A 57,671-nucleotide genomic window follows, 5' to 3' on the forward strand; every position below is an offset into this window, starting at 1 on the left:
CGTCCCAGCCTTCCCGTAAAACCGCTGAAAATGTGGACCCTCGCAGGCAACGAGATGACGCTCTGCAAAGACTACGTCGTCCCCGGCGGCACGTTTAATTTCATTCAGTCAACGCAGGATTTCATTAAAGGCAAAACCTACCCGTATGGAAACTGGGATTAACAATATCCTTGCCCGACAGGCAACTACAAATACGGCGACTTCAGTTGCCGTTTCACTTTCGAATGAAATTAAATTTGTGCTCCCCGTCACCTTGTTATTAGAATGTTTCTGGTCGCAGTTTTGAGCCAGGAGCAATGTATGACCGTTAAAGTTATCGTCACTGATATGGACGGAACTTTTCTCGACGACGCCAAAAAGTACGATCACGCACGATTTATGGCGCAGTATCAGGAACTAAAAAAACGCGGCATCGAATTTGTCGTCGCCAGCGGCAATCAGTATTACCAACTCATTTCCTTTTTCCCCGAGCTGAAAGACGAAATTTCCTTCGTCGCGGAAAATGGCGCGCTGGTTTATGAGCATGGCAAGCAGCTGTTTCATGGCGAACTGACCCGGCATGAATCCCGTATTGTGATTGGCGAGCTGTTAAAAGATAAGCAGCTTAATTTTGTCGCCTGCGGCCTGAAAAGCGCTTATGTCAGCGAACATGCGCCGGAATCTTTTGTGGCGCTGATGTCGAAGCACTACCACCGTCTGCAACCGGTGAAGGATTACCAGGACATTGACGATGTTCTGTTTAAGTTTTCACTGAACCTGCCAGACCAGCAGATCCCCTTCGTGGTTGATGCGCTGCATACGTCGCTGGACGGCATTATGAAACCCGTGACCAGCGGCTTCGGCTTCATCGACTTAATCATACCGGGATTACACAAAGCGAACGGCATCAGCCGTCTGTTGAAACGCTGGGATCTTTCGCCGCAAAATGTGGTGGCGATTGGCGACAGCGACAACGATGCGGAAATGCTGAAAATGGCGCGGTATGCTTTCGCGATGGCGAACGCCGCAGACAACATCAAAGCCCTCAGCCGTTATCATACCGATGATAACAACCATCAGGGAGCGTTAAACGTGATTCAGGCCGTACTGGATAACGCCCCGCCTTTTAACATCTGATTCCAGATACCGGAGCGCTGCTCCGGTTTCCTCCTGCTTTTCCATTCTGCGTACCGCATCAAGTTTTTAAACTTGCATTAACTTATTTATAACTTATATTGTCATTTGTAATTAATTTAAGTTTCGAATGAAAGTCAATGCGAGGTGGTTATGGCTTTAACCTTCACAAGCGATACATTACCGGCCGATCATAAAGCGGCGATCCGGCAGATGAAGCAGGCGTTGCGGGCGCAGCTCGGTGATGTGCAGGGCGTTTTTGACAGGCTCAGCGAGGTGATTGCCACACGCGTGGCGGAAATCAATACGCTCAAAGCGCAGGGCGATGCCGTCTGGCCTGCGCTGTCTTACGCGGATATCCAGTCCGGCGCCATCACGGTAGCGCAGCGTGAACAGATCAAGCGGCGTGGATGCGCGGTCATTAAGGGCCATTTTCCGCGGGAACAGGCGCTGGCATGGGATCAATCCATGCTGGATTATCTGGATCGCAACCATTTTGATGAGGTGTACAAAGGTCCCGGCGATAACTTCTTCGGTACATTAACCGCCTCCCGCCCTGAAATTTATCCGATTTACTGGTCGCAGGCGCAGATGCAGGCTCGTCAGAGCGAAGAGATGGCGAACGTTCAGTCTTTCCTTAATCGGCTGTGGACATTTGAAAGTGACGGCAGACAGTGGTTCAACCCGGATATCAGCGTGATCTACCCGGATCGCATCCGCCGCCGCCCACCCGGCATCACCTCAAAAGGTCTGGGGGCGCATACCGATTCCGGCGCGCTGGAACGCTGGCTGCTGCCCGCCTATCAACGGGTTTTCGCCAGTATCTTTAACGGCGAGCTGGAAAAGTACGATCCCTGGCATGCCGCCTACCGTACCGAAGTCGAAGAGTATACGGTCGATAACACCACCAAATGCTCGGTTTTCCGCACCTTCCAGGGGTGGACGGCGCTGTCAGATATGCTGCCAGGCCAGGGCTTGCTGCATGTGGTGCCGATTCCAGAAGCGATGGCGTATATCCTGTTACGCCCCCTGCTGGATGACGTTCCTGAAGATGAACTGTGCGGCGTTGCGCCAGGCCGGGTGCTGCCGGTTTCGCAACAATGGCATCCGCTGCTGATTGAGGCATTGACCAGTATTCCGCAACTGGAGGCCGGGGACTCCGTCTGGTGGCATTGCGATGTGATCCACTCCGTCGCGCCGGTGGAAAATCAGCAAGGATGGGGGAACGTGATGTACATCCCCGCCGCGCCGATGTGCGAGAAAAACCTGGCTTACGCGCACAAGGTCAAAGCCGCGCTGGAAACGGGCGCATCGCCAGGCGATTTCCCGCGTGAAGATTACGAAACAAACTGGGAAGACCGTTTTACGCTGAGCGATCTGAACGTTCACGGAAAACGCGCGCTGGGCATGAGCTAAGCGTCATACAGCCCTTCCCGCTCTACGGCGGTGCGTCGTTTCCCTGGACGTATCCGCCGCACCGACTCCCGCACCGTCAACGTGCCGTTCAGCAACAGCGTACCGATTGGCGCATTCGGACGAACCAGACGTTGTTGCAGCATATGTACCGCCTCCGTCCCCAGCTCATCGCGCGGCACATGTACTGCTGTTAACGGCACATCCTGAATTTCCGCCAGATTAAAGCCGTCAATACTCATCACCGACACATCCTGCGGCACGCGAAGGCCGCGCTTTTGCAACGCGCTGATGACGCCCGCCGCCATAAAATCACCGCCGACCAAAAACGCCGTCGGCAACGCCTTATCCGGCGTATTCGCCAGCCATTCGCTGACCCGCTGCTCCGCCTCTTTCGCACTGAAACTCGGCGATACCAGTAAATCCCGCTTATCGTTAAATTTCAGATTATGGGTTTGCCAGGCGTCGCGAATGCCGGCCAGACGCAGCTCCATCGTGTAGCGACGCAGACAGAGCACCGTCATCACGTCGCGATGCCCCATTGAAAAAAGATAATCAGCGGCAAGTTCGCCAATGGCGCGGTGATCGGGCGAAACGGCTGGCAAACGCATTCGCTGATCGCGGCAATTAATCAGTACGCAGGGTTTCCCCACGTCCACCGCCAAATCGTGAATATGCGGATCGTCAATCCCTAACAAAATCGCCGCCTGCGTTTCCGCTTCGTTCATCCGCGCGAGGAAAAGCTGCGCATCACTGTCCAGCTCCTCAAGCGCGCAATAACGCAGCCGTACTTCATACGCCGTCAGTCCTTTACTCACGTTCTGAATCACGCGGTAGTAAAAGATGTCAGACCGCTCATCAAACGCCCGCTGCGGCGCAAAGACCACCAGACTATTCAGCAACAGCCTGCCTGCCGCCATCCCGTCCATGACGCCCAGCTCCCGCGCGCACTCCAGCACTTTGTTGCGCGCTTTTTCACTGGTATTTGCCTTCCCCGCCAGCACGCGAGAAACGGTGCTGACGGAAAGCTGCGTCCGCGCGGCAATTTCGCTGATTTTGAGCCTTTTATCCATTTTGTGATCTTGCTCCATTTGCTAAATGAAAAAATTTTCATAACGCACAAACAGGGAAATAACTGGCTTAACGTCCATCTTGCCAGAGCGATACCGTTAGTAATGAGAAAACTTGCACAAAATCCGCTATTGCCCGCCCATTTTCTCACTTAACCTGAACTTGTCACACAACTTACATACTAGTTGTATAGCAACTAAGAATAAATAAAAAGATAACTTTCAATGAGATAACAATATTTGTGTGACACCCAAACGTTTATTTCCCCTACCGTCCGTCTTGTGGAGAAAAGAAATGAGTCAGGACATCAATAACACTGTCGCCGCGAGTAAAACCCGCCGCGTCATCAAAAATTTGCGCTGGTATGTGCTGGTGCTGTTCTTACTGGGTGTGACCGTTAACTACATCACGCGTAACTCGCTGGGTATCCTGGCGCCGGAGCTAAAAGAGAGTCTGGGGATCACCACCGAGCAATACTCCTGGATTGTCGGCGCGTTCCAGATTGCCTACACCATTTTCCAGCCCCTGTGCGGCTGGCTGATCGATGTGATTGGCCTGAAGATTGGCTTTATGGTCTGCGCCGGGATCTGGGCGCTGATGTGTATCTTCCACGCGGGCGCCGGAAGCTGGCTGCATCTGGCAATTTTGCGCTTCTTTATGGGCGCATCTGAAGCGGCCGCTACGCCAGCCAACGCCAAAACCATCGGCGAATGGTTCCCGAAATCAGAGCGTCCGGTCGCGGCGGGCTGGGCGGGCGTCGGCTTCTCAATTGGCGCCATGCTGGCGCCGCCAATCATCTACTTCGCGCACGCCTCATTCGGCTGGCAGGGCGCATTTATGTTTACCGGCGTGCTGGCGCTGCTGTGGGTGATCCTGTGGTGGGCGTTCTACCATAACCCGGAACAGCACCCGAACCTGAGTGGAGAGGAGCTGGAGTATATCAAGCAGGATAACGAGCCTCCGGCCGTGAAACTGCCCTTCCTGACCGCGCTGAAAACCGTGTCGAAAAATAAACGTTTCTACGGTATCGCGATCCCGACCTTTATGGCAGAACCGGCCTGGGCGGTGCTGAGCTTCTGGGTACCGCTGTATCTGGCGAAGGAACACGGTATGGATCTGAAGCAGATCGCCATGTTCGCCTGGCTGCCGTTCCTCGCCGCCGATCTCGGCAGCGTGGCGAGCGGCTATCTCACCCGCCTGTATACCCGTCTGTTTGGCTGCTCTCGCGTTAACTCCGTGGTGGCAAGCTCCGTGACCGGCGCGTTTCTGATGATTTCTCTCGGCATCGTGGCCATTACCCGCGATCCGTATATCACCATCGTGCTGATCTCCATCGGCGGCTTCGGTCATCAGATCATCTCCTGCATGCTGAGCGCACTGGTCGTGGAGTCGTTTGATAAAGGCCAGATGGCGACCGTCAACGGAATGCGCGGCTCTGCGGCGTGGATCGCCAGCTTCCTCTTCTCTCTGTTAATTGGCGTTACCGCCGACAAAATCGGCTTTAACCCGCTCTTTATCGCCATGGGGTTCTTTGACCTGATTGGCGCTGTTTTCCTGGTGGCATTTATTGCTGAACGTCGCGCCAAGCGCGCCTGATAGTGGATGTATTGCGTATGAAAACCCTGAAAAACTGGATTGTAGAGAAACAGTCGGCCCATCATCTGGAACTGCTGGTCGATGGTCAACACCATCTGTGCCTGTACGTACTGGAAGAAAATCTGTTTCGCGTGCTGATCAAACGTAAAGGCGAACTGGCATTAGACAGAACCTGGAGTATCGCCCCGGCGCAGGATGTGCCGTGGGAAGGCCGCAGCCGCGAAGATGTAAGCGGCTTTAGCTGCCCGGCCTGGCAACTGACGCAGCAGGATGGCGCGCTGATTGTCGCTACTGAGCAACTGCGCGTGACCGTCCACCAGCCGCTGTGGCTGGAGTGGCACTATCGCGATGAGGCGGGCGACTGGCAGCCGCTGGTCAACGACCGCCCCACCAGCGCCTATCTGCTGAACGCTCACGGCGACGGCGTGGCGCACTATTTAAGCCGCCGTAAAGATGAACGTTTTTACGGTCTGGGCGAGAAAGCGGGCGACCTGCAACGCAACGGCCAACGCTATGAGATGCGCAACCTTGACGCGATGGGCTATAACGCGGTCAGCACCGATCCGCTGTACAAACATATTCCATTCACCATCGCCCGCCGCGATGACGTCAGCTACGGTCTGTTTTACGACAACCTGAGCAGCTGCTGGCTGGATCTGGGCAATGAAATCGACAACTATCACACCGCCTATCGCCGCTGGCAGGCGGAAGCGGGCGATATCGATTACTACATCTTTACCGGCAAGCGTGTGCTGGATGTCACCAAAGCCTTTGTGCGCCTGACGGGGAAAACCCTGTTCGGGCCGAAGTGGAGCCTGGGTTACAGCGGCTCAACCATGCATTACACCGATGCGCCGGACGCGCAAAACCAGCTGATGAACTTTATCCGTCTGTGCAATGAACACGCGATTCCGTGCGATTCGTTCCAGCTTTCATCTGGCTACACCTCCATTAACGGCAAACGCTACGTCTTTAACTGGAACTACAACAAGGTGCCGCAGCCGAAAGTGATGACCCAGGCATTCCACGATGCGGGGTTGAAGCTGGCAGCCAACATTAAACCGTGTCTGTTGCAGGATCACCCGCGCTACAACGAAGTCGCGGAAAGAGGGTTATTTATTCGTGATTCGGAAACCGACGCGCCGGAACGTTCAAGTTTCTGGGATGACGAAGGTTCTAACCTCGACTTCACCAATCCGCAAACCGTCGCCTGGTGGCAGGAAGGCGTCACCACGCAGTTGCTGGAGATGGGGATCGACTCCACCTGGAACGACAACAACGAGTTCGAAGTGTGGGATGGCGAAGCCCGCTGCCACGGCTTTGGCCGCGAAATCGCCATCAAACATATTCGCCCGGTCATGCCGCTGTTGATGATGCGCGCCTCGCTGGAAGCGCAGCAGCGCTTTGCGCCGGAAAAACGCCCGTACCTGATCTCCCGTTCCGGCTGCGCCGGGATGCAGCGTTACGTGCAAACCTGGAGCGGCGATAACCGCACCAGTTGGGATACCCTGCGCTACAACACCCGCATGGGGCTGGGGATGAGTCTGTCCGGGCTGTATAACGTGGGTCACGACGTCGGCGGTTTCTCTGGCGATAAACCGGATGCGGAGCTGTTCGTGCGCTGGGTACAGAACGGCGTGATGCACCCTCGCTTTACCATCCACTCATGGAATGACGATCATACGGTGAATGAGCCGTGGATGTACCCGGGCGTGACGCCGGCGATTCGTAGCGCGATTGAGCTACGTTACCGTCTGCTGCCCTACTTCTACACGCTGCTGTGGCAGGCGCATGCCGACGACGAGCCGATGTTGCGCCCCACTTTCCTCGACCACGAGCACGACGCGCAAACCTTCGCAGAGTGCGACGACTTCCTGCTTGGCCGCGATATTCTGGTGGCAAGCGTGGTGGAACCCGGTCAACGTGAACGCCGCGTCTGGCTGCCGGATAACGAAACCGGTTGGTACGATTTCGATAGCCACGAATGGTTCTCTGGCGGCCAGTGGATCACGCTGAACGCGCCGCTGGAAAAACTGCCGCTGCTGGTACGCGCCGGTGCAGGTCTGCCGCTGAGCGAACGGATCACCCATGTCAGCGCTGAACGCGACGATACCCGCGAGCTGAAACTGTTCCCGGTCAAAGGCGTGGGGACAACGTCCGGTCTGCTGTTTGAAGACGATGGCGAAAGCTGGGGTTATCAGACGGGCAATGCCCTGTGGGTGGAATGGGAGATGGTGTGCGATGGGGCGACCGTCAACCTGAGGATCAACGCGCGTGGCGACTATCGTCCGGCATGGAACGCGTTGAAGGTATCGTTACCGGCGGGGGAAAAACGCACGCTGCGGGTGAATGGCGTTGAAGGGAGTGAGTGGGTGCTCTGAAAATTGCCGGGTGGCGGCTTCGCCTTACCCGGCCTACAAACTGTAGCGTAGGCCCGGTAAGCGTAGCGCCACCGGGCTTTTTTTAGCCGTCGATCCCTTTACTACGCAGATAATCTTCGTAGTTGCCGCTGAAGTCCACCACGCGCTGCGGCGTAATTTCCAGCACGCGCGTCGCCAGCGAGCTAACAAACTCACGGTCGTGAGAAACGAAAATCAGCGTGCCCTGATACATCTCCAGCGCCATGTTCAGCGATTCGATCGATTCCATATCCAGGTGGTTGGTCGGTTCGTCCATCACCAGGATATTCGGTTTCTGCATCATCAGCTTACCGAACAACATACGCCCTTTTTCACCACCGGAGAGCACCTTCGCCGGTTTTCTGATATCGTCCTGGCTGAACAACAGACGGCCAAGAATGCTGCGTACAGCCTGCTCGTCATCGCCTTCCTGCTTCCACTGACTCATCCATTCAAACACCGTCAGGTCATTTTCGAACTCATATTCGTGATCCTGCGCGTAATACCCAATGCGCGCGTTCTCTGACCATTTCACGGTGCCGTTATCCGGCGCCAGATCGCCCACCAGCGTTTTCAGCAACGTGGATTTACCCACGCCGTTAGTCCCGAGTACCGCAAGCTTTTCGCCCACTTCCAGCAGCAGATTAACGCCCTTGAACAGCGGGCCATTATCAAAGCCTTTCGCGAGCGCTTCCACTTCCAGCGCGTTACGGAACAGCTTCTTATCCTGTTCAAAACGGATGAACGGGTTCTGACGGCTGGAGGCCTTCACCTCATCAAGCTTAATTTTATCAATCTGACGGGCACGAGACGTTGCCTGGCGAGACTTAGACGCGTTAGCGCTAAAGCGGCTGACGAAAGATTGCAGGTCTGCAATCTGCGCCTTTTTCTTGGCGTTATCGGCCAGCAGGCGTTCACGCGCCTGGGTGGCGGCAGTCATATACTCGTCGTAGTTACCCGGGTAAATGCGCAGTTCGCCGTAATCCAGATCCGCCATATGCGTACACACCATATTCAGGAAGTGACGGTCGTGCGAAATGATGATCATGGTGCTGTCACGTTCGTTCAGTACCTGCTCCAGCCAACGGATCGTGTCGATGTCGAGGTTGTTGGTCGGTTCATCAAGCAGCAGGATATCGGGGTCGGAAAACAGCGCCTGCGCCAGCAGGACACGCAGTTTCCAGCCTGGCGCGACTTCGCTCATCGGGCCGTAGTGCTGCTCAACCGGAATACCCACGCCCAGCAGCAGTTCGCCCGCGCGCGCTTCGGCAGAGTAACCATCCATTTCGCCGTATTTCACTTCCAGATCGGCCACTTTATAGCCATCTTCTTCACTCATTTCCGGCAGCGCGTAGATGCGGTCGCGTTCCTGTTTTACTTCCCACAGTTCAACATGCCCCATGATCACTGTGTCGAGTACGCTAAACTCTTCGAAGGCAAACTGATCCTGGCGCAGCTTACCGATACGCTCGTTTGGATCGAGAGAGACGTTGCCCAGCGTCGGTTCGAGATCGCCGCCGAGGATTTTCATAAAAGTGGATTTACCGCTACCGTTGGCGCCAATCAGGCCGTAACGGTTGCCGCCGCCAAATTTGACGGAAATATTTTCAAACAGCGGCTTGCTGCCGAACTGCATGGTGACGTTGCTGGAAACTAACACTGGCGTATCCTGAAAAATATGTGACAAACCGCTTATTATGCCACAAGTCTTAAATAAGATCGCGCCTCACGGTAAGCCGCTAAAATTGTCCTCACGGGAAAAAAATGTGATTTCGTACACATCTGAATTCCCACTTAACGGGAATGCACATATAATGCGCTCCCAACATGACAGAATTCTCAACCCAATAGCCTGCCAGGCACTGAATCTCGCATAACATGAATATGAAATTAACAACGTTTTTCGCGGCGGCCCTCGCTGTAGTTGGCTTTTGCAGCACCGCCTCAGCGGTGACTTATCCTTTACCGACCGATGGCAGTCGCGTCGTTGGTCAAAACCAGGTGATCACTATCCCGGAAGGCAATACCCAACCGCTGGAGTATTTTGCGGCTGAATACCAGATGGGGCTGTCTAACATGCTGGAAGCGAACCCGGGTGTTGATACCTTCCTGCCAAAAGGCGGTACGGTGCTGAACATTCCTCAGCAGCTGATCCTGCCGGACACCGTGCATGAAGGCATTGTCATTAACAGTGCGGAAATGCGTCTGTACTACTACCCGAAAGGCACCAACACGGTGATCGTCCTGCCGATTGGTATCGGTCAGTTAGGGAAAGACACGCCAATCAACTGGACAACGAAAGTTGAGCGTAAGAAAGCAGGCCCGACCTGGACGCCGACGGCGAAAATGCATGCCGAATACCGCGCGGCGGGCGAACCGCTGCCAGCCGTCGTGCCGGCTGGCCCGGATAACCCGATGGGTCTGTACGCGCTGTACATTGGTCGTCTGTATGCGATTCATGGCACCAACGCCAACTTCGGTATCGGCCTGCGCGTCAGCCACGGCTGCGTCCGTCTGCGTAACGACGACATCAAGTTCCTGTTTGAAAATGTGCCGGTCGGCACCCGCGTACAGTTTATCGACGAGCCGGTGAAAGCGACCACTGAGCCAGATGGCAGCCGTTACATTGAAGTCCATAACCCTCTGTCTACCACGGAAGCGCAGTTCGAAGGCGGCGAGATCGTACCGATTAACCTGAACAAAAGCGTTCAGAGCGTCACCAGCCAGCCTGATGTCGATCAGTCTGTGGTTGAGCAGGCCGTTCAGAACCGTTCCGGTATGCCGGTTCGTCTGAACTGATCAGAGCCATGTGCCGGGTGGCGACTCTCGCCTTACCCGGCCTACCGCGTCGGCCCGATAAGCATAGCGCCATCGGGCCATCACTTCAGCAGCAACAATCCATATCCCACCAGCGCCGCCCAGAGCAGCATCGGCAACGAATACCAATGAAACCGCCACCAGATACGCCGATCATTTGCCATCCGCAATGCAATCAGATTCGCCAGCGATCCCGGTAGCAAACCAAAACCACCGATATTGACCGCCCAGGCCAGCAACGCGGTCGGCGGAACGTAGTTGAGCAATAAAATCGTGGCGGGCACATTGCTGATAAACTGCGACAGACCGAGCGCAGTCAGCCAAAGCCCCGGCGCAGAGAGCGTTTCAACATGGCGCAGTACGCCCTGTAACACCGGTAGCTGTATCAATAAATGCACGTCGATAAACATCACCATAAACACCAGCAGTAACGTCCAGTCGACGCTCAGTACCACGCGGCGCGCCAGGACGATGAACCCTGCCGCCACAATCGCCAGCCCCCAGAGTTCCTGCTTCAGTTCAAGCGCGGTCAGAAACACGATATACAACCCAGAGCAGCTCCACACCAGGCGCGGTTGCCACTCAGGGGCGCGCGTACCGGTATGGTATTGCAACGCCTGCCCCGGAAAACAAAGGCCGCACAGCACCAACAGCGTCAGCATCATCACGGCGGCAAGCGGCGCCATCTGCCAGACAAAAGCCGCAAATGAAAGACCAGAACGCCCCCACAACAAAATATTTTGCGGATTGCCAATCGGCGTGAGCAGCGAACCGGCGTTGACCGCCAGCGCCTCAAAGATAATCAGCCGGTTTACCGGAATCGCACACAGTCTTTTCAGGGTAATAGTCAGCGGAACGACGATAAACAGCGCCACATCGTTGGTCAGGAACGTTGACAGCACCGCCGCCGCCAGCACCATAAACATTGCCAGACGGCGTTCCGTTTTAAAACGACGAACCATTCTGCGGCCCAGCACATCAAAATATCCGCTCAGCTCAACGCCTTTGGTCAGCAGCATCAAACCGCTCAGCGTAATAATGGTGTGCCAGTCAATTGCACCCGGCCAGGTGCGGGGGGTAAACGGGACGAACAGACTGAGTCCGGCTCCGACAAGGAGTAATAACAGCAGGAAACGATCGCGTCTTAATGCCCGCAGAAAAGGAAAACTCATTCAGAAGGCGTTCCGTGCTTTTGCGTAAACAGGCGGAAAGCCTCAAGCGTTTCCTGGCTTACATGGTGCTCCATCCCTTCCGCATCGCGGCGTGCGATTTCCGGGCTGACGCCCAGCACCAGTAAAAAGTTTTCCACGATCTGGTGGCGTTCACGGCTTTCCTGCGCCAGCTTCTCGCCTTCTGCGGTCAGGAATACCCCGCGCCAGGGGATCATTTCGATAAGCCCTACCGACGCCAGACGCTTGAGCATCTTGGCGACCGTCGGCTGGGAAACGCCAAGTCGCGCCGCCATATCAACCTGACGCGCTTCACCGACTTCGATAATTAAATCGGAAATCAGCTCAACGTAGTCATCGATCAGTTCACGGCGATGCGCTTCCCTGACCTGGCGGAACCCTTCGACGTGTTCTTCGACATTCACTAATTGCGTCACTTTTTTTGTTGTTGGCGTACCTGCGCGACGACTCATTCTGCTTCCTCGTTACTGTGACGCGTTAATTGCATCTGGCTGGAGTGGGCCCATTGTAAACCAGAGTTGCACAGGCTCAAAAATTTAACGTTTTAGCAATAGCTATATAATATAGCCTGTGCTATATCTGTATGTAATGCAGGCATCCCTCACGGATCGATGGGATCGTAAAGTCAGGAGGTTTCTATGAACGAATTTAAGAGGTGTATGCGCGTGTTTAGCCACTCTCCCTTTAAAGTACGGTTAATGCTGCTGTCCATGCTGTGTGACATGATCAACGGCAAACCCGAGCAGGATCAGCCCTCGTCAAAATAACGCGGCGTCGCGGTACGCCGCTCCATTTTGACGCCATCTTCGCGGCCACCAAGGCGCGCTCGCGCTGTGTTTTATCTCAATACCCTTTCTTTTTGTCGGTTTTGCTGCCCCCTTCGCAAAACATTTTCCTTGTAGTAGTTGACCTTCTTATACACACGCTCTATCGTTGCGCAGCCCTGCATATATTGCGGCTCGCAGATGCGGACCCCATCCCCTCTTCACGCACTTTCCGGCAGGTATTGACCCTTAACGCCAGGGTGAGCACATGGCGTTTTTGCAATAGTGGCATATGAATTTAACCCTCAAAGACTCGCTTATTGCCCGCAGCAGGGCCATTAGCCCGTGGACTGGCTTCTACTTTTTACAGTCGCTGCTGATTAACCTCGCGTCGGGCTACCCGTTTAGCCTGTTCTATACAGCAGCCTTTACCTGCCTATTGCTGTTGCTCTGGCGCACCGCGCCGCGCGCGCAAAAGGTGTTGATCGGGCTATGCTCGCTGATCGCCGCCATGTATTTCCCGTTCGGCCAGGCCTACGGCTCGCCAAACTTTAATACGCTGCTGGCACTGCATTCGACCAACATGGAAGAGTCCACCGAAATCCTGACCATCTTCCCGTGGTACAACTATCTGGTAGGCCTCTTTATCTTTGCACTGGGCGTGATTGCCGTTCGCCGTAAGCAAGAGACGGAGAAAAAAGCCTGGCGCATTGTGGACAGCGTGTGTCTGCTGTTCAGCGTCATCGCCTTCTTTGTCGCGCCGGTGCAAAACCTGGCGTGGGGCGGCGTGTTTAAATTAAAAGACACCGGCTACCCGGTTTTTCGCTTCGTGAAGGATGTCATCGTCAACAACAATGAGGTGATTGAGGAGCAAGAGCGGATGGCGAAGCTGTCCGGGATGAAAGATACCTGGACGGTCACTGCGGTTAAGCCCCAATACCATACCTACGTGGTGGTGATCGGTGAAAGTGCGCGGCGTGACGCAATGGGCGCATTCGGCGGTCACTGGGATAACACCCCGTTCGCCAGTACCGCCAACGGTTATTTTTTCATGGATTACGTTGCCGCCAGCGGCTCAACGCAAAAATCGCTCGGTTTAACGCTCAACCGCGTGGTCGACAACAAGCCGCAATTCCAGGATAACTTTGTGACGCTGGCCAACCGTGCCGGTTTCCAGACCTGGTGGTTCTCGAATCAGGGGCAAATCGGCGAATACGATACGGCTATCGCCAGCATCGCGAAACGTGCCGATGAAGCGCACTTCCTGAAAAGCGGAGACTTCGAAGCCGACAAGAATACGCGTGACGATGCGCTGTTAAAAATGACCGCTCAGGTACTGGAGACAGAACGCACGCAGCCGCAGTTAATTGTGCTGCACCTGATGGGCTCGCACCCGCAGGCCTGCGATCGCACGCAGGGAAAATACGACGTTTTCGTGCAGTCGAAAGAGACCTCTTGCTACCTGTACACCATGACCCAAACGGACGCGCTGCTGGGAAAACTGTACGCGCAGTTGCGTAACAGCGGCGACAGCTTCTCTATGGTCTACTTCTCGGATCATGGTCTCGCATTTAAAGAGCGCGGGAAAGAGGTGCAGTATCTGGCGCATGACGACAGGTATCAGCAGAATTTTCAGGTGCCGTTTATGGTGCTTTCCAGCGATGACAAAGCGCATCGCGTGATTAAAGCGCGCCGTTCGGCAAATGATTTCTTAGGCTTTTTCTCGCAATGGACGGGGATCAGCGCGAAAGAGATTAAAACCAAATACCGTTTTATCTCTGAGCAGAAAGCCGGGCCGGTCTTCATCACCAACTTCAAGTTGCAGAAGGTGGATTACAACCATCTGGGTACGGATATTTTTAGTACCAAACAGCGCTAAACCTGTAGTCCTGATAATGCTGTAGGCCTGATAAGACGCCTCAGCGTCGCCATCAGGCATTGCCGGATGGCGGCATAAATACCTTATCCGGCCTACACATCAGACAAAAAAAATCCGCCCCGAAGGGCGGATTTTTCATATCACCGAAGTGATTAGAAGCGGTAACCAACACCGGCGATCCAGGTGCCGACGTCCACGTTACGGATACGGCTCTGCTCATAGGAGAAGTCCAGCGCAACGTTTTCGATCGGGTTGAACTGCAAACCGGCACCGTAGGAGAAACCGTAGTCGCTGGTGTCGTGTTTGTCAGCTGGAGTGGCAGCAGTCTGGAATTTACCGTAACCCACACCAACAACACCGTAGATGCTTGCCCAGTCGTTCAGACGGTAAGCAGGGCCGGCGGTGAGGCCGTAGTACTGAGTTTTGTTGTAATCGCCAGCACCGTTAGTACGATCTTTTTCTGTGTAGGTGAAGGAACCGATTACGCCCAGCGGGTTGTTGTCCTGCTCGTAGCGATACTTCAGGTTAAAACCGTTCATTTTGTTCGCTGCGCCCTGAGCATCGCTCTGAGCGTAACCACCCGTAACGGTAGAAGTAGCAGCTACAGCAGTACCTGCGGAAATAGCCAGAACAGCGGCCAGTGCTGAAAGACATGCAATTTTTTTCATAACCACCTCAAATGTGCTTCAAGTAAATCCTAAGTTATAAATATATCAAAAATTGATGAGAAACTCTTTGCGATTCGCGATGTCTAACGGGTCTTTTCGTGTAACAGAACATTTCCATAACCCGCTATCTCTTTCAAATAACATCACTTTTCCGGTGAAGCGCACCATTATTACGCGCACAATATGGTACATTCATCCAGATAATTCCTAATTACGCAGTTTATTAATCCATCAGTTCATCGATATTTTACGGATTCTCCGGGATTTTTTTTCAACGAATACTCAACCGTCAGAGGTTATTTCTATTACACTGCCTTTTTTACTTCTATTGACATTAATTGACAGGAGAAAGGATGCCGGGGTCGTCACGTAAGCCAGTCTGGCTGCCTATTTTGGTTTTGCTCATTGCGATGTCCTCTATTCAGAGCGGAGCCTCGCTGGCGAAATCGCTGTTCCCTCTCGTCGGGGCGCCGGGCGTTACCGCACTGCGTCTGGCATTAGGCACGCTAATCCTGATTGCGTTCTTTAAGCCCTGGCGTCTGCGCTTTGCCAGAGAACAGCGGCTGCCGCTCCTGTTTTACGGTCTGTCGCTTGGCGGGATGAACTACCTGTTTTACCTGTCGATTCAGACGGTGCCGCTCGGCATCGCCGTTGCGCTGGAGTTCACCGGGCCGCTGGCGGTCGCGCTGTTCTCGTCCAGACGGCCTGTCGATTTCATCTGGGTTGTGCTGGCCGTGCTTGGACTCTGGTTCCTGTTGCCGCTTGGTCAGGGCGTATCGCATGTTGATTTAACGGGTGCCGCGCTGGCGCTCGGCGCAGGCGCCTGCTGGGCTATCTATATTCTGACCGGGCAGCGGGCGGGTGAAGAACACGGCCCCGCGACCGTGGCGGTAGGCTCGCTCATTGCGGCGATCGTTTTCGTTCCGGTTGGCGCGCTACAGGCGGGAGAGGCATTATGGCACTGGTCGATTCTCCCACTGGGTCTGGCTGTCGCCGTGCTGTCAACGGCGCTGCCCTACTCGCTGGAAATGATCGCGCTGACGCGACTGCCCACGCGAACGTTTGGGACGCTGATGAGCATGGAGCCCGCGCTGGCTGCCGTTTCGGGGATGATTTTCCTGGGAGAAACGCTGACGCTGGTGCAGCTTCTGGCCCTGGCCGCCATCATTGCCGCCTCGATGGGGTCCACGCTCACCATCCGGCGGGAAACGAAAATTCAGCAAGTCGACATTAATTAACGTTACAATTCTGCATGATTTGCATAATCATGCAGAATATTGCTTTCATCCTTCTCATTATTATTATCTCCGCTATTTTTCTGCTGCCTGCAAACCTATTTATGTTTATCGCTCACAGTGAATGAGAATTATTAACATATCAACACTTAATTTCATAACATATTGATTTTTAATCATTTTAAATATTAAACACTTTCTGCGCTATTAAAGTGATAGGCACAGACAGAAAAGCAAAATGAAAAACCGGTGCTATACTTAGTTTCGTTAATTACCTGGGACACAAAACATCAAGAGGATATGAGATTATGAGTACCGCTAAACTGGTAAAAACGAAAGCGTCTAATCTGCTTTATACCCGCAACGATGTATCAGACAGCGATAAGAAAGCGACGGTTGAGTTGCTGAATCGTCAGGTGATCCAGTTCATTGACCTGTCACTGATCACTAAGCAGGCTCACTGGAATATGCGCGGTGCTAACTTTATTGCCGTACATGAGATGCTGGATGGCTTCCGTACAGCGCTGACCGACCACCTTGATACCATGGCAGAACGTGCCGTACAGCTGGGTGGCGTGGCATTAGGGACAACGCAAGTGATTAACAGCAAAACACCGCTGAAAAGCTACCCGCTGGATATCCATAGCGTTCAGGATCACCTGAAAGAGCTGGCGGATCGTTACTCTGTTGTCGCCAATGATGTTCGTAAAGCCATCAGCGAAGCCAAAGACGAAGACACTGCTGATATCTTTACCGCTGCTTCCCGCGACCTCGATAAATTCCTGTGGTTCATCGAAGCCAACATCGAATAAGCAGCATGATAAGTAAGACCTATGAACCCTCGCTTCGGCGGGGGTTTTGCACTTTTATAGTGCATCAAATTTCTTCCGCTCTGCCGTAAAGTAAAATATTTGTAATAATCACCTCACACAATCGTTAACGAGAGATTGTTTTAGCAACAATTTTTGCGCTAAATAGTCATACCGTTTGCACCCGATTCGGTCTGCACTAAATCAGCGCCCCAAAACGGTGCAATCCGTCAGTTTTGCCACGCTTATTGTGCATTAAAATGAAACGCCTTCTTTTTAAAACAATGAGTTGCATAATTGGCACGATTCTTTCATTACGCCATATGTTCTCGCAGGGGATCGCCCCGTGGATATAAAAGGAAATGCTATGAAGTCTGTATTAAAAGTTTCACTGGCTGCACTTACCCTGGCTTTTGCGGTGTCTTCTCACGCCGCGGATAAGAAACTCGTCGTGGCAACCGACACGGCGTTCGTTCCGTTTGAATTCAAACAGGGCGACAAATACGTTGGCTTTGATGTGGATCTGTGGGCCGCTGTCGCGAAAGAGCTGAATCTGGACTACACCCTGAAACCGATGGATTTCAGCGGCATCATCCCGGCGCTGCAAACCAAAAACGTCGACCTGGCGCTGGCAGGCATCACGATCACCGACGAACGTAAAAAAGCGATCGACTTCTCTGACGGCTATTACAAAAGCGGTCTGTTGGTCATGGTGAAAGCCAATAACAACGATGTGAAAAGCGTGAAAGACCTCGACGGCAAAGTGGTTGCGGTGAAGAGTGGCACCGGTTCTGTCGATTACGCGAAAGCAAACATCAAAACCAAAGATCTGCGTCAGTTCCCGAACATCGATAACGCCTACATGGAACTGGGCACCAACCGCGCAGACGCCGTTCTGCACGATACGCCAAACATCCTCTATTTCATCAAAACCGCGGGCAATGGTCAGTTCAAAGCGGTAGGTGAGTCTCTGGAAGCGCAGCAATACGGCATCGCGTTCCCGAAAGGCAGCGACGAACTGCGTGAGAAAGTGAACGGCGCGCTGAAAACGCTGCGTGAAAACGGCACCTATAACGAAATCTACAAAAAATGGTTCGGTACTGAACCTAAATAATAACGCTGTATTTTAGCTCGTTACGCCCGGTGGCGCTTACGCTTACCGGGCGTACAGGCCTTTGAGTATTTTCACCACGGTAACAGGAACAATTTATGGAGTTTGACTGGAGTGCCATCTGGCCCGCCATCCCGCTGTTGATTGAAGGCGCCAAAATGACCCTGTGGATTTCAATCCTTGGTCTGGCTGGCGGCCTGGTCATCGGGCTGCTTGCGGGTTTTGCGCGCACCTTTGGTGGTTGGATCGCCAACCACATTGCGCTGGTCTTTATCGAAGTGATTCGCGGTACGCCTATCGTTGTGCAGGTGATGTTTATCTACTTCGCGCTGCCGATGGCGTTTAACGATCTGCGAATTGATCCCTTCAGCGCCGCCGTTGTCACCATCATGATTAACTCGGGCGCGTACATTGCAGAAATCACGCGCGGTGCGGTGCTGTCTATCCACAAAGGTTTTCGCGAAGCGGGCCTGGCGTTAGGGCTGTCTCGCGGCGAAACCATTCGCCACGTTATTTTACCGCTCGCGCTGCGCCGTATGCTGCCGCCGCTCGGTAATCAGTGGATTATCAGCATCAAAGATACCTCGCTGTTTATTGTTATCGGCGTCGCTGAACTGACTCGTCAGGGGCAGGAAATCATCGCCGGTAACTTCCGCGCGCTGGAAATCTGGAGTGCCGTTGCGGTGTTCTATCTGATCATTACGCTGGTGCTGAGCTTCATTCTGCGTCGTCTGGAAAGAAGGATGAAAATCCTGTGATTGAATTTAAAAACGTCTCCAAGCATTTTGGGCCAACCCAGGTGCTGCACAATATTGATCTGAACATCAAACAGGGTGAAGTGGTGGTCATCATCGGGCCATCCGGCTCCGGGAAGTCCACTCTGCTGCGCTGCATCAACAAACTGGAAGAGATCACGTCCGGCGAGTTGATTGTTGATGGTCTGAAAGTGAACGATCCGAAGGTGGATGAGCGGTTAATCCGTCAGGAAGCCGGCATGGTGTTCCAGCAGTTCTATCTCTTCCCGCATCTGACGGCGCTGGAAAACGTCATGTTCGGGCCGCTGCGCGTGCGCGGCGCGAAGAAAGAAGATGCCGAAAAGCAGGCCAAAGAGTTATTAGCGAAAGTCGGGCTGGCAGAGCGCGCGCATCACTACCCTTCCGAACTTTCCGGCGGTCAGCAGCAGCGTGTGGCGATTGCCCGCGCGCTGGCGGTGAAGCCGAAAATGATGCTGTTTGACGAACCGACCTCCGCGCTGGACCCGGAACTGCGTCACGAAGTGCTGAAAGTCATGCAGGATCTGGCGGAAGAAGGGATGACAATGGTCATTGTGACCCACGAAATCGGCTTTGCCGAGAAAGTGGCCTCCCGTCTGATCTTCATCGACAAAGGGCGCATTGCGGAAGACGGTAATCCGCAAACCCTGATTGAAAATCCGCCCAGCCAGCGTTTGCAGGAGTTCTTGCAGCACGTTTCCTGAGGCACGCCCCTCCCTTCCGCCCGGAAGGGAGGGTTTCCCCGGAATCCTCCCATTTCAAATCCCTCCCCTTTAAGCATCTATACTTATCTTTTTGCTTATATTTCTCACAGGAGGAGTCATGCGGCGGATCCTGTTCATCCTCTTTTTACTACTGGGCGCCCCCGCGCATGCGGTCGCGATCCCCGGCGTCACAACGGACGCCTCAGGCAGTCAGGAGGCCGCGCCTGCGGCTGAACCCGATGTCGAACAAAAGAAAGCCGCCTACGCGGCGCTGGCGGATGTGCTGGAAAACGAGACCTCTCGCAAGGAGCTCATCGACCAGCTACGAAAAGTCGCCGCCACGCCGCCGCCAGAGCCCGTCCCCACGATAACGCCGCCCACGGTTACGGAAGAAAAAACGGTACTGGAGAATGTAACCGACATCAGCCGGCGTTACGGAGAAGCCCTCTCCGGGCGCTTTGCCCAGCTTTATCGTAACATCACCGACTCGCCGCATAAGCCGTTTAACACGCAGACATTTACCAATGCCCTGACCCACTTCCTGATGCTGGCAGCTTCGGTATTTGTCTTTTACTGGCTGATACGGCTTTGCGCGCTGCCGCTGTATCGCAAAATGGGTCAGTGGGCGCGCAAAAAAAATCGCGACCGCAGCAACTGGCTACAGCTTCCCGCAATGATTATCGGCGCATTTATCATCGATCTGCTCCTGCTGGCGCTGACCCTGTTTGTCGGGCAGATACTGAGCGACAGAATGAACGCCGGCAGCCGAACCATCGCCTTTCAACAAAGTCTGTTCCTGAACGCGTTTGCCCTGATTGAGTTTTTCAAAGCCATTCTGCGCCTGATCTTTTGCCCTAACGTAGCGGAGTTGCGTCCGTTCACGATTCAGGACGCCAGCGCGCGCTACTGGAATCGCCGTCTGAGTTCGCTCAGTAGCCTGATCGGCTATGGTCTGATCGTCGCCGTGCCGATTATCTCCAACCAGGTCAACGTCCAGGTCGGCGCGATGGCGAACGTCATCATCATGCTGTGCATTACGCTGTGGGCGCTGTATCTGATCTTCAAAAACAAAAAAGAGATCACCCAACATCTGCTGAATCTCGCGGAACGGTCGCTGGCCTTTTTCAGTCTGTTTATTCGCGCCTTCGCGCTGGTGTGGCACTGGCTGGCCAGCGCCTATTTTATCGTGCTGTTTTTCTTCTCATTGTTCGACCCGGGCAACAGCCTGAAGTTTATGATGGGCGCGACGGTACGCAGCCTGCTCATTATCGGTGTCGCCGCGTTTGTTTCCGGCATGTTCTCACGCTGGATAGCCAAAACCATTACGCTGTCGCCCCCTACGCAGCGCAACTATCCTGAGCTGCAAAAACGGCTGAACGGCTGGCTGTCAACCGCCCTGAAAGCCGCGCGAATCCTGACGGTTTGCGTGGCGATCATGCTGTTGCTCAACGCCTGGGGGTTATTCGACTTCTGGTACTGGCTGCACAACGGCGCGGGAGAAAAAACCGTCGATATTCTGATCCGCATTGCGCTGATCCTCTTTTTCTCTGCGGTCGGATGGACCATCCTCGCCAGCCTGATTGAGAACCGCCTGGCGTCAGATATTCACGGCCGCCCCTTGCCCAGCGCGCGTACCCGAACCCTGCTTACGCTGTTTCGTAACGCCCTGGCGGTGATCATCAGTACAATCACCATCATGATCGTGTTGTCGGAGATTGGCGTGAACATTGCCCCCTTACTGGCCGGCGCCGGGGCGCTGGGGCTGGCGATTTCGTTCGGTTCGCAAACGCTGGTGAAAGATATTATTACCGGCGTATTCATCCAGTTTGAAAACGGGATGAATACCGGCGATCTGGTGACTATCGGCCCGCTGACCGGTACGGTGGAGCGAATGTCGATTCGCTCGGTAGGCGTGCGTCAGGATACCGGGGCGTACCACATTATTCCGTGGTCTTCGATTACCACCTTCGCGAACTTTGTGCGCGGCATTGGTTCGGTCGTGGCTAACTATGACGTGGATCGCCATGAAGATGCGGATAAAGCCAATCAGGCATTGAAGGACGCGGTGGCTGCGGTGATGGAGACGGAAGATATTCGCGGGTTGATTATCGGAGAACCGTCATTCTCCGGGATCGTCGGGCTGACCAATACCGCCTTTACGCTACGGGTCTCCTTTACCACCTTGCCCTTAAAACAGTGGACGGTACGCTTCGCGCTCGACAGCCAGGTGAAAAAACACTTCGATCTGTCGGGCGTTCGCGCGCCGGTACAAACGTATCAGGTACTGCCCGCACCGACGATCAGTCAGGCGCCAGCGACAGACCCCCTGCCGCCGAGTGAACCCACGCTTTAGCGCTTACGCGCCATAAAGCGGCGACGCTGATCGTCATCCATAAAGGTCCAGGCAATAAAGCGACTCTGCTTTTGCCCCTGGGCCATCTCCTTTTTGACCACTTTTACCGCCCCGACGTCCGTCAGCGCGCGGTACAGCGGCGGCAAATTTTCGCCGCGCGACACTAACGTGGTGAACCACATTACCTGGCGGCCAAAAGCCTGGCTTTCCGCGATCATCGTTTTGATAAACGCCACTTCCCCGCCTTCGCACCAGAGTTCCTGCTGCTGACCGCCAAAATTCAGGGCATCGTTTTTATCCTGCCCCAGATTGCGACGTTTGCGCTCACTTCCCGCACGGGCAGAAGCTGCCGAATCGTGGAACGGCGGATTGCACAGCGTGGCGTCATACTGTTCATTCTTATGAATGATGCCGTTGAAGATTGCCGCAGGATCTTTCTGCCGACGCAGACGAATCGATCGGGTTAATCCTGGGTTGCCGCTGATGATCGTCTGGGCGCTGGCCAGCGCCTGCGCATGGACTTCGCTGCCGGTAAAGCGCCAGCCGTATTCATGCACGCCGATAAGCGGGTAAATGCAGTTCGCTCCTGTTCCCACATCCAGCACGCTCGCATCCGCCGGAATCGCGCCTGTGGTTTCGCCCAGCAGATCCGCCAGATGGTGAATATAATCGGCGCGGCCTGGCACCGGCGGGCACAGAAAGCCTTCGGGAATATCCCAGTTTGCCACCTGATAGAAATACGCCAGCAGCGCTTTATTGAGCGCCTTGACTGCCAGAGGATTCGCGAAATCAACGCTTTGCTCACCCGCAGGCGTACGGGTAAGAAATTGCGCCAGTTCTGGCGTGACCTGGCATAACGTCGCGAGATCGTAACGATGATGATGGCGATTACGTGGGTGCAATCCCGGTTTCTGGGCAGACATGGCATTCTCCTTTTAGCAGCGGCGTAAGATACTCGCATAACGCAACGCGGTAAACAAACCTGACGGAGAAAGCCCGCTTATACCGCAAACGAACACGGGTCGCTCCGCAGGCTTAGCGACAAAATCCTGGAAAATCAATAATCTGTATGTCATTGATTTGTCAATATTCGTCAAAAAATATCGTTCAAAAAACAAGCACATCATAATCAATTTTTTGCGTTAATTTTGCGTCATCAACGTCCTAAACTTATGAGGCACCACCTGTTGTTTCTAAGAGGATGCCGTTATGAAAAAATGCCTCACCGTACTGGCTGCTGCTCTGCTCACTGGCATGAGTTTTAGTGCATTCGCCGCGCAGCCGCTTAGCAGCTCAGAAGCAGGCCAGCTCAGACCCGCCGGAACCGTCTCGGCGACGGGCGCGACGACGCTGAGCGAACTTGAAAATAAACTGGCAGAAAAAGCGCGTGAACAAGGCGCCAAAGGTTTTGTCGTCAATTCTGCCGGTGGCGATAACCAAATGTATGGCACTGCCACTATCTACAAATAACCCCCTACCAGGTAACTGCATTCCCACCGAATGCAGTTTTCCTTAGCATGGAAAACGTCCCCCCGTCTCTTTCATTCGCTGACGTTTTTCGCTGACTGATATACCGGCCTGCTTCTGCGCTATTGACTGTACGATTTTTGACCCCATATTCACTACACTTACCGTGTGGAATAAAGGGGAGGAACAGGTATATGGCATCCGGGTGGGCGAACGACGACGCCGTTAATGAACAAATCAACAATACTATTGAAGATGCTGTCGCCCGCGTTCGCGGCGAAATTCCTCAAGGCGAAAGCCTGTATGAGTGTGAAGAGTGCGGCGATCCTATCCCGGAAGCGCGGCGTAAAGCCGTTCCGGGAGTAAGGCTATGCATTGCCTGCCAGCAGGAGAAAGATTTACATAACGCAACATTCTCAGGATATAATCGCAGGGGATCGAAAGATAGCCAGTTACGCTAACTTTTCTTTACGTAAAACAACAGCGTAAGCATGTTCTTTTACTCTCATGCTTTTTCACCTTCTGCGTGGCAAAATGTGCCGTTACTCTCTCTTCTGTAAAGTGAAACGGCAAGAAGCGTAAATCCATGTTTTGAATTTATTAATAATCAATAAGTTATTTGTCATTCAAATTATTTGATGGATGACGTCAATTCTATTCGATTTTATCTCCCGCAAAAAACCGTGATACTTATCACATCGACGGAACAACGTCTTACTACACAAGAATAACCTGCGAGAGATTAATCATGAAAAATATCAAATATGCTGTTGCTGCTATCGCTCTGTCTACCCTGTCATTTGGCGTTTTCGCTGCCGAGCCGGTAACGGCTTCCCAGGCGCAAAGCATGAATAAAATCGGTGTTGTTTCTGCGGAAGGCGCCACCACTCTGGATGGCCTGGAAGCGAAACTGGCTGAGAAAGCGGCAGCTGCCGGCGCAACCGGTTATAGCATCACTTCCGCAACCAACAACAACAAAATGAGCGGCACCGCTGTTATCTACAAATAATTTCACGTGTTTCTGTTATACCCGTCTGTTTGCCGACAGACACACTGCTCCAACCCTCATTGAACCTGTGTTACCCTTGTTCGCCCGTCCGCCACTGGACGGGCTTTTTTTTGCCTGACGCTTAAAAATGCTGCGCTACCCGCGCAAGCCCTTCCGTTAACGTCGCCGCTTCTCCCGTAGCCACCAGACAGCACGCCATCTGAATTTTCAGGGAAGCCGGTATCGGCTCGCTTCCCGCCAGGCAGCGCTCAATCCAGCGGGCGGTGGTTTCCGGGTCTTTTGCCGCAGGCAGCGGCACCGGCTCGTCGGGCATCTCGCTCTGGCGATCCTGAAGCACCTGCACGCCGGAACGGTCGATCAGGCTGATTTGCGGGCAACGCTGTGGATTGGCATACACCTCCCCTTCCGTGCCGTGCATCAGCAAACCACGCCCGCCGATGTCGGCAAAAAATTTCGCGACGCGCGGAACGTACTCCGGGTGCGAGACGCTGGACAACCGCAAGGCGGCATCTTCCGCAAACGGCGTCGCTAACTTCGCCAGCGTGTGCGCGCTGTTACGCACGCCCAGCCGCCAGCGCATTGCCAGCTGTTTTTCCAGCGGCGGGCACAGCGTACCGACAGGAATAAACACCGGCTCGTGTCCATCCAGCTTCGCCTGAGCCTGACCGGCGTGCAGCGTCGGCGCAATCCCCATCAGTTCGAAAATGGTCTCCGTCAGTACGCGCGTCGGATCTTCGCTTACGCCATGTACCACCACCGGAAAGCCCAGTTTATGCAGCAGAATCGCCAGCAACGGCGTCAGGTTCGCCTGTTTGCGCGCCCCGTTGTAACTGGGGATGACAATCGGCATCGGTTTGGCAACCGGCGGCGTAAGCGTAATCGTGTGGTTCTGCATGGCTTCATAAAAGCCCAGCATCTCCGCTTCGCCTTCCCCTTTAATACGCAACGCGATCAACACGCCGCCCATTTCCAGTTCGGGCACATCACCATTCAACATATGGGTATACAGGCCGCGCGCGGTATCCTGATCCAGGTCGCGGGCGTGATTTTTACCTCGACCGACCTCTTTGATGATTTTGCGATAATCCATGACATTCTCCACTGCGACATTTTTTAACAATATAGCCCCTCTGGAGACCCTGCCGTTAGTTTTTTATCTCAGCCATCAATCACCTGTTTTTGTAGTAATTATTAAAACGCAAGCATTAGTTCAAATATTTGTGATTTTTATACACGATTCTAATCCGTAAACAATCTGATTAAATATCTGGCGAAGAGTTATTGAGGGTCCACGGTGAAAACGTCCAGGCTGGTTTTCACCACTTATACACCAGGATTTATGATGAACAAGGTTGCTTTAGGTTTATTCATCGCTGCAACAGTAGGATGTTCCGCATCCGCATTTGCGGCAACAAATGGCGAAGGTCAGATTAACTTTACGGGTGAAATCATTGACTCCGCTTGTCAGGTCGTTAATGGGTTAAGTAATCCGCTAAATGTCGAGTTGGGCAGAGTGTCTAAAACCGTATTTTCTGGCGCAGGCTCTACCAGCACACCAACGAAATTCGATATTCAGCTAAAAGACTGCCCGGAAACGGTGACCTCTGCCGCCATTAATTTTGGCGGTACGCCGGATACGGATAACAGCACGACCCTGGCATTAACGCCAGACACGGAGACGGCTACCGGTGTGGCAATTCAGTTGCTCGACTCGTCAGAGCAACCCGTCAGCTTATATACCCCTTCCCGTCAATATCCACTGACGGCAGGAAGCACGGTAAACGATCTGGAATTTGCAGCGCGTTATATTCAGACTCAGGCTGCCGTTACGGCCGGCCCGGCAAATTCCGTATCTACCTTTACCGTTATCTATAACTGATATTATCAATCCGAAGATATTAGCCCTTTCTTCAGGGCTAATATCTTTTATTCATGCTGAGAAATATTTATGCGTCACGGTTATTTACTGAGCACTCTTTTTCTGGTAGCAGCGACAGCGCATGCTGGCGTTATTATTAACGGCACCCGTCTTGTTTACCAGGGAGACAAAAAGGAATCCTCGCTTGGTCTTTCAAACCCAGATTCAACGGACTATCTGGTACAATCCTGGGTCGATTCCGGCAGTAAAAATCCGGGCAACACCCCCTTTCTGATTACGCCGCCGCTGTTCCGCCTGAATGCGAAAGAAGACAACGTTCTGCGGGTTATTCGCACAGGTGGCAATCTGCCTGAGGATCGTGAATCGCTGTACTGGCTGAATATCAAGGCTATTCCATCCTCAAAACACGTTGAGGGGGTAAATACCCTGCAAATCGCGATCAACACGCGTATTAAATTATTGTATCGCCCATCCTCCGTGAAAGGTAAGCCAGAAGAGGTTGCTGACAAACTGGAATGGCATCGTGAAGGTCACGATCTAGTCGTCAATAACCCGACGCCGTTTTATATGAATTTCCAGAGCGTGATGATTAATGGTCATAAAATCAGTAAAGCGACCTGGGCAGTACCTGAAACGGCAACCCACATGGCTCTGCCCGCCAATACTGACGGTAACACCGTGACCTATTCCATTATTACTGATTACGGCAGCATCAGCCGAACCTGGTCTAAGCCTGTCCATTAAGATAACGGCGCACAGGCAATTAAAATAATCATGTACCGCGATAAAAAGCCGTTTTCCTGCAAATTATTCACACTGCTGCCCCTGTTATGTGGCCTGGCAGTGTTCTGTTTTGCGCAGCAAACGCGGGCAGATGATTATTTTAACCCGGCGCTCCTGGATATTGATAATCCCCGACAGGAAAAAACCGATTTATCGGTATATGAAAAAGGTCCAGGACAAGCACCAGGAAAATACCAGGTATCAATCTTTATTGATAATAATAAAGTCGACACCCGCGATGTCACATTTAAATTACAGAAAGATGTTAAGGGCAACCGTTCACTCCAGCCCTGTTTCAGCCTGGATGATTTAAAGAGTCTCGGTATTAAAACGAAGGCGTTTCCGAAGCTCATGGCACAAGGAAAATGTGCAGATTTAAGCGTCATCCCCGCCGCTTCCGCCACGTTTCGCGTGCGCAACCAGCAGCTATTGCTCAGTATTCCCCAGTCAGCGCTGGGCCAGATTCCGCGCGGTTATATCGACCCAAAAACGTTCGATGAAGGCATTACCGCCGGTCTACTGAACTACAGCGCCAACGCCAGTCAGAGCGACGCCCGCCGGCAGGGTGAACAGGATAACAGCAGCCAGTATGTCAACCTGCGTCCCGGGTTCAACATCGGCACCTGGCGCGTGCGCAATTACTCAACCTGGAATCGTAACGTCACGGGCCATGACGAACAGCAGAAATTCTCGTCTGTTTATACCTACGCGCAGCGCGATATCGTGGCGATGAAAAGCGATCTCACGGTAGGGCAAAGCGCCTCTCCGGCGGACGTGTTCGACAGCGTGCCTTATACCGGCGTACAACTCAATTCCGACAGCGACATGCTGCCGGATAGCGAAAAAGGCTATGCGCCGATTATCCGTGGCACCGCACACAGTAACGCCCTGGTGATGGTTCGTCAGAACGGCTACGTCATTTATCAGAACACCGTAGCGCCAGGCGCATTTGAAATTAACGATCTCTACCCGACGGGCAGCAGCGGCGACTTGCAGGTCACCGTCAAAGAGACGGACGGCAGCGAAAGCCATTTCGTGGTGCCCTACGCCTCCGTACCCGTGTTGCAGCGTGAAAAAAACCTGCGCTACAGCGTAACTGCCGGTCGCTATCGCGCCTATGACAAAGACGTCGAGCAAACTCCATTTGCTCAGGGGAGCGCAATCTACGGTCTACCTTATGGTTTTACCGCCTATGGCGGCGTACAGCAAAGCCGCCATTACCAGTCGCAGGCGATCGGCACCGGGAAAAACCTGGGCGATTTAGGCGCGTTTTCTGTCGACGTCACGCGGGCCAAAGCATTGCTGAAACAGCAGCAGGCCAGCACGGGGCAGTCATGGCGCGTGCGTTACAGCAAAGATTTTGCAGGCGCAGGCACCAACTTTTCCCTGGCCGGGTATCGCTATAACAGTAAGGGTTTTTACACCCTGGAAGACACAATGGAGTCCTATACCCGCGCCAGCGACTGGTCCGCCCCGCAGCAGCGCCGAGCGCGTACCGAAGCCACTGTCGATCAGACGCTCGGCGAGAGCTGGGGGTCTTTTACGCTGAGTCTGGTCAAAGAGACCTACTGGAGCCAGCGCCAGGATATGACCTCCATGAGCCTCAGCTACAACAACAGCTGGCATGGCGTGAGCTATAGCCTGAGTTACAGCATGAACAAAAACACCAGCGACAGCGATGAAAACGGTGAGTCCGTTACCCATGACAACCAGTTCGCGCTGAGCGTTTCGGTTCCACTCGACCACTGGATGCACAACACCTGGGCGACGTACAACCTGAACAACAGTCAAGACGGCGCCACGCAAAACATTGGCCTTAACGGTACTGCTCTGGCCGAAGACAACCTGAACTGGAATATCCAGGAAGGCGTGAGCAATACCGGAAGCGGCAACTCAACCAGTATGAATGCCGATTACAAAGGAACCTATGGCGAAGTGAGCGGCGGCGTCAGCCAGGACAGCCATCAACGGAGCGTTAATGTGGGTCTGCAAGGCGGCGTTGTGGCGCACGCCAACGGCATCACTCTGACGCAACCGCTCGGTGAAACCATCGCGCTGGTGAAAGCACCGGGAACACATGGCACGCATATTACCAATCAGACCGGCGTCAAAACCGATTTTCGCGGCTATACCGTTGTGCCATTTGTATCAGCCTACCGCCACAACACGATTGCCCTGGACACAGAAACACTGCCAGACGATGCCGACGTAACCCATGCAGCGCGAATAGTAACCCCAACGCGCGGCGCGGTAGTCCGCGCCAGTTTTAACACCCGCGTGGGCAGCAGGGTTTTAATGATGCTCACGCAAAACGGTAAGCCGTTGCCCTTTGGCGCAACCGTCACCACCGACGATAAAGACAGCGAGTTTATTGTTGGCAACGGCGGTCAGACTTATCTCTCCGGTTTACCTCAGCACGGAACGCTCTTCGTGTCGTGGGGTCAGGATGCCAGCGAACACTGCGTCGCAGAGTACACGCTAACGGATGAGAGACATAAAACCAGCATCATTAACGCTGCCGCGCAGTGTCATTGATTCACCATGCAGACTCAACATTATGCAAATGATTAAACAGTGTTTTTTCCTCCTGATTTTGGCCAGCGCAGCCTTGTTTATGCCGCATGCAAAGGCGGCCTGCACAACGCCGGATATGCCCAAAATGATCAACGTGGCATCTGTTTCCGTACCGACGACGCTGGCGATTGGTGAGACCATTCCAGGAACAGAGCAAACCGTACACGTTGCCGGACAGTGCGATCAAGGTATTGATAGCGGTCTGGAAATTGTCTCCTGCTATTACGGAACAGGCGCTGAGATACCAGGCCTGAGAGGGGTGTACGACTCCGGGGTGCCCGGCGTTGGCATCGCGCTGATGAACGAGCAAGGCCAGCGGATCAGCGGCGCAGGCGGCGTACAGTGCGATTCACGCGGCACGCCGATCGGTTATGTATCCAGCGATGGGCAGCAGTCATTTAACTTCAACGTCACGCTTGAACTGGTGAAAACCGGCAGTGACGTGACCTCCGGTACACTGGTGCAGGCGCAAACAGAGTTTGGGATTGGCGTGTTTGGTCACGAAGGTATCGGGAGTCCTAACCACATTGCCTATGCCGGCAATGTGGATCTCGAAACCGTAACCTGCTCCGTGTTACCGAAAAACCTGACCGTCAATCTGGGCGACTTTCCGATCAGTGATTTTATGGGAGTAGGCACCCTCTCGATGCCAGCACAGAATTTTAACGTTACGGTCAACTGTAATTCCACCGTACAGCCTGAAGTGAAGATCACCAGTGCGAATGGCTACGAATCGGGTTTTGCCGGCGTGATGAAACTGACTCAGCAAAGTGGGATGGCGACCGGCGTCGGCGTCAGAATGCTGTTTGATGGCAATATCGCCACCTTCGACAACTACGTCAACACGCAAAGCGAGGCAAAAGCCAACGAAACGCTGGATATTCCGTTCCAGGTCCGCTATGAGCAAATCAGCGACGACGTTACGCCAGGCCCGGCAAATACCGTCGCCACGATTACGCTGGCCTATAAGTGATCGCGATGAAAAAAATGGTTTTCTTACTCACCGCAGGTCTGATGACGTATGCCTGCGCAGATGATATCCAGGTGCAAATGGTGGGTAACATCTATGCCAACACCTGCTCCGTGGACAGCGCCAGTAAAGATTTAACCGTCGATTTAGGGCAGGCGTCATCGAGTGATTTCAAAGACGTAGGCGATACCGGCGAATGGAAAGCGTTTTCCCTGGAAGTAACGCATTGCCCAAAAACACTCACGCTGGCCAACGCGTTTTTTTACGGACAGGCCGATAGCGTACACCCGACCAAATTTGCCAACAGCGGCAGCGCGAAAGGGCTTGCGCTGGAGTTGACCGATCGGCAGGACAATATTCTCATCGCCCCGCAGGCAAGCTTTAACGTGCTGATAAACCAAAGCGATCACACGGCCACTTTCCCGTTAGCCGCCCGCTATTACGCCACGTCCATGCCCGTCAGCGCGGGCTCGTTCGATAGCGTTATACAGGTCACGTTTACCTATCAGTAGGAGCGCGCCCCTTCGCACGGATGCTTTTTTTACGCCCGGCAACCACTTTTGTCGGGCGTTTTTTTACCTCCGGCACTTCCGGGCGTTCAATCGGAAATACCGGGAGCGCATTCAGCAAACGTTGCCCGTAGCTTTTGGTTAACAGACGCTTGTCGTAAATCACCACCTCTCCCCAGCAGCCGTGGCTACGAATCAAACGGCCCACCTGCTGAATCAGGTTAAACGACGCGCTTGGCAGGCTCTGCACTTCAAACGGGTAGCGATTCAGGCTTTTCAGCCACTCACCTTCGGTGATCACCACCGGGCTGTCGATGGGAGGAAACGCAATCTTGTGAATATGCACCTGAGTCAGCAGGTCGCCTTTCAGATCCAACCCCTCGGCAAAAGATTGCAGGCCAATCAGCACGCTGCGCTCGCCGTTCGCCACCCGCTTACGGTGCAGTTCCACCAGGCGATAGCGCGGCTGATCGCCCTGAACCAGCAGCAAAAGACGCAAATCGGTCACATGCTCCAGAAAGCGCTGCATCGCCCGTCCGCTGGCAAACAAAACCAGCATGCCGTGGTGTTTTTTGCTTTCCAGCGCCTGACGGAAATAGGCCGCCATCTCCGCAATATGCTGCTCTTCGTTATCAATCAACGGTTCATAGCGCATCTGCGGAATGACAATTTTACCCTGCTCCACATGATTAAAGGGGGAATCCAGCGCCACAAAGCGATCGCCCGCTTTCTCCTTCAGGCCGCTCATCTCCTGCAAGCGCGAGAAGCTGTTAAGCGAACGCAGGGTCGCCGACGTTACAATAATATGCGGCACGCTGCGCCAGAGCAGCCTTTCAAGCTGATCGCTGACGCGAATGCCCACACAGTGGAACCAGACGTGTATCTGCCCATCGCGCGCCTCCCGCGTGGCCCACTTCGAGACCGGCGCACCGGAAGACTGCGCCAGCGACGCCAGCCGCCAGAGCTTGCTTTGCGCCTCAAACATGCCCAGCGCGCGGTTCATCTGCAAAATCACCCGGTGCAGGCGCACAATATCGTGCGAGCCGGTTTTCTCGCTGAGATCGTTAAGGAACAGCTCCGCCAGCCCACGCAACATTTCCGTCAGCTTCGCCAGCCGCTGGCAGATCGCCATGATCTCATCCGGTAACTCGCCCATCGCAAAGCGGTGCTCAGCGTCCTGCGTCGCGGGCATATACAGATTCAGGATGTTGTTGAGCGAGGCAATCAGCTCGTACAACTCTTCGCAGTGCGCATTCAGGCGCTCAGGATTCGCCAGCGGCGGCGTGGTTTTCGGGCGGAACTGTTCCAGGCAGGTCGCCACCAGCTTAGTGAACAGATCCAGTTGCAGGCGATACCAGGGGGCGGAGATCTCAGCGCTCATCTCCAGCGCGTCGCGCGCGACATCCGGCAGATGGTGGCCTTCGTCCAGCACCAGCAGAAGATTTTTCGGCTCCGGCAGCACCGCTTCACTCTCCATCGCCGCCATCACCAGCGCATGGTTTGCCACCACCACTTCAGCTTCCTGAATTTCCCGTCGGGCGACAAAAAAAGGGCATTCACGGTAGTAATGGCAATTGCGGTTCAGGCAACTGGCTTTATCGGTGCTCAGGCGCTTCCAGAGCGCGTCGTCAATGGCGATATCGGTATGATCGCGCAACCCGTCCCACTTGTAGCTGTCAAGATCGCCCTTTAGCCTGGCGCAGCGCTTTTGCTCTTCCTGGTTATTCGGCGTCAGTTCGTCATCCAGAAACGCGAGCAGATCCTGTTGATTCGGTTCGCTGCTGGCCAGCGCCGCCAGATTACGCGGGCAAACGTAGCGCCCACGACCAAACGCGGCGGTAAACCGCAAGTCAGGAATGATTTTGCGCAGCAGCGGGAGATCTTTGCTGTAGATCTGATCCTGCAACGCCACGTTGGCGGTGCTCACCACCAGCGTTTTTTGTTCTTCGCGGGCGATGGCAATACCGGGAATAAGGTAAGAGAGGGTTTTCCCGACCCCGGTCGGCGCCTCAATCGCCAGATGACGCCCTTCTTCACCCGCCAGCGTTTTGGCGACATCGGCAATCATCTGCCGCTGCGGCGCACGGGGGATAAAGTCGGGGATCTGCTCCTGAAGCGCCTTATACCAGGCGGCGATTTGCGCTTTAAGCGCAGCGGTCAATGCCATGAGAAAACCTGAAATACTGTATAAACAGCCACTATTGTGGCACTTTCTGGCGCGGGTCGCAAAAAGAAAAGCCCGACCTTTCGGCCGGGCTCGCAATTAATCCGCCAGTCTGCGCGGGCGGCGCGGCGGACGCGGTTTATCGCCGCCTGGCTTACCTTCTCCGCTGCGCGGTTTGGCTTTCGGCGCCCCGCCATCATTGCGACGCGGTTGCTGGGCACGGCCTGCTCCGCCCTGTCCCTGACCCTGGCCTCGGCCGCGACCACCGCCGCCACGCTGCTGCTGGCGACCGTTCTGAATCGGCTCCGCTTTAATTGACGGGTCTGGTTCATAACCCGGCGTGGTGATGCGCGGGATCTCTTTTTTCAGCAGCTTCTCGATATCGCGCAGCAGTTTGTGTTCATCAACGCAGACCAGCGATAACGCTTCGCCGGTCGCGGCGGCACGACCGGTACGGCCGATACGGTGGACGTAATCTTCCGGGACGTTTGGCAGCTCATAGTTCACCACATGCGGCAGCTCTTCGATATCCAGCCCGCGCGCCGCGATGTCGGTCGCCACCAGGACGCGGATATCGCCGGATTTGAAATCAGCCAGTGCGCGGGTACGCGCGCCCTGAGATTTATTACCGTGGATCGCCGCACTGCGAATGCCGTCTTTATTCAGCTGTTCCGCCAGATGGTTGGCGCCGTGTTTGGTACGGGTAAAGACCAGCACCTGCTGCCAGTTGCCCTTGCCAATCATCTGCGACAACAGTTCGCGCTTGCGTTTTTTATCCACGAAATGAACGTGCTGGGTCACCTGCTCAGAAGCGGTATTACGGCGCGCCACTTCAATTTCCAGCGGGTTATGCAACAGCTTTTCAGCAAGCGCTTTAATGTCATCGGAGAATGTGGCGGAGAACAGCAGGTTCTGGCGCTTCGGCGGCAGTTTTGCCAGCACGCGGCGAATATCGTGGATAAAGCCCATGTCGAGCATACGGTCAGCTTCATCCAGCACCAGAATCTCAATCTGATCCAGCTTCACCGCGTTTTGATGTTCCAGGTCGAGCAAACGCCCCGGCGTTGCCACCAGCACGTCAACGCCGCCGCGCAGTTTCATCATCTGCGGGTTAATGCTGACGCCGCCAAACACGACCAGAGAGCGAATGTTCAGGTATTTACTGTAATCCCGGACGTTTTCGCCAATTTGCGCCGCCAGCTCACGGGTCGGCGTCAGAATCAACGCGCGTACCGGGCGACGGCCCTTCGCGTGCGGCTGCTGCGTGATCAGATGTTGTAACAGCGGCAGCGTAAAACCGGCTGTTTTACCCGTCCCCGTCTGGGCGCTGGCCATCAGGTCGCGGCCTTCCAGCACCGCAGGGATCGCCTGCTGCTGAATAGGGGTAGGTTCACGGTAACCCTGCTCGGCAATCGCGCGCAAAATATCAGGATTCAACCCAAGGGAATCAAAAGACATAACTACTCCGAACCGCCCCGACCGTTACCGGTGTAGTTTTCAGGGAGATACTCACAAGAGGGATGACAAAAACCACAATGTCATGAAGGGGCGGAGTGTAGCAGTTTTTGTGACATACCGCATAAATTATCCCCGTGACTGGAAAAAACAAAATAAACCACCACACTGGACAAGAACAATTATCGGTCATAATCTTAATCAATCGATTGATTAAGAATTAGGTTGCGCGATGAATACCCCAACCATGACGACGAAAGGCGAACAGGCCAAAAGCCAGCTTATCGCCGCTGCGCTGGCGCAGTTTGGCGAATACGGCCTCCATGCCACCACGCGCGACATTGCCGCCCAGGCCGGACAAAATATCGCCGCCATCACTTACTACTTTGGCTCCAAAGAGGATTTATACCTCGCCTGCGCCCAGTGGATAGCCGATTTCATCGGCACCCAGTTTCGCCCTCATGCCGAGGAAGCGGAACGACTGTTCGCCCAGCCGCAGCCCGATCGCGCCGCAATGCGAGAGCTGATCCTGCGCGCCTGCAAAAATATGATCATGCTGTTAACCCAGGACGACACGGTCAACCTGAGCAAATTTATTTCGCGCGAGCAGCTCTCCCCGACGGCGGCTTATCAACGGGTACACGATCAGGTTCTCAACCCCCTTCACACGCATCTGACGCGCCTGATTGCGGGGTATACCGGCCGCGATCCGGGAGATACGCAAACCATTCTCCACACGCACGCGCTGCTGGGCGAAGTGCTGGCCTTCCGCCTAGGAAAAGAAACCATTTTGCTGCGTACCGGCTGGTCAACGTTTGATGAAGAGAAAACAGAACAGATTTACCAGACGATCACCTGTCATATCGATCTCATTCTGCAAGGCTTAACGCAAAGGAGTCAGGAGCAATGAAAAAACCTGTCGTTATCGCACTGGCTGTCGCGGCGCTGGTCGCCGTGCTTGCCGGTGGTACATGGTGGTATCAGAGTCGGCAGGATAACGGGCTGACGCTCTACGGCAATGTGGATATTCGCACCGTCAATATGAGTTTTCGCGTCGGAGGCCGGCTGGCTTCGCTGGCCGTTGACGAAGGCGACGCCATTACGTCCGGGCAGGTATTGGGCGTGCTGGATAAAGCCCCGTACGAGAACGCGTTGATGCAGGCTAAAGCAGGCGTCTCCGTCGCCCAGGCGCAGTATGATCTGATGCTCGCGGGGTATCGCGATGAAGAGATAGCCCAGGCCGCTGCCGCCGTAAAACAGGCGCAGGCCGCATTTGACTATGCGCAGAACTTTTATCAGCGCCAGCAGGGATTGTGGAAAAGCCGCACGATCTCCGCCAACGACCTGGAGAACGCCCGCTCATCCCGCGATCAGGCGCAGGCGCAGCTGAAATCCGCACAGGACAAATTGAGCCAGTACCGTACCGGTAACCGCCAACAGGATATCGCCCAGGCAAAAGCCAGCCTCGAACAGGCGCAGGCGCAGCTGGCGCAATCAGAACTCGATTTACAGGATACTACGCTGATCGCCCCCTCTGACGGTACGCTGTTAACCCGCGCGGTAGAGCCCGGCAGTATGCTCAACGCAGGCAGCACCGTGCTGACGCTGTCGCTGACTCGTCCGGTATGGGTTCGCGCCTACGTGGATGAACGCAACCTCAGCCAGGCGCAGCCCGGCCGCGAAATTTTACTCTACACCGATGGCCGCCCTGACAAGCCTTACCACGGCAAAATCGGCTTCGTATCGCCGACCGCTGAATTCACCCCGAAAACCGTTGAAACGCCGGATCTGCGCACAGACCTGGTCTATCGACTGCGCATTGTGGTGACTGACGCGGACGATGCGCTGCGCCAGGGAATGCCGGTGACGCTGACGTTCAGCGACGAGGCGCGGCATGAATGACGCCGTCATTACGTTAAACGGCCTGGTGAAGCGCTTCGCCGGAATGGAAAAACCGGCGGTCGCCCCGCTCGACTGTACTATCCACGCCGGTTATGTCACGGGTCTGGTCGGGCCGGATGGCGCAGGCAAAACCACGCTGATGCGGATGCTGGCAGGGCTGCTCAAGCCCGATAGCGGCAGCGCGTCGGTGATCGGGTTCGATCCGATCAAAAACGACAGTGAATTGCATGCGGTACTTGGTTACATGCCGCAAAAATTTGGTCTGTATGAAGATCTGACCGTGATGGAGAATCTCAATCTCTATGCGGACTTACGCAGCGTAACGGGCGAAGAACGGCAAAAAACGTTTGCCCGTCTGCTGGAATTTACCGCCCTCGGCCCCTTCACCAAACGGCTGGCAGGCAAGCTCTCGGGCGGGATGAAACAAAAACTCGGGCTGGCCTGTACGCTGGTCGGCGAGCCGAAAGTGCTGCTGCTTGACGAACCGGGCGTCGGCGTTGACCCCATCTCCCGTCGCGAGCTGTGGCAAATGGTGCATGAACTGGCGGGTGACGGCATGCTTATCCTGTGGAGTACGTCATACCTGGACGAAGCCGAACAGTGTCGCGACGTGCTGCTGATGAACGAAGGAGAGCTGCTGTATCAGGGCGAACCGACTAAGCTGACGCAGACCATGGCAGGACGCAGTTTCTTAATGAGCAGCCCGCAGGAGAATAACCGCAAGCTCCTGCAACGCGCGTTGAAACTGCCGCAGGTCAGCGACGGCATGATTCAGGGGAAATCGGTACGGCTGATCCTGAAAAAAGAGGCTACCGCAGAGGATATCCGCCGGGCCGAAGGGATGCCGGAGATAACGATTAACGACACCACGCCGCGCTTTGAAGATGCTTTTATCGACCTGCTTGGCGGCGCGGGTACGTCGGAGTCTCCGCTCGGCGCGATCCTGCATACCGTTGACGGCACGCCGGGTGAGACGGTCATTGAGGCCAAAGAACTGACCAAAAAATTCGGCGACTTCGCCGCCACCGACCACGTTAACTTCGCCGTTGAGCGCGGAGAAATCTTCGGTCTGCTCGGCCCCAACGGCGCGGGGAAATCCACCACGTTCAAGATGATGTGCGGTTTGCTGGTGCCAACTTCCGGCAAAGCGCTGGTGCTGGATATGGATTTGAAAGTCAGCTCCGGCAAGGCGCGCCAGCATTTAGGGTATATGGCGCAAAAATTTTCCCTGTACGGCAACCTGACGGTAGAGCAAAACCTGCGTTTTTTTTCCGGGGTTTATGGCCTGCGAGGCCGGGCGCAAAACGAAAAAATCACCCGCATGAGCGAAGCCTTCGGCCTGAAAAGCATCGCCTCTCATGCGACGGATGCGCTGCCGCTCGGTTTTAAACAGCGTCTGGCGCTGGCTTGTTCGCTGATGCATGAACCCGACATTCTGTTTCTCGATGAACCTACCTCCGGCGTCGATCCCCTCACCCGCCGTGAGTTCTGGCTGCACATCAACAGCATGGTAGAAAAAGGGGTCACGGTGATGGTCACCACCCACTTTATGGACGAAGCGGAATACTGCGACCGTATCGGGCTGGTTTATCGCGGCAAGCTGATCGCCAGCGGGACGCCGGACGATCTGAAAGCGCAGGCGGCAGACGACGACACGCCGGACCCGACGATGGAGCAGGCCTTCATCACGCTCATTCACGACTGGGATAAGGAGCATGCTCATGAGTAACGCCCTGCTCTCCTGGCGGCGCGTACGCGCGCTGTGCGTGAAAGAGACGCGTCAGATTATCCGCGATCCCAGTAGCTGGCTGATCGCCGTGGTGATCCCGCTGCTGTTGCTGTTTATTTTTGGCTACGGGATTAACCTCGACTCCAGCAAGCTGCGGGTCGGCATTCTGCTCGAACAACAGAGCGAGGAGGCGCTGGATTTCACCCACGCTATGACCGGTTCGCCGTATATCGACGCCACCATCAGCGATAGCCGCCATGAGCTTATTGAGAAAATGCAGGCCGGGCGCATTCGCGGGCTGGTGGTGATCCCGGTCGATTTTGCGCAAAAGATGGCGCGAGAGAATGACACCGCGCCGATACAGGTTATCACCGACGGCAGCGAACCGAACACCGCCAACTTCGTGCAGGGTTACGTGGAGGGGGTCTGGCAGATCTGGCAAATGCAGCGGGCTGAAGATCGTGGGGAAGAATTTGAACCGCTGATCGACGTGCAGACCCGCTACTGGTTTAACCCGGCGGCCATCAGCCAGCACTTTATCATTCCCGGCGCGGTCACCATTATCATGACGGTAATTGGCGCCATTCTCACTTCGCTGGTGGTTGCACGAGAGTGGGAGCGCGGGACGATGGAGGCCCTGCTCTCGACCGAGGTGACGCGCGCAGAGTTGTTGCTGTGCAAACTGATCCCCTACTACTTCCTCGGCATGCTGGCGATGCTGCTGTGTATGCTGGTGTCGGTGTTTATTCTTGGCGTGCCCTGGCGCGGCTCGCTGGTGATTCTGTTTCTTATCACCAGCCTGTTTCTGCTCAGTACGCTGGGAATGGGACTGCTGATTTCCACCATTACCCGTAACCAGTTTAACGCCGCGCAGGTCGCGCTGAACGCCGCTTTTTTACCGTCGATTATGCTGTCAGGCTTTATTTTCCAGATAGACAGTATGCCTGCCGTCATCCGCGCGGTGACTTACATTATTCCGGCGCGCTATTTCGTCAGCACCCTGCAAAGCCTGTTTCTGGCGGGGAACATCCCCATTGTGTTGATCGTTAATACGTTATTTTTAATCGCTTCGGCAGCCATGTTTATCGGCCTGACGTGGATGAAGACCAAACGCCGGTTGGATTAAGTTTTCTGCCTGATGGCGCTTCGCTTATCAGGCCTACGACCACATATTTTGTAGGCCGGATAAGGCGCCGCCGTCATCCGGCATGGCATGCATAAGGGAGAGAAACATGTTTCATCGCCTGTGGACATTAATCCGCAAAGAGCTGCAATCGCTGTTACGCGAGCCGCAGACCCGCGCGATCCTGATCTTACCGGTGCTGATCCAGGTGCTGCTGTTTCCCTTTGCCGCCACGCTGGAAGTGACCAATGCCACCATTGCCATTTATAACGAAGATAATGGCAAACATGCCGTCGAGCTGACGCAACGGTTCGCGCGCGCCAAAGCGTTTACCCATATCCTGCTGCTAAAAAGCCCGCAGGAAATCCAGCCGACGATCGACACGCAAAAAGCGCTGCTGCTGGTGCGCTTTCCGGCCGATTTTTCCCGTCACCTGGATAACCTCCAGCCCGCGCCGCTACAGCTCATTCTTGATGGCCGTAACTCCAACAGCGCGCAAATCGCCGCCAATTATCTCCAGCAGATCGTCAAGGATTATCAGCAGGAGCTGATAGAGGGCAAACCCAAGCCCAACAACAGTGAGCTGGTGGTACGCAACTGGTACAACCCGAATCTGGACTATAAGTGGTTTGTGGTGCCGTCCCTGATCGCCATGATCACCACAATAGGCGTCATGATCGTCACCTCGCTTTCCGTTGCCCGCGAGCGTGAACAGGGTACGCTGGATCAACTGCTGGTTTCCCCTCTCACCACCTGGCAAATTTTCATCGGTAAAGCGGTGCCCGCGCTGATTGTCGCCACTTTTCAGGCCACGATCGTACTGGCTATTGGCATCTGGGCGTACCACATCCCCTTTGCCGGTTCGCTGGCGCTGTTCTACTTCACAATGGTGATTTACGGGCTGTCGCTGGTTGGATTTGGCTTGTTAATCTCGTCACTCTGCTCCACCCAACAGCAGGCTTTCATCGGCGTATTCGTCTTTATGATGCCTGCTATCCTGCTATCGGGATATGTTTCTCCGGTCGAGAACATGCCGGTATGGCTACAAAATCTGACGTGGATAAACCCTATCCGCCATTTTACGGACATCACCAAGCAGATTTATTTGAAAGATGCGAGTCTGAAGATCGTCTGGGGGAGTTTGTGGCCGCTACTGGTGATCACGGCCACAACGGGGTCAGCGGCGTATGCGATGTTTAGACGCAAAGTGATGTAGCTTTTTCTCCTTCGCCAGCAGCGAAACCACAGCAGGCCCGGCAAGGATCGCCAGCCCAGCCAGCGCCAACAGCAGGTTGTTGTGCAGTACGCGGGACAGCAGCCACAGGGCAATCATCGCGGCGCCGAAATACCAGGTGGTCGTCAGCTCTTCCAGCACATCCGCAACGTCGCGCCAGCGCTGTTCGTGGTGGCGTTGTAACGCCAGCATCAGCAGCACCGTCACGCCATAAAGCACGCATAATCCCAGGCCGACGCGGACTAAAGCGCCGCTCATCCAGCCCATTACCAGCAGCGCCACTACCAGTAAATGCAACATTATCTGCCAGCAACTAAGACCCGTTGCGACACGAACACGTTGTTGCCACCTCATGGCTTTTTCTCCTGAAGGATTTTTATCTAATTATTCAGAGTACCGAACTTTACGGAAAATTCCGTAAGACCGCATCTTTTTGTGACGACGACTACACTATTTCAATCAGGATAGTGACGCGGACAGGAAGAAAATGATCCAACAAACGCGAAATTTTTCATTCAAAGTGCTCACAATTAACACGCATAAGGGTTTTACCGCCTTTAATAAGCGCTTTATTCTGCCGGAGCTGCGCGACGCCGTCAGAACCGTCAGCGCGGATATTGTCTGCCTCCAGGAAGTGATGGGCGCGCATGAAGTTCATCCGCTGCACGTCGAGAACTGGCCTGATACCACCCATTACGAATTTCTTGCCGACACCATGTGGAGCGATTTCGCCTATGGTCGTAATGCCGTCTACCCGGAAGGGCATCACGGCAACGCGGTACTGTCGCGCTATCCGATTGAACACTATGAAAATCGCGATGTCTCCGTCGGCGGCAGTGAAAAACGCGGCGTGCTGTATTGCCGTATTGTTCCGCCGATGCTGGCTCAGCCAATTCATGTGATGTGCGTGCATCTCGGCTTACGGGAAGGCCACCGCCAGGCGCAGTTGGATATGCTGGTTGAATGGGTTAACGCCCTTCCCGAATCCGAACCCGTGGTGGTCGCCGGGGATTTCAACGACTGGCGGCAGAAAGCCAACTATCCGTTAAAAGCGTCTGCGGGGCTGGAGGAGATCTTCACCCGCGCGCATGGCCGCCCGGCGCGCACCTTTCCGGTCAGGCTGCCGATACTGCGACTCGATCGTATATACGTCAAGAATGCCAATGCCAGCTCTCCTGCGGCGTTGCCGTTGCGTAACTGGCGACATTTATCTGACCATGCCCCTCTTAGCGCGGAGATACATCTATGAAATGTGGATGGCGTGAAGGCAATCAGATTCAGCTACTGGAAAACGGCGACCAGTTCTATCCCGCCGTGTTTGACGCTATCGCGCAGGCACAGCAGAGGATCATCCTGGAAACCTTCATCTGGTTTGAAGATGACGTAGGTAAGCAGCTACACGCGGCGCTGCTTAAAGCGGCCAGACGCGGCGTAAAAGCGGAAGTGCTGTTAGACGGCTACGGCTCACCCGACCTCAGCGAGGCGTTTGTCGGGGAGCTGACCGCAGCGGGGGTAATCTTCCGCTATTACGATCCGCGTCCTCCCCTGTTCGGCATGCGCACCAACCTCTTTCGCCGTATGCACCGTAAAATCGTGGTTATTGACGATCGGGTCGCGTTTGTCGGCGGGCTGAATTACTCCGCAGAACATATGTCCGATTACGGCCCGGAAGCCAAACAGGATTACGCCGTTCGCGTCGAAGGGCCGGTCGTGGAGGATATTTTGCAGTTTGAGCTGGAAAACTTGCCGGGGCAAAGCGCCGCACGCCGCTGGTGGCGACGCCATCATCGCGCCGAAGAAAACCGGAAACCCGGCGAAGCGCAGGTGCTGTTTATCTGGCGCGATAATGATGAACATCGCAACGATATTGAACGTCACTATCTGAAGATGCTTACGCAGGCGAAACGTGAAGTGATTATCGCCAATGCCTATTTCTTTCCCGGCTATCGCCTGCTGCATGCCATGCGCAAAGCCGCCCGACGCGGCGTGCGGGTAAAACTGGTGATCCAGGGGGAACCCGATATGCCCATCGTCAAAGTCGGCGCGCGTCTGCTGTACAACTATCTGGTGAAAGGCGGCGTCCATGTCTATGAATATCGCCGTCGCCCGCTGCACGGCAAAGTGGCGTTGATGGACGATCACTGGGCGACCGTCGGCTCCAGCAACCTCGATCCGCTCAGTCTGTCGCTTAACCTTGAAGCAAACGTCATTATTCATGACCGCACGTTTAACCAGACGCTGCGCGACAACCTGAACGCCATTATCGCCAATGATTGCAAGCAGGTGGACGAGTCTATGCTGCCGAAGCGCACCTGGTGGAATCTGAGCAAAAGCGTGCTGGCGTTCCACTTCCTGCGCCACTTCCCGGCGCTGGTCGGTTGGCTGCCGGCGCACACGCCGCATCTGGCGCAGGTTGAACCGCCCGCCCAACCGACGATGGAAACGCAGGATCGGGTCGAAGCGGAAAACACGGGGGTGAAGCCCTGATGTCAACATCACACCCGCGATGGCGGCTGGCGAAAAAGATCCTCACCTGGCTGTTTTTTATCGCGGTGATTGTCCTGCTGGTCATTTATGCCGGAAAGGTCAACTGGGAAGATGTCTGGACGGTGATCCGGGATTACAACCGGATTGCGCTGTTGAGCGCGGTTGGGCTGGTGATTGTCAGCTACCTTCTTTACGGTTGCTACGATCTGCTGGGACGCTTTTACTGCGGCCACAAGCTGGCGAAGCGGCAGGTCATGCTGGTGTCGTTTATCTGTTACGCCTTCAATCTGACGTTAAGCACCTGGGTCGGCGGAATCGGTATGCGCTACCGTCTGTACTCCCGCCTCGGCTTACCGGGGAGCACCATCACGCGTATTTTTTCGCTGAGCATTACCACCAACTGGCTGGGCTATATTCTGCTGGGCGGAATTATTTTTACCTTCGGCGTCGTGCAACTCCCGGCCCACTGGTATATCGATGAAAATACGCTGCGCATTCTCGGTATTGTGTTGTTACTGGTGATTGCCGTCTACCTGTGGTTTTGCGCCTTTGCGAAACGGCGTCATATCACGATTAAAGGCCAAAAGCTGATGCTTCCGTCATGGAAATTCGCCCTCGCGCAGATGGGGATTTCTAGCGCGAACTGGATGGTGATGGGCGCCATTATCTGGCTGCTGATGGGGCAAGACGTTAATTATTTCTTTGTACTTGGCGTGCTGCTGGTAAGCAGTATTGCCGGAGTGATCGTGCATATCCCGGCCGGGATCGGCGTTCTGGAAGCCGTGTTTATGGCGCTGCTGGCGGGTGAGCATACGTCGCAAGGCACCATTATCGCCGCCCTGCTCGCCTGGCGTGTGCTCTATTATTTTATTCCGCTATTGCTGGCGTTGATTTGCTATCTGCTGCTGGAAAGTCGGGCAAAGAAGCTGCGGGCGAAAAACGAGAAAGCCTTAGCGAAGTGACGGGTTGTTTGCTGCTTATCAGGTCTATAAACGTGTATTACCGGCCTAACCTGTAGGCCGGATACAGCGTTCACACCACCCGCTGGCGCGGCGCCAATTAACGGCGATTACCGAAAATACGCAGCAGCATCAGGAACAGGTTGATGAAGTCCAGATACAGCGTTAACGCGCCGAGAATCGCGTATTTCCGCAGCGTCGAGCTGTCACGAACATCAATCTGCTCGCCAATGTTTTTCAGCTTCTGCGTGTCATAGGCGGTCAGACCGACAAAGACAACCACCCCGATATAGGTTACCGCCCACATCAACGCTTCGCTTTTGAGCCAGAAGTTGACCAACGATGCCAGAATGATACCGATCAGCGCCATAAACAGCATGCTGCCCCAGCCGCTGAGATCGCGTTTCGTGGTGTAGCCAGACAGGCTCATCACGCCAAACATCCCGCCGGTCACGACAAACGTGCTGGCGATAGACGAATAGGTATAAACGATAAAAATGCTCGACAGCGTCAGGCCCGTCAGCGCCGAATAGAGCATAAACAGCGTGGTCGCCATCCCGGCGCTAAGTTTTTGCACCATTGCCGACAGCGCAATAACCAGCGCAAGCTGGGCGATAATCAAGCCAAAGAAGGTGATTTTGCTGGAAAAGACAAACATCATCACCGCAGGCGTATTCGCTGCATACCAGGCGATAAATGCGGTCAGCAGCAGCCCAACCGTCATCCAGCCATATACCTGCGCCATATACGTTTGCAGGCCGGAACGGGTCTGTACGATAGAATCGGATCGTGGGAATCGGTCCATGATGATCTCCTGATTAAAAGTGATACCCCTAAATAAGGGTATCACATTCTGCTACCAGCGTTTTGCCGCCTGCCGATCGCTATCGCGCGCTTCCACCCAGCGCTCGCCTTCCGGCGTCGCTTCACGCTTCCAGAACGGCGCGCGGGTTTTCAGATAATCCATAATGAATTGCCCGGCCTCGAACGCGCTGCTGCGGTGCGCGCTGGTTACGCCGACAAAGACAATCTCATCGCCCGGCCACAGTTCACCAATGCGATGGATCACCGTCACGCGCCCCAGCGGCCAGCGCGAGCGCGCCTCGTCCACGATATCCGCCAGCGCTTTTTCCGTCATCCCCGGGTAATGTTCCAGCGTCAGCGCTTTAACGCTGTCGCCCAGATTATGATTGCGGACTTTACCGGTAAAGGTCACGACCGCGCCATCTTCATCACGCTCCGCCAGCCAGGGGTACTCCTCCCCAACGCTGAACGGCGCATGGCCAACGATCACTCGCGTTTCAGCCATCTCAGCCTCCTGTCACCGGTGGGAAAAAGGCCACTTCATCACCCGCCGTCAGCGGATGTTCAAAACTGACCAGCGTCTGATTGACGGCGGCCAGCAGCTTGCCGTCTTCCAGCGCCAGCGCCCAGCGATCGCTTTGCGCCGCCAGATGCTGACGCAGCACTTCTACGGTTGGGAAATCGGCGGCGACCTCTAACGCATCCGTTCCCACCAGTTCACGCACCTGAGCGAAAAACAGAACCTTAATCATGCGTATCCACCTTAAAATCGCCAGACTTACCGCCGCTTTTCGCCAGCAAGCGCACCGGGCCAATCACCATATCTTTTTGCACCGCTTTGCACATGTCGTAGATCGTCAATGCCGCCACGGAAGCGGCAGTCAGCGCTTCCATCTCCACGCCGGTTTTCCCCGTCAGGCGACACAGCGATTCAATGCGTACCCGGTTGTGTTCGGGTTCCGCCTGCAATTGCACTTCGACCTTACTCAACAACAGCGGATGGCACAGCGGGATCAGCTCCCAGGTACGTTTAGCCGCCTGAATACCGGCGATACGCGCGGTCGCGAAAACATCGCCCTTATGGTGACTGCCGTCGATAATCATCGCCAGCGTTTCACTGCGCATCGTCACAAACGCTTCGGCGCGCGCCTCACGTACGGTTTCCGCTTTGGCGGAGACGTCCACCATGTGCGCTTCGCCAGCGGCATTAATATGGGTCAGTTGCGACATACTTATTTCTTCAAATGTGGGTGGAAGTTACACGGGCGTGTGCGAGCATCAAGCTGCGGCGCGATGATGTTGTCCCAGGCGGTGCGGCACGCTTTTGTGGAGCCCGGCATCGCAAAAATCAGCGTCTTGTTGGCAACGCCGGCCACCGCGCGCGATTGCAGGGTCGATGTGCCAATCTCTTCAAACGACAACATGCGGAACACTTCGCCAAACCCTTCGACTTCGCGATCAAAGAGCGGCAGTAACGCTTCCGGCGCCTGATCGCCATCGGTCAGCCCGGTGCCGCCGGTGATGAGCACCACCTGAACGTCATCGCTGGCGATCCACGCGGAAACCTGCGCGCGAATGGCGTAGCGGTTCTCTTTAACGATGGCTTTGTCCACGACCTGATGCCCTGCTTCCAGCGCGGCGTCGCGCAGAAAATGACCGGAAGTGTCGTCTTCTTCGCCGCGACGACTGGAAACCGTAAGAATAGCAATGCGGGTAGGGATAAACTCAGCGCTTACCTGACTCATAAAAACTCCTTGTCCGTTAAGGCGTTAACCGCCTATGTACGATAGATTTTGCGTAATACCGGTATTGTTCTGGTGCAGGAAGTGGGTCTGCTTTTTCTCCAGCAGCGCGGCTGAAATGCGTTCTTCCAGCGCATGTTGCTGTGCATCGTCTTCCAGCAGGTCACGCAGGCTCACGCCGCCTTCGCCAAACAGGCAAAGATGGAGCTTACCGACTGAGGAAACGCGCAGACGGTTGCAGGTGGCGCAGAAATCTTTTTCATACGGCATGATGAGACCGATTTCACCGGCATAGTCAGGATGACAAAAAACCTGCGCCGGGCCGTCGCTGCGCTGGCGCAGTTGATGAATCCAACCGCGACGCAGCAGTTCATCACGCAGCACCTGTCCAGAAATATGGTGTTTACGAAAGAGTTCGCTCCCCTCTCCCGTCTCCATCAGTTCAATGAAGCGCAGTTGAATGGGGCGTGCCTGAATCCAGGCGAGAAAGGTGTCCAGTTGATGATGGTTCACATCGCGCATCAACACGGTGTTCACTTTGACCTTTGCGAAACCGGCGTCAAACGCGGCGTCAATGCCCGCCATCACCTGCTGGAATTTATCCTGCCCGGTAATGGCGTGAAACTGACGGGCGTCAAGGCTATCGACGCTGACGTTGATGCCTGTCAGACCCGCGTCGCGCCAGTTCGCCGCATCACGCGCCAGACGATACCCATTAGTGGTCACCGCAATCTGGCGAATCGCGTCGTTTTCACGCACGGCGGCAATGATGTCGGTAAAGTCGCGACGCAGCGACGGTTCACCGCCGGTAAGGCGCACTTTTTCGGTGCCCAGACTGGCAAACGCGCGCGTCACACGGCGAATTTCATCGACGGTCAGAAAGCCGTTATTGGTGACACCGCCAGGCTTGTAGCCATCCGGCAGGCAGTATGTGCAACGAAAGTTACACACATCAGTAATCGACAGACGTAAGTAATAAAACTTACGTGCGAAAGCATCGGTAAGTTGTGAGGCCATGTACACCTTTCCAAATACGGGAGGCGGAGTCATTTCTTCCTGCGCCCTGGTGGCAAACTCTTTCGAGGCTTGTCACGGCCAAAACACCATATCAATTTGACACAGGCGTAGAGGCTAGAGTGTCTTTTTAAGCATCGCTTAAAAAGGTGGTTATGCCGATACTAGCGTGTAAATAGCATTTTTGCCATTCCCACTTTACGCTATATAATCATGTATATAGCGTCATGATCGTGCTATTTCGCTACAGAATAAGCAAAAATCACACTTTTGCATTGATATACATCAGTTAGCCATCAGGCTAACCCTATCCGAAAGAGGTAGAGGGGATGGATTTATTTTCCATCGTTGTTCGTTGGCTAATTGCTGAAAAGGCGCTATTTGCGCTACTGTAGCGCAGTACCTCTGATATTAGGAATTTGTATGCGCAATCGTACGCTGGCAGACCTGGATCGTGTTGTCGCTCTCGGCGGAGGGCATGGATTAGGACGCGTTCTCTCTTCACTCTCTTCATTAGGCTCGCGCCTGACCGGTATTGTCACCACTACCGATAACGGGGGTTCCACAGGCCGTATTCGCCGCTCTGAAGGGGGCATCGCCTGGGGCGATATGCGCAACTGTCTGAACCAGTTAATTACCGAACCCAGCGTCGCGTCGGCGATGTTTGAGTACCGTTTTGGCGGTAATGGTGAACTTTCCGGCCATAACCTCGGAAATCTGATGTTAAAGGCGCTGGATCACCTGAGCGTGCGGCCTCTCGAAGCGATAAATTTAATTCGCAACTTATTGAAGGTGGATGCGCATTTAATCCCTATGTCGGAGCTGCCGGTAGACCTGATGGCCATCGACGATCAGGGGCATGAAGTATACGGCGAGGTGAATATCGATCAACTGGCGACCCCGCCGCAGGAGCTGATGCTGTCACCGAAAGTCCCCTCCACCCGGGAAGCGGTGCAGGCCATTAGCGAAGCCGATTTGATTCTGATTGGCCCCGGAAGTTTCTACACCAGTTTGATGCCGATTCTGCTGCTTGATGAGCTGGCGCAGGCGCTGCGCCGTACTCCGGCGCCGATGGTCTATATCGGTAATCTGGGGCGCGAATTGAGTCTGCCCGCCGCCAGCTTAACGCTTGTCGACAAACTGGCGATTATGGAGCAATACGTCGGGAAACAGGTTATCGACGCCATTGTGGTTGGCCCGAAAGTGGATGCCTCGGCGGTGACGGGCCGGATTGTGATTCAGGAAGTGCTGGAAGCCAGCGATATTCCGTATCGCCATGACCGACAGCTGCTGCATAACGCGCTGGAGAAAGCGATACAGGCGTTAGGGTAAGCGTTCAGATTTGCCCGGTGGCGCTTCGCTTACCGGGCCTACACACAACAGGCGGCACAACCGTAGGCCGGATAAGACGCTTTACGTCGCCATCCGGCATCGTCAGGACGCCGCGATAAACAGCTCACGTAGCTGATGCAGCTGGTCGCGGATCTCTGCGGCTTCTTCAAACTCCAGGTTTTGCGCATGCTGCATCATCTGGCCTTCCAGCTCATGAATTTTCTGCTGCAACGCTTTCGGCGTCATATCCATCTCAACCACACCCGATTTCGCCGCTGCGCGGGACTTCCCTTTGCCCTTCGCTTTGGTTTTCGCGATGTTCTGACCCAGCGCCAGAATATCGACCACTTTCTTATTCAGCCCCTGCGGAACGATACCGTGCTCTTCGTTGTATAACTGCTGTTTCTCGCGACGACGTTCGGTTTCGCCTATCGCTTTCGCCATCGACGGGGTGATCTTATCGCCATAGAGGATCGCCTTCCCGTTAACGTTACGCGCCGCACGGCCGATGGTCTGAATCAGCGAACGCTCTGAGCGCAGGAAGCCTTCTTTGTCTGCGTCCAGAATCGCCACCAGCGAGACCTCAGGCATGTCCAGCCCTTCTCGCAACAGGTTGATCCCCACCAGCACGTCAAACTCGCCCAGACGCAAATCACGAATGATTTCCATACGCTCAACGGTATCGATGTCCGAGTGCAGGTAACGTACGCGCTCGCCGTGTTCTTCGAGATATTCGGTAAGATCTTCCGCCATTCGTTTGGTCAGCGTTGTCACCAGCACACGTTCGTTAATCGCCGCCCGCAGGCGGATCTCAGAGAGCAGATCATCAACCTGCGTCGCCACCGGCCGAACTTCAATGATCGGGTCCAGCAGCCCGGTGGGACGCACCACCTGATCCACCACCTCGCCGCCGGATTTCTCCAGCTCATAGTTGCCCGGCGTGGCGGAAACGTAGATGGTTTGCGGGGCCAGCGCTTCAAACTCTTCAAATTTTAGCGGACGGTTATCCAGCGCTGACGGCAGACGGAAACCGTACTCCACCAGCGTCTCTTTGCGCGCCCTGTCCCCACGAAACATCCCGCCGATTTGCGGAATCGTGACGTGAGATTCATCCACGACTAACAGGCCATCGGCTGGCAGATAATCAAACAGCGTCGGCGGCGGCTCGCCAGGCCCGCGCCCGGAAAGGTAGCGGGAGTAGTTTTCAATCCCCGAGCAATATCCCAGCTCGTTCATCATTTCCAGATCGAACTGCGTACGCTGGGTTAAGCGCTGTTCTTCCAGCAACTTATTGTTTTCCAGCATGATCCTGCGTCTGTCCACCAGTTCGTCTTTGATCTCCTCCATCGCCTGTACGATGCGCTCGCGCGGCGTAACGTAGTGCGTTTTCGGGTAGATGGTGTAGCGCTGGATAGTCGATTCAACCTGCCCGGTCAGCGGGTCAAACAGCGACAGACGTTCAACCTCTTCGTCAAACAGCTCAACCCGCAGCGCAATATCGTCAGACTCCGCCGGGAAGATGTCGATGACCTCGCCGCGTACGCGGAAAGTGCCGCGCTGGAAGGCCTGATCGTTGCGGGTATATTGCAACTCCGCCAGGCGGCGCAGGATAGCGCGCTGATCGATGATCATCCCCACCGTCAGGTGCAGCATCATCTTCAGATATAAATCGGGATCGCCCAGACCGTAGATAGCGGAAACCGAAGCCACGACCACAACGTCCCGCCGCTCAAGCAGCGCCTTGGTCGCCGACAGTCGCATCTGTTCTATGTGTTCGTTCACCGACGCATCTTTTTCGATAAAGGTGTCGGAGCTGGGCACATACGCCTCTGGCTGATAGTAGTCATAGTAAGAGACGAAATATTCCACCGCGTTGTCAGGGAAGAACTCTTTCATTTCGCCGTATAACTGGGCCGCCAGCGTTTTATTGGGCGCAAGCACCATCGTCGGGCGCTGTAAATCGGCAATCACATTGGCGATGGTGAACGTTTTCCCTGACCCCGTTACGCCCAACAGCGTCTGGTGCGCCAGACCATCTTCAAGACCTTCCTCCAGACGACGTATCGCCTCCGGCTGATCGCCTGAGGGTTTAAAAGCGGAATTCAGTTTGAACGGTTTACTCATGGGCAGCTACCTGAAGGAATGGGCGGGCAGGACACTAATTTTACCCGGAGCCGCTAATATTGCCAGCAAAATATACTGGATGAAAAAACAGTGGCGACTTAAGGTATTACTCAAATAAGGGATAACACCCGGCATTGCGACGTAAAATGTAGACCCTGACGAGATAAAAAACCAGTGAGATGCGGTTATCCCCAAACCAAAGACTTTTTTAACATTTGTCAAGATGTGTGATGAAAGATTTGTGGCAACCCGTGACACTTTCCTTACAGCCATTGCTTTTATCTAACAAATTGTTTCATAAGCACTATTTACTTAAGACGCCTTTCGCATCAATTTAGTCGCAGGCCGCGTCTTCTCTCGCTTACGTTGTGTTTTCTAACTCTAATACACAAGGTTATCCACAGGAATGGTGGATAACTGCGTCCAGCCCGTATGGACTGCCGCCTGGCAAAATCGCGCGGACGCCCCTTGATGAGGGGCTAAAAAAAAATTATCGCTTTTTTTTGATTTTTATCAGCTAACGAAACGCGGGCGGCAGGCGAGATCCTGCTCGCATTTTCACCTGTTTTACACCGCCTTCAGGCGCGTCAGATCGAGATATTGTCCTGTCAATGCGCTTTCCGCCTTCCCGGAAAGCCAGGGGATTTCGCCCAGCAGAGGAGCCGTAATCACCCGCGTTAGCGTCGCTATGTATTCCGCATGGCGCTTTCCGGGCGGCGTCACGTCATTGGCTACCCACCCGGCAAGCGTCAGCCCGGCTTGCTGCACGGCCTGCGCCGTCAGCATGGCATGATTGATACACCCAAGCTTCACGCCCACCACCAGAATCACCGGCAGGTGCTCCGCCGCAACCCAGTCGGCAAACGTCAGCGTTTCGCCAAGCGGAGTAAACCAGCCGCCCGCCCCTTCCACTAACACCCAGTCGGCCTGCCGTTCCAGCGTGCGTAAACCGGCGGACATCACCGAGGCCTGAACGGGTCTCCCCTCCTCTGCGCTCACAATGTGCGGCGAGGTCGGTTCCGCAAAGGTGTAGGGATTGATCGCTTCATAGGCCAGCGTCAGCGTGCTGTTGCGCTGTAGCGCCAGGGCATCGCTATTGCGCAGCCCCTGCGCCGTCATCTCGCTGCCCGACGCCACGGGCTTGTAGCCTGCCGTCCGAAAGCCGCTCTGCGCGGCAGCCTGCAACAGGGCGCAACTGGCGACCGTTTTTCCGACTTCAGTGTCCGTCCCGGTGACAAAATACCGTTTAATCACGTTCAATGACTCCCAAAAAAAGCTGATACGTCAGCGGATATTTCCCCTGCTGCTGCGGCCAGGCCAACTGCAACTGTCGCAACTGCGAACGCGTTAACACGCGCGGTTCACGCCCCTCGTGCAGATGCGTCGCCCCAATGCCCTTAAGCGAACGCATCGCGCTGAGCGCATCATCAAACCACAGGGTGATCGCCTGGATCTGCTGACGGACGCGCCAGCCGCGCATTGCATTGCCGATCGTCTCCGGCGACAAAAAATGGTTGGCATGCCCCCGGTTATCTACCGCCTGCCAGGCCTGACGCAGTTCCGGCAGCGATCCGTGCGCCAGCGAGGTAAACGCCACCACGCCGCCAGGACGCACCACGCGATACAGTTCGCTTAGCGCGCCGCGCAAGTCGCCGCACCACTGCACCGCCAGGTTGCTCCATGCCAAATCAAACAGCGCCGCCGCCAGCGGGATGGCTTCGATATCCGCCGCAAGGTAATGGTGAGCAGCCTGCTGACGACGCGCCTCATCCAGCATTTGCGCCGAGAGATCGAGCGCCGTGACCTCGCATCCCTGCTCTCGCCAGAAGCGGCTCATCCGCCCTGGCCCACAACCGGCGTCCAGAACGTGCGCACATTCGCGCCCTGCCAGCAGCGCCAACAGCGCGTCCGCACTCTGGCGTTGCAGTTCAGCGTGCTGTTCATAATGCGACGCGGCGCGCCCAAACGCGGCTGCAATCGCCTGCTTATCAACCTGCGCCATCCAGCACCTCCAGTAAGCGATCAATATCCTGCGCTTCGTGCGCCTGAGTGAGCGTCAGGCGCAATCGGGCAGTACCGGCCGGAACGGTAGGCGGTCGGATCGCGCTCACCCAGCATCCCTGCTCCCGCAGAGTATCCGCCAGCCGTAACGCGCGCGCATTGTCTCCGACAATCAGCGGCTGAATCGCACTGTGCGAATTTGCCAGCGTAAAATCGCTGGCCTTAACGCCCGAACGGAAACGCTGAATTAACGCAGCCAGTTTTTCCCGGCGATCTGCGCCTTCCGGGCTTCGGATCACCGCCAGCGCCGCGCTCAGCGCCTGCGCCTGGGCCGGCGGCATACTGGTGCTGTAGATCAGATGGCGGGCAAACTGCAACAGATAATCCGCAACGCTTTCAGAGCAGAGAATCGCCGCCCCACTGACGCCAAAGCCTTTGCCAAACGTCACAATCAGCAGTTCAGGTTTGACCTGCTGTCGCCAGCAGCTTCCGCGCCCCTCATCGCCCGTAACGCCAATACCATGCGCATCATCCACCAGCAGCCAGGCGTTACGCTGCCGTGCGACACGGTGGATCTCCGCCAGCGGCGCGCCGTCGCCGTCCATACTGAATATGCCCTCTGTCACCACCAGTTGCTGCCCGCCGCACGGGGCGTCCAGCAGGCGCGCCAGGTGCTGAGGATCGTTGTGGATAAAGCGGCGAAGCGTCGCCGGGCTGAGGTTTGCCGCTTCCAGCAATGAAGCGTGGCTGAGACGGTCCGCGACAATCCGATCGTCTTTCGCCATCAGCGCGGCGATAACCGCCTGATTCGCCGCAAAGCCAGAGATAAACAGCAGCGCCCGCGAATAGCCAAGCCAGCCTGCCAGAGCCTCTTCAAGCGCCTGATGCGCCACGGAGTAGCCGCTGACGTGGCCGGAGCCGCCGCTGCCGACGCCAAAGCGCTGTGCGCCCTGTTGCCAGGCGCGAATAATCTGCGGATGGTGACTTAAACCGAGGTAGTCATTGCTGGAGAAATTCAGATACTGGCGTTCGTTAGCCACCAGCCAACGCCCTGCCCCCTGCACCACCGCACAGCGGCGACGCAACGCATCGGCAGAACGACGCGCCGTAAGCGCATCGTCGATTTTTTGCTGCCAGGTCATACTGCTGCCGCGTTGTAATAGTCGTCTGTATCCGGGGTCATCAGCGCCTGCTCCAGACGCTGTTGCTGTTCGTTGTCGCCAGCCAGCACCGACGTTTGCTGCGGATTCAGCCCCAGTTTGCGGAACAGCTGGAGATCTTTGTCTTCTTCCGGGTTCGGCGTGGTCAGCAGCTTGCAGCCGTAGAAGATGGAGTTCGCCCCCGCCATAAAGCACATCGCCTGCGTCTGTTCGTTCATCTGTTCGCGACCCGCAGAAAGACGCACGTAGGAGGTTGGCATCATAATCCGCGCGACAGCGATCGTGCGGATGAAATCAAACGCATCCACATCCTCATTATCCGCCAGCGGCGTACCTTTGACCTTCACCAGCATGTTGATGGGCACGCTTTCCGGCGGGGTCGGCAAATTCGCCAGTTGCAACAGCAGCCCGGCGCGATCTTTAACCGTTTCGCCTAAGCCAACGATACCGCCAGAGCAGACTTTAATCCCCGCTTCACGCACTTTGTCCAGCGTATCAAGACGTTCCTGATACGAACGGGTCGTGATGATGTTGCCGTAAAATTCCGGGGAGGTATCCAGGTTGTGGTTGTAGTAATCCAGCCCGGCGTTGGCGAGGCGCTGCGCCTGAGATTCATTGAGCGTGCCGAGGGTCATACAGGCTTCCAGCCCCATCGCCTTCACGCCCTGCACCATCTGTTCCAGATACGGCATATCGCGCTCGTGCGGGTTTTTCCATGCCGCGCCCATGCAGAAACGGGTTGAACCGGCGTTCTTCGCTTTGCGCGCGGAGTCCAGCACCTGCTCCACTTCCATCAGACGTTCCGCTTCCAGCCCCGTCTTATAGCGAGAACTCTGCGGGCAATATTTGCAGTCTTCCGGGCAGGCGCCGGTTTTAATCGACAGCAGCGTGCTGACCTGCACCTGTTGCGGATCGAAATGCTGACGATGGATCTGCTGCGCGTCAAACAGCAGATCCAGCAGCGGTTTATTAAATAATTCGGTAACTTGCGACAATGTCCAGCGTGGGTGGTGAGCCATAGGGCCTCTCCAAAGGGTGTTGTTAATTCTTGATTCGGTGTAGACTCGTAAACCTAAATGTTTTTAATTTGGTTTACAAGTCGATTATGACAACGGACGATCTTGCCTTTGACCAACGCCATATCTGGCATCCCTATACCTCCATGACCTCCCCGCTCCCGGTTTATCCGGTTGCGCACGCCGAGGGTTGCGAACTGATTTTGGCCAACGGCGACCGTCTGATCGACGGCATGTCGTCATGGTGGGCAGCGATCCACGGTTACAGCCATCCACAGCTCAACGCCGCGATGAAAACGCAAATTGACGCCATGTCGCATGTGATGTTTGGCGGCATTACCCATGCCCCTGCGGTCAACCTGTGTCGCAAGCTGGTGGCGATGACGCCGCAAGCGCTGGAGTGTGTGTTCCTGGCGGACTCCGGTTCGGTGGCGGTGGAAGTGGCGATGAAAATGGCGCTGCAATACTGGCAGGCGAAAGGCGAGTCTCGTCAGCGTTTTCTGACCTTTCGCAACGGCTATCACGGAGACACCTTCGGCGCGATGTCGGTATGCGATCCAGATAACTCAATGCACAGCCTGTGGAAGGGCTATCTGCCGGAAAACCTCTTTGCCCCCGCCCCGCAAAGCCGGATGGATGGCGAATGGGACGAGCGGGATATGGTGGCCTTTGCCCGCCTGATGGCGGCGCACCGGCATGAGATTGCGGCGGTGATTCTGGAGCCCATTGTCCAGGGCGCAGGCGGGATGCGGATGTATCACCCGGAGTGGCTTCGCCGCATCCGTAAGATGTGCGATCGCGAAGGGATTCTGCTGATTGCCGATGAGATCGCCACCGGATTTGGCCGCACAGGTAAACTGTTTGCCTGTGAACATGCGGACATTACGCCGGATATCTTGTGTCTCGGTAAGGCCATCACCGGCGGCACGATGACGCTTTCCGCCACGTTAACCACCCGTCGGGTCGCTGAAACCATCAGCAACGGCGAAGCCGGTTGCTTTATGCATGGCCCGACCTTTATGGGCAATCCGCTGGCGTGCGCCGTGGCTTGCGCCAGTCTTTCCCTGCTGGAAACAGGCGAGTGGCAGCAGCAGGTGGCGGCGATTGACGCGCAGTTACGCCGCGAATTAGCGCCCGCGCGCGCATCGTCCTGGGTCGCTGACGTGCGCGTACTCGGCGCCATCGGCGTCGTGGAAACCACGCACCCGGTCAATATGGCGGCGTTGCAGCGTTTCTTTGTCGGGCAAGGCGTCTGGGTGCGCCCGTTCGGTAAACTGATCTACCTGATGCCGCCCTATATCATCCAGCCGGAACAATTGCATCGTCTGACGCAGGCGGTGAACGACGCTGTGCGCAATGAAACATTTTTTATCCATTAATCAGCGGTAAGCTGTAGCGGTTCTGGCTACACTTCCTTGCTAATCAGTAGATTAATGGAGGCGGTATGAAACTTATCAGCAACGACCTGCGCGACGGGGAAAAACTGCCCCATCGCCATGTGTTTAACGGCATGGGCTATGACGGGGACAACATCTCTCCACATCTGGCCTGGGACGAGGTGCCCGCCGGTACGAAAAGCTTTGTCGTGACCTGCTACGATCCCGATGCGCCAACCGGCTCAGGCTGGTGGCACTGGATTGTCGCCAACCTGCCAGCCGATACCCGCGTACTGCCGCAAGGGTTTGGTTCCGGCCTGGTGGCGATGCCGGAAGGGACTCTCCAGACGCGCACCGATTTTGGTAAAGCAGGCTACGGCGGCGCAGCTCCGCCGAAAGGGGAAACGCACCGCTACATCTTTACCGTTCACGCGCTGGATGTGGAACGCATTGATGTCGATGCAGGCGCCAGCGGCGCGATGGTGGGCTTTAACGTCCATTTCCATTCGCTCGCCAGCGCGTCGATTACTGCAATGTTCAGCTAAGTGCCGTAGGCCGGATAAGCGTCAGCGCCATCCGGCATTTTTTTACAAGAAATCAGGTAATAACCGGAACAAGTCCCCACGCGCCAGCAGTTCGGTCGCGCACTCAATATCCGGCGCGAAGAAACGATCCTGAGTATAATGCGGCACCTGCTCGCGCAGCGCTTTTCGCGCCTGCTCCAGCAGCGGGCTTGAGGTTAATCCTTCCCGGAGGTCGATACCCTGACAGGCCGCCAGCCACTCTACCGCAATGACCCCACGCGTATTTGCCGCCATTTCCCATAGCCGCCGACCCGCAGCGGGCGCCATTGACACATGATCTTCCTGATTGGCCGACGTCGGCAGACTGTCCACGCTGTGCGGATGCGCCAGCGCTTTGTTCTCGCTGGCCAGCGCCGCAGCGGTCACCTGCGCAATCATA

At 55.2% G+C, this 57,671-nt stretch carries 54 protein-coding genes and 1 riboswitch (1 of these 55 running past the window's edge); of the genes, 32 read left to right on the top strand and 22 right to left on the bottom strand.

All coding sequences use genetic code 11. The annotated features are described in order from the left end of the window. Window positions 1-300 precede the first annotated feature (300 nt). Window positions 301-1,116, top strand: coding sequence for a Cof-type HAD-IIB family hydrolase (locus OGV67_RS20505; protein ID WP_047457934.1), 816 nt, complete (start codon window positions 301-303; stop codon window positions 1,114-1,116). 150 nt (window positions 1,117-1,266) lie between these two features. Further along, window positions 1,267-2,529, top strand: coding sequence for a DUF1479 domain-containing protein (locus OGV67_RS20510; protein WP_115614929.1), 1,263 nt, complete (start codon window positions 1,267-1,269; stop codon window positions 2,527-2,529). On the opposite strand, the gene OGV67_RS20515 is transcribed toward OGV67_RS20510, so the two are convergent. Next, window positions 2,526-3,599, bottom strand: a complete 1,074-nt coding sequence (locus tag OGV67_RS20515; RefSeq protein WP_024130506.1) for a LacI family DNA-binding transcriptional regulator — start codon at window positions 3,597-3,599, stop codon at window positions 2,526-2,528. The two genes, OGV67_RS20510 and OGV67_RS20515, sit on opposite strands and share 4 nt — an antisense overlap. 292 nt (window positions 3,600-3,891) lie before the next feature. Between OGV67_RS20515 and OGV67_RS20520 the strand changes: the two genes are divergently transcribed. Next, window positions 3,892-5,193, top strand: coding sequence for an MFS transporter (locus OGV67_RS20520; protein ID WP_286466016.1), 1,302 nt, complete (start codon window positions 3,892-3,894; stop codon window positions 5,191-5,193). 17 nt (window positions 5,194-5,210) lie between these two features. Beyond that, a complete protein-coding gene (locus OGV67_RS20525; RefSeq protein WP_147294132.1) occupies window positions 5,211-7,574 on the top strand; it encodes a glycoside hydrolase family 31 protein in 2,364 nt (787 codons plus the stop codon). An 82-nt stretch (window positions 7,575-7,656) separates the two neighbouring features. Here OGV67_RS20525 and OGV67_RS20530 read toward each other — a convergent pair whose 3' ends face one another. Then, the gene (locus OGV67_RS20530) at window positions 7,657-9,252 is read right to left on the bottom strand and encodes an ABC-F family ATPase (RefSeq protein ID WP_047457942.1); all 1,596 of its coding nucleotides are present in this window, start codon (window positions 9,250-9,252) and stop codon (window positions 7,657-7,659) included. 218 nt (window positions 9,253-9,470) lie between these two features. On the opposite strand from OGV67_RS20530, the gene ldtB reads away from it, so the two are divergent. Then, a complete protein-coding gene (gene ldtB, locus OGV67_RS20535) occupies window positions 9,471-10,391 on the top strand; it encodes a L,D-transpeptidase (RefSeq protein ID WP_012133148.1) in 921 nt (306 codons plus the stop codon). An 80-nt stretch (window positions 10,392-10,471) separates the two neighbouring features. Here the strand turns inward: ldtB and OGV67_RS20540 are convergent, their stop codons facing one another. Both OGV67_RS20540 and mntR read right to left on the bottom strand, forming a co-directional pair. Continuing rightward, complete coding sequence (locus OGV67_RS20540; protein ID WP_114848485.1) at window positions 10,472-11,581, bottom strand: anion transporter; 1,110 nt, start codon at window positions 11,579-11,581, stop codon at window positions 10,472-10,474. Beyond that, on the bottom strand, window positions 11,578-12,051 hold the full coding sequence (gene mntR / locus OGV67_RS20545; protein WP_012133150.1) for a manganese-binding transcriptional regulator MntR: 474 nt from the start codon (window positions 12,049-12,051) through the stop codon (window positions 11,578-11,580). The genes OGV67_RS20540 and mntR overlap by 4 nt, the downstream gene beginning before the upstream one ends. A 186-nt stretch (window positions 12,052-12,237) precedes the next feature. Here mntR and mntS point away from each other — a divergent pair, with 186 nt between their 5' ends. Beyond that, window positions 12,238-12,366, top strand: a complete 129-nt coding sequence (mntS, locus tag OGV67_RS20550; protein ID WP_047457949.1) for a manganase accumulation protein MntS — start codon at window positions 12,238-12,240, stop codon at window positions 12,364-12,366. A gap of 289 nt (window positions 12,367-12,655) precedes the next feature. Further along, window positions 12,656-14,242 carry a phosphoethanolamine transferase gene (locus OGV67_RS20555; protein WP_115614931.1) on the top strand — a complete coding sequence of 529 codons (1,587 nt, stop codon included), beginning with the start codon at window positions 12,656-12,658 and terminating at the stop codon, window positions 14,240-14,242. A gap of 152 nt (window positions 14,243-14,394) precedes the next feature. Here OGV67_RS20555 and ompX read toward each other — a convergent pair whose 3' ends face one another. Further along, on the bottom strand, window positions 14,395-14,910 hold the full coding sequence (ompX, locus tag OGV67_RS20560) for an outer membrane protein OmpX (protein ID WP_012133153.1): 516 nt from the start codon (window positions 14,908-14,910) through the stop codon (window positions 14,395-14,397). Between the two features lie 353 nt (window positions 14,911-15,263). Here ompX and rhtA point away from each other — a divergent pair, with 353 nt between their 5' ends. The 6 genes from rhtA to ybiO all read left to right on the top strand — a co-directional run bounded on the left by rhtA (window position 15,264) and on the right by ybiO (window position 21,895). After that, window positions 15,264-16,148, top strand: coding sequence for a threonine/homoserine exporter RhtA (gene rhtA / locus OGV67_RS20565; protein WP_012133156.1), 885 nt, complete (start codon window positions 15,264-15,266; stop codon window positions 16,146-16,148). Window positions 16,149-16,453: 305 nt separating this feature from the next. Then, entirely contained in the window at window positions 16,454-16,957 is a 504-nt protein-coding gene (gene dps / locus OGV67_RS20570) for a DNA starvation/stationary phase protection protein Dps (RefSeq protein ID WP_012133159.1), read from the top strand. Between the two features lie 364 nt (window positions 16,958-17,321). Continuing rightward, window positions 17,322-18,068, top strand: coding sequence for a glutamine ABC transporter substrate-binding protein GlnH (glnH, locus tag OGV67_RS20575; protein WP_012133160.1), 747 nt, complete (start codon window positions 17,322-17,324; stop codon window positions 18,066-18,068). A 95-nt stretch (window positions 18,069-18,163) separates the two neighbouring features. Then, window positions 18,164-18,823, top strand: coding sequence for a glutamine ABC transporter permease GlnP (glnP, locus tag OGV67_RS20580; RefSeq protein ID WP_049011142.1), 660 nt, complete (start codon window positions 18,164-18,166; stop codon window positions 18,821-18,823). Further along, on the top strand, window positions 18,820-19,542 hold the full coding sequence (glnQ, locus tag OGV67_RS20585; RefSeq protein ID WP_012133163.1) for a glutamine ABC transporter ATP-binding protein GlnQ: 723 nt from the start codon (window positions 18,820-18,822) through the stop codon (window positions 19,540-19,542). The genes glnP and glnQ overlap by 4 nt, the downstream gene beginning before the upstream one ends. A gap of 118 nt (window positions 19,543-19,660) precedes the next feature. Continuing rightward, window positions 19,661-21,895 carry a mechanosensitive channel protein gene (gene ybiO, locus OGV67_RS20590; protein ID WP_200003514.1) on the top strand — a complete coding sequence of 745 codons (2,235 nt, stop codon included), beginning with the start codon at window positions 19,661-19,663 and terminating at the stop codon, window positions 21,893-21,895. Here ybiO and rlmF read toward each other — a convergent pair. Next, window positions 21,892-22,818, bottom strand: coding sequence for a 23S rRNA (adenine(1618)-N(6))-methyltransferase RlmF (gene rlmF, locus OGV67_RS20595; RefSeq protein ID WP_115181809.1), 927 nt, complete (start codon window positions 22,816-22,818; stop codon window positions 21,892-21,894). The genes ybiO and rlmF overlap by 4 nt on opposite strands. Before the next feature lie 286 nt (window positions 22,819-23,104). Here rlmF and mcbA point away from each other — a divergent pair, with 286 nt between their 5' ends. The 3 genes from mcbA (at window position 23,105) to ybiJ (ending at window position 24,371) form a co-directional block, all read left to right on the top strand. Next, window positions 23,105-23,365, top strand: coding sequence for a DUF1471 family periplasmic protein McbA (gene mcbA, locus OGV67_RS20600; protein ID WP_012133167.1), 261 nt, complete (start codon window positions 23,105-23,107; stop codon window positions 23,363-23,365). A gap of 191 nt (window positions 23,366-23,556) precedes the next feature. Beyond that, window positions 23,557-23,823: a DksA/TraR family C4-type zinc finger protein gene (locus tag OGV67_RS20605; protein ID WP_012133169.1), complete on the top strand. Its 267-nt coding sequence runs from the start codon at window positions 23,557-23,559 to the stop codon at window positions 23,821-23,823. A 287-nt stretch (window positions 23,824-24,110) separates the two neighbouring features. Further along, window positions 24,111-24,371 (top strand): DUF1471 family protein YbiJ, encoded by a 261-nt coding sequence (ybiJ, locus tag OGV67_RS20610; RefSeq protein WP_012133170.1) that lies wholly within the window; start codon window positions 24,111-24,113, stop codon window positions 24,369-24,371. A 121-nt stretch (window positions 24,372-24,492) separates the two neighbouring features. Here the strand turns inward: ybiJ and ybiB are convergent, their stop codons facing one another. Next, window positions 24,493-25,461 carry a DNA-binding protein YbiB gene (ybiB, locus tag OGV67_RS20615; RefSeq protein WP_012133171.1) on the bottom strand — a complete coding sequence of 323 codons (969 nt, stop codon included), beginning with the start codon at window positions 25,459-25,461 and terminating at the stop codon, window positions 24,493-24,495. 252 nt (window positions 25,462-25,713) lie between these two features. Here ybiB and OGV67_RS20620 point away from each other — a divergent pair, with 252 nt between their 5' ends. The 5 genes from OGV67_RS20620 to OGV67_RS20640 all read left to right on the top strand — a co-directional run bounded on the left by OGV67_RS20620 (window position 25,714) and on the right by OGV67_RS20640 (window position 31,089). Next, complete coding sequence (locus OGV67_RS20620; RefSeq protein WP_047457960.1) at window positions 25,714-26,250, top strand: fimbrial protein; 537 nt, start codon at window positions 25,714-25,716, stop codon at window positions 26,248-26,250. Between the two features lie 69 nt (window positions 26,251-26,319). Further along, the gene (locus OGV67_RS20625; protein WP_012133173.1) at window positions 26,320-26,994 is read left to right on the top strand and encodes a fimbrial biogenesis chaperone; all 675 of its coding nucleotides are present in this window, start codon (window positions 26,320-26,322) and stop codon (window positions 26,992-26,994) included. A 30-nt stretch (window positions 26,995-27,024) separates the two neighbouring features. Further along, a complete protein-coding gene (locus OGV67_RS20630; protein WP_115614932.1) occupies window positions 27,025-29,568 on the top strand; it encodes a fimbria/pilus outer membrane usher protein in 2,544 nt (847 codons plus the stop codon). Window positions 29,569-29,590: 22 nt separating this feature from the next. Beyond that, on the top strand, window positions 29,591-30,580 hold the full coding sequence (locus OGV67_RS20635; RefSeq protein WP_115614933.1) for a fimbrial protein: 990 nt from the start codon (window positions 29,591-29,593) through the stop codon (window positions 30,578-30,580). A 5-nt stretch (window positions 30,581-30,585) separates the two neighbouring features. Next, window positions 30,586-31,089: a fimbrial protein gene (locus tag OGV67_RS20640; RefSeq protein WP_115615344.1), complete on the top strand. Its 504-nt coding sequence runs from the start codon at window positions 30,586-30,588 to the stop codon at window positions 31,087-31,089. On the opposite strand, the gene dinG is transcribed toward OGV67_RS20640, so the two are convergent. Continuing rightward, a complete protein-coding gene (gene dinG, locus OGV67_RS20645; RefSeq protein ID WP_012133178.1) occupies window positions 31,076-33,253 on the bottom strand; it encodes an ATP-dependent DNA helicase DinG in 2,178 nt (725 codons plus the stop codon). The two genes, OGV67_RS20640 and dinG, sit on opposite strands and share 14 nt — an antisense overlap. A gap of 96 nt (window positions 33,254-33,349) precedes the next feature. Next, window positions 33,350-34,708 carry an ATP-dependent RNA helicase RhlE gene (rhlE, locus tag OGV67_RS20650; protein ID WP_047457973.1) on the bottom strand — a complete coding sequence of 453 codons (1,359 nt, stop codon included), beginning with the start codon at window positions 34,706-34,708 and terminating at the stop codon, window positions 33,350-33,352. A gap of 229 nt (window positions 34,709-34,937) precedes the next feature. Between rhlE and cecR the strand changes: the two genes are divergently transcribed. The 5 genes from cecR (at window position 34,938) to OGV67_RS20675 (ending at window position 40,675) form a co-directional block, all read left to right on the top strand. Beyond that, window positions 34,938-35,615, top strand: coding sequence for a transcriptional regulator CecR (gene cecR, locus OGV67_RS20655; protein ID WP_115614934.1), 678 nt, complete (start codon window positions 34,938-34,940; stop codon window positions 35,613-35,615). Continuing rightward, window positions 35,612-36,607 carry a secretion protein HlyD gene (hlyD, locus tag OGV67_RS20660; RefSeq protein ID WP_112002204.1) on the top strand — a complete coding sequence of 332 codons (996 nt, stop codon included), beginning with the start codon at window positions 35,612-35,614 and terminating at the stop codon, window positions 36,605-36,607. The genes cecR and hlyD overlap by 4 nt, the downstream gene beginning before the upstream one ends. After that, window positions 36,600-38,336 (top strand): ATP-binding cassette domain-containing protein, encoded by a 1,737-nt coding sequence (locus OGV67_RS20665; RefSeq protein WP_112002203.1) that lies wholly within the window; start codon window positions 36,600-36,602, stop codon window positions 38,334-38,336. The genes hlyD and OGV67_RS20665 overlap by 8 nt, the downstream gene beginning before the upstream one ends. Continuing rightward, entirely contained in the window at window positions 38,329-39,462 is a 1,134-nt protein-coding gene (locus OGV67_RS20670) for an ABC transporter permease (RefSeq protein ID WP_012133183.1), read from the top strand. Before OGV67_RS20665 ends, OGV67_RS20670 begins: the two co-directional genes overlap by 8 nt. 106 nt (window positions 39,463-39,568) lie before the next feature. Beyond that, a complete protein-coding gene (locus tag OGV67_RS20675; RefSeq protein WP_012133184.1) occupies window positions 39,569-40,675 on the top strand; it encodes an ABC transporter permease in 1,107 nt (368 codons plus the stop codon). Here OGV67_RS20675 and OGV67_RS20680 read toward each other — a convergent pair. Next, entirely contained in the window at window positions 40,637-41,047 is a 411-nt protein-coding gene (locus OGV67_RS20680; protein WP_024130510.1) for a YbhQ family protein, read from the bottom strand. The two genes, OGV67_RS20675 and OGV67_RS20680, sit on opposite strands and share 39 nt — an antisense overlap. 133 nt (window positions 41,048-41,180) lie before the next feature. Here OGV67_RS20680 and OGV67_RS20685 point away from each other — a divergent pair, with 133 nt between their 5' ends. From OGV67_RS20685 to OGV67_RS20695, 3 genes are read left to right on the top strand one after another with little or no spacing between them, the layout of a single operon-like run. Then, window positions 41,181-41,942: an endonuclease/exonuclease/phosphatase family protein gene (locus OGV67_RS20685; RefSeq protein ID WP_012133186.1), complete on the top strand. Its 762-nt coding sequence runs from the start codon at window positions 41,181-41,183 to the stop codon at window positions 41,940-41,942. Next, a complete protein-coding gene (gene clsB / locus OGV67_RS20690) occupies window positions 41,939-43,180 on the top strand; it encodes a cardiolipin synthase ClsB (RefSeq protein ID WP_104868888.1) in 1,242 nt (413 codons plus the stop codon). The genes OGV67_RS20685 and clsB overlap by 4 nt, the downstream gene beginning before the upstream one ends. Next, window positions 43,180-44,142 (top strand): lysylphosphatidylglycerol synthase domain-containing protein, encoded by a 963-nt coding sequence (locus OGV67_RS20695; protein ID WP_047457979.1) that lies wholly within the window; start codon window positions 43,180-43,182, stop codon window positions 44,140-44,142. The genes clsB and OGV67_RS20695 overlap by 1 nt, the downstream gene beginning before the upstream one ends. A gap of 97 nt (window positions 44,143-44,239) precedes the next feature. Here the strand turns inward: OGV67_RS20695 and OGV67_RS20700 are convergent, their stop codons facing one another. The 6 genes from OGV67_RS20700 to moaA all read right to left on the bottom strand — a co-directional run bounded on the left by OGV67_RS20700 (window position 44,240) and on the right by moaA (window position 47,702). Then, window positions 44,240-44,944 (bottom strand): Bax inhibitor-1/YccA family protein, encoded by a 705-nt coding sequence (locus OGV67_RS20700; RefSeq protein WP_115614935.1) that lies wholly within the window; start codon window positions 44,942-44,944, stop codon window positions 44,240-44,242. 51 nt (window positions 44,945-44,995) lie between these two features. After that, window positions 44,996-45,448 (bottom strand): molybdopterin synthase catalytic subunit MoaE, encoded by a 453-nt coding sequence (gene moaE / locus OGV67_RS20705; RefSeq protein ID WP_058668823.1) that lies wholly within the window; start codon window positions 45,446-45,448, stop codon window positions 44,996-44,998. A gap of 1 nt (window position 45,449) precedes the next feature. Then, window positions 45,450-45,695, bottom strand: coding sequence for a molybdopterin synthase sulfur carrier subunit (gene moaD, locus OGV67_RS20710; protein WP_115614936.1), 246 nt, complete (start codon window positions 45,693-45,695; stop codon window positions 45,450-45,452). After that, window positions 45,688-46,173, bottom strand: a complete 486-nt coding sequence (gene moaC, locus OGV67_RS20715; RefSeq protein WP_049008945.1) for a cyclic pyranopterin monophosphate synthase MoaC — start codon at window positions 46,171-46,173, stop codon at window positions 45,688-45,690. The genes moaD and moaC overlap by 8 nt, the downstream gene beginning before the upstream one ends. A 2-nt stretch (window positions 46,174-46,175) precedes the next feature. Further along, a complete protein-coding gene (moaB, locus tag OGV67_RS20720; RefSeq protein ID WP_047457988.1) occupies window positions 46,176-46,688 on the bottom strand; it encodes a molybdenum cofactor biosynthesis protein B in 513 nt (170 codons plus the stop codon). A gap of 24 nt (window positions 46,689-46,712) precedes the next feature. After that, entirely contained in the window at window positions 46,713-47,702 is a 990-nt protein-coding gene (gene moaA / locus OGV67_RS20725; RefSeq protein WP_024130512.1) for a GTP 3',8-cyclase MoaA, read from the bottom strand. Then, a riboswitch (molybdenum cofactor riboswitch) is annotated at window positions 47,690-47,836 on the bottom strand. (Overlaps the previous gene by 13 nt.) Window positions 47,837-48,122: 286 nt before the next feature. On the opposite strand from moaA, the gene yvcK reads away from it, so the two are divergent. Further along, on the top strand, window positions 48,123-49,031 hold the full coding sequence (gene yvcK, locus OGV67_RS20730) for a uridine diphosphate-N-acetylglucosamine-binding protein YvcK (RefSeq protein WP_200003511.1): 909 nt from the start codon (window positions 48,123-48,125) through the stop codon (window positions 49,029-49,031). A 102-nt stretch (window positions 49,032-49,133) separates the two neighbouring features. On the opposite strand, the gene uvrB is transcribed toward yvcK, so the two are convergent. The 5 genes from uvrB to bioB form a co-directional block, all read right to left on the bottom strand. Continuing rightward, the gene (gene uvrB / locus OGV67_RS20735; protein WP_047457991.1) at window positions 49,134-51,155 is read right to left on the bottom strand and encodes an excinuclease ABC subunit UvrB; all 2,022 of its coding nucleotides are present in this window, start codon (window positions 51,153-51,155) and stop codon (window positions 49,134-49,136) included. A 567-nt stretch (window positions 51,156-51,722) separates the two neighbouring features. Beyond that, window positions 51,723-52,409, bottom strand: coding sequence for a dethiobiotin synthase (gene bioD, locus OGV67_RS20740; RefSeq protein ID WP_115614937.1), 687 nt, complete (start codon window positions 52,407-52,409; stop codon window positions 51,723-51,725). Continuing rightward, window positions 52,402-53,157 (bottom strand): malonyl-ACP O-methyltransferase BioC, encoded by a 756-nt coding sequence (gene bioC, locus OGV67_RS20745; protein ID WP_115614938.1) that lies wholly within the window; start codon window positions 53,155-53,157, stop codon window positions 52,402-52,404. Before bioC ends, bioD begins: the two co-directional genes overlap by 8 nt. Continuing rightward, window positions 53,144-54,298: an 8-amino-7-oxononanoate synthase gene (gene bioF, locus OGV67_RS20750; RefSeq protein ID WP_286466028.1), complete on the bottom strand. Its 1,155-nt coding sequence runs from the start codon at window positions 54,296-54,298 to the stop codon at window positions 53,144-53,146. Before bioF ends, bioC begins: the two co-directional genes overlap by 14 nt. Next, entirely contained in the window at window positions 54,295-55,335 is a 1,041-nt protein-coding gene (gene bioB, locus OGV67_RS20755) for a biotin synthase BioB (protein WP_012133202.1), read from the bottom strand. The genes bioF and bioB overlap by 4 nt, the downstream gene beginning before the upstream one ends. Before the next feature lie 86 nt (window positions 55,336-55,421). Between bioB and bioA the strand changes: the two genes are divergently transcribed. Together bioA and OGV67_RS20765 are read left to right on the top strand one after the other, a co-directional pair. After that, window positions 55,422-56,711, top strand: coding sequence for an adenosylmethionine--8-amino-7-oxononanoate transaminase (bioA, locus tag OGV67_RS20760; protein ID WP_115614940.1), 1,290 nt, complete (start codon window positions 55,422-55,424; stop codon window positions 56,709-56,711). 65 nt (window positions 56,712-56,776) lie between these two features. After that, window positions 56,777-57,253, top strand: a complete 477-nt coding sequence (locus OGV67_RS20765; protein ID WP_049010068.1) for a kinase inhibitor — start codon at window positions 56,777-56,779, stop codon at window positions 57,251-57,253. A gap of 42 nt (window positions 57,254-57,295) precedes the next feature. Here OGV67_RS20765 and hutH read toward each other — a convergent pair whose 3' ends face one another. Next, window positions 57,296-57,671, bottom strand: the final stretch of a protein-coding gene (gene hutH, locus OGV67_RS20770) for a histidine ammonia-lyase (RefSeq protein WP_115181820.1). Its footprint extends 1,145 nt past the window's final position; the window shows 376 of its 1,521 coding nt (coding positions 1,146-1,521); its start codon lies beyond the right edge, outside the window; it ends in the stop codon at window positions 57,296-57,298.

The sequence above is a fragment of the Citrobacter sp. CK188 genome (assembly GCF_030333525.1).
GTDB lineage: Bacteria > Pseudomonadota > Gammaproteobacteria > Enterobacterales > Enterobacteriaceae > Citrobacter_B > Citrobacter_B koseri.

Coding starts and splice junctions, on each gene's coding strand:
- OGV67_RS20505 (WP_047457934.1), top strand. CDS start 301: ATGACCGTTAAAGTTATCGTCACTGATATGGACGGAACTTTTCTCGAC.
- OGV67_RS20510 (WP_115614929.1), top strand. CDS start 1,267: ATGGCTTTAACCTTCACAAGCGATACATTACCGGCCGATCATAAAGCG.
- OGV67_RS20515 (WP_024130506.1), bottom strand. CDS start 3,599: ATGGATAAAAGGCTCAAAATCAGCGAAATTGCCGCGCGGACGCAGCTT.
- OGV67_RS20520 (WP_286466016.1), top strand. CDS start 3,892: ATGAGTCAGGACATCAATAACACTGTCGCCGCGAGTAAAACCCGCCGC.
- OGV67_RS20525 (WP_147294132.1), top strand. CDS start 5,211: ATGAAAACCCTGAAAAACTGGATTGTAGAGAAACAGTCGGCCCATCAT.
- ldtB (WP_012133148.1), top strand. CDS start 9,471: ATGAATATGAAATTAACAACGTTTTTCGCGGCGGCCCTCGCTGTAGTT.
- OGV67_RS20540 (WP_114848485.1), bottom strand. CDS start 11,581: ATGAGTTTTCCTTTTCTGCGGGCATTAAGACGCGATCGTTTCCTGCTG.
- mntR (WP_012133150.1), bottom strand. CDS start 12,051: ATGAGTCGTCGCGCAGGTACGCCAACAACAAAAAAAGTGACGCAATTA.
- mntS (WP_047457949.1), top strand. CDS start 12,238: ATGAACGAATTTAAGAGGTGTATGCGCGTGTTTAGCCACTCTCCCTTT.
- OGV67_RS20555 (WP_115614931.1), top strand. CDS start 12,656: ATGAATTTAACCCTCAAAGACTCGCTTATTGCCCGCAGCAGGGCCATT.
- ompX (WP_012133153.1), bottom strand. CDS start 14,910: ATGAAAAAAATTGCATGTCTTTCAGCACTGGCCGCTGTTCTGGCTATT.
- rhtA (WP_012133156.1), top strand. CDS start 15,264: ATGCCGGGGTCGTCACGTAAGCCAGTCTGGCTGCCTATTTTGGTTTTG.
- dps (WP_012133159.1), top strand. CDS start 16,454: ATGAGTACCGCTAAACTGGTAAAAACGAAAGCGTCTAATCTGCTTTAT.
- glnH (WP_012133160.1), top strand. CDS start 17,322: ATGAAGTCTGTATTAAAAGTTTCACTGGCTGCACTTACCCTGGCTTTT.
- glnP (WP_049011142.1), top strand. CDS start 18,164: ATGGAGTTTGACTGGAGTGCCATCTGGCCCGCCATCCCGCTGTTGATT.
- ybiO (WP_200003514.1), top strand. CDS start 19,661: ATGCGGCGGATCCTGTTCATCCTCTTTTTACTACTGGGCGCCCCCGCG.
- rlmF (WP_115181809.1), bottom strand. CDS start 22,818: ATGTCTGCCCAGAAACCGGGATTGCACCCACGTAATCGCCATCATCAT.
- mcbA (WP_012133167.1), top strand. CDS start 23,105: ATGAAAAAATGCCTCACCGTACTGGCTGCTGCTCTGCTCACTGGCATG.
- OGV67_RS20605 (WP_012133169.1), top strand. CDS start 23,557: ATGGCATCCGGGTGGGCGAACGACGACGCCGTTAATGAACAAATCAAC.
- ybiJ (WP_012133170.1), top strand. CDS start 24,111: ATGAAAAATATCAAATATGCTGTTGCTGCTATCGCTCTGTCTACCCTG.
- ybiB (WP_012133171.1), bottom strand. CDS start 25,461: ATGGATTATCGCAAAATCATCAAAGAGGTCGGTCGAGGTAAAAATCAC.
- OGV67_RS20620 (WP_047457960.1), top strand. CDS start 25,714: ATGAACAAGGTTGCTTTAGGTTTATTCATCGCTGCAACAGTAGGATGT.
- OGV67_RS20625 (WP_012133173.1), top strand. CDS start 26,320: ATGCGTCACGGTTATTTACTGAGCACTCTTTTTCTGGTAGCAGCGACA.
- OGV67_RS20630 (WP_115614932.1), top strand. CDS start 27,025: ATGTACCGCGATAAAAAGCCGTTTTCCTGCAAATTATTCACACTGCTG.
- OGV67_RS20635 (WP_115614933.1), top strand. CDS start 29,591: ATGCAAATGATTAAACAGTGTTTTTTCCTCCTGATTTTGGCCAGCGCA.
- OGV67_RS20640 (WP_115615344.1), top strand. CDS start 30,586: ATGAAAAAAATGGTTTTCTTACTCACCGCAGGTCTGATGACGTATGCC.
- dinG (WP_012133178.1), bottom strand. CDS start 33,253: ATGGCATTGACCGCTGCGCTTAAAGCGCAAATCGCCGCCTGGTATAAG.
- rhlE (WP_047457973.1), bottom strand. CDS start 34,708: ATGTCTTTTGATTCCCTTGGGTTGAATCCTGATATTTTGCGCGCGATT.
- cecR (WP_115614934.1), top strand. CDS start 34,938: ATGAATACCCCAACCATGACGACGAAAGGCGAACAGGCCAAAAGCCAG.
- hlyD (WP_112002204.1), top strand. CDS start 35,612: ATGAAAAAACCTGTCGTTATCGCACTGGCTGTCGCGGCGCTGGTCGCC.
- OGV67_RS20665 (WP_112002203.1), top strand. CDS start 36,600: ATGAATGACGCCGTCATTACGTTAAACGGCCTGGTGAAGCGCTTCGCC.
- OGV67_RS20670 (WP_012133183.1), top strand. CDS start 38,329: ATGAGTAACGCCCTGCTCTCCTGGCGGCGCGTACGCGCGCTGTGCGTG.
- OGV67_RS20675 (WP_012133184.1), top strand. CDS start 39,569: ATGTTTCATCGCCTGTGGACATTAATCCGCAAAGAGCTGCAATCGCTG.
- OGV67_RS20680 (WP_024130510.1), bottom strand. CDS start 41,047: ATGAGGTGGCAACAACGTGTTCGTGTCGCAACGGGTCTTAGTTGCTGG.
- OGV67_RS20685 (WP_012133186.1), top strand. CDS start 41,181: ATGATCCAACAAACGCGAAATTTTTCATTCAAAGTGCTCACAATTAAC.
- clsB (WP_104868888.1), top strand. CDS start 41,939: ATGAAATGTGGATGGCGTGAAGGCAATCAGATTCAGCTACTGGAAAAC.
- OGV67_RS20695 (WP_047457979.1), top strand. CDS start 43,180: ATGTCAACATCACACCCGCGATGGCGGCTGGCGAAAAAGATCCTCACC.
- OGV67_RS20700 (WP_115614935.1), bottom strand. CDS start 44,944: ATGGACCGATTCCCACGATCCGATTCTATCGTACAGACCCGTTCCGGC.
- moaE (WP_058668823.1), bottom strand. CDS start 45,448: ATGGCTGAAACGCGAGTGATCGTTGGCCATGCGCCGTTCAGCGTTGGG.
- moaD (WP_115614936.1), bottom strand. CDS start 45,695: ATGATTAAGGTTCTGTTTTTCGCTCAGGTGCGTGAACTGGTGGGAACG.
- moaC (WP_049008945.1), bottom strand. CDS start 46,173: ATGTCGCAACTGACCCATATTAATGCCGCTGGCGAAGCGCACATGGTG.
- moaB (WP_047457988.1), bottom strand. CDS start 46,688: ATGAGTCAGGTAAGCGCTGAGTTTATCCCTACCCGCATTGCTATTCTT.
- moaA (WP_024130512.1), bottom strand. CDS start 47,702: ATGGCCTCACAACTTACCGATGCTTTCGCACGTAAGTTTTATTACTTA.
- yvcK (WP_200003511.1), top strand. CDS start 48,123: ATGCGCAATCGTACGCTGGCAGACCTGGATCGTGTTGTCGCTCTCGGC.
- uvrB (WP_047457991.1), bottom strand. CDS start 51,155: ATGAGTAAACCGTTCAAACTGAATTCCGCTTTTAAACCCTCAGGCGAT.
- bioC (WP_115614938.1), bottom strand. CDS start 53,157: ATGGCGCAGGTTGATAAGCAGGCGATTGCAGCCGCGTTTGGGCGCGCC.
- bioF (WP_286466028.1), bottom strand. CDS start 54,298: ATGACCTGGCAGCAAAAAATCGACGATGCGCTTACGGCGCGTCGTTCT.
- bioB (WP_012133202.1), bottom strand. CDS start 55,335: ATGGCTCACCACCCACGCTGGACATTGTCGCAAGTTACCGAATTATTT.
- bioA (WP_115614940.1), top strand. CDS start 55,422: ATGACAACGGACGATCTTGCCTTTGACCAACGCCATATCTGGCATCCC.
- OGV67_RS20765 (WP_049010068.1), top strand. CDS start 56,777: ATGAAACTTATCAGCAACGACCTGCGCGACGGGGAAAAACTGCCCCAT.